The organism is Flexivirga endophytica (genome assembly GCF_014640635.1).
Classification (GTDB): domain Bacteria; phylum Actinomycetota; class Actinomycetes; order Actinomycetales; family Dermatophilaceae; genus Flexivirga; species Flexivirga endophytica.
On sequence record NZ_BMHI01000009.1, the window covers coordinates 1 to 56,882 of the forward strand.

General features: G+C 67.8%; 51 protein-coding genes, 1 tRNA gene and 1 riboswitch (1 of these 53 running past the window's edge). Of the genes, 30 read left to right on the plus strand and 22 right to left on the minus strand.

The features are described 5' to 3' along the window. Positions 1–307: 307 nt before the first annotated feature. Both IEX71_RS21675 and IEX71_RS21680 read left to right on the plus strand, forming a co-directional pair. Positions 308–1,402 (plus strand): SepX/GlpR family protein, encoded by a 1,095-nt coding sequence (locus IEX71_RS21675; protein ID WP_188839185.1) that lies wholly within the window; start codon positions 308–310, stop codon positions 1,400–1,402. Between the two features lie 92 nt (positions 1,403–1,494). After that, positions 1,495–1,567: transfer RNA gene (locus IEX71_RS21680), tRNA-Ala, on the plus strand. A gap of 147 nt (positions 1,568–1,714) precedes the next feature. On the opposite strand, the gene IEX71_RS21685 is transcribed toward IEX71_RS21680, so the two are convergent. Then, positions 1,715–4,471: a LuxR family transcriptional regulator gene (locus IEX71_RS21685; protein ID WP_229749947.1), complete on the minus strand. Its 2,757-nt coding sequence runs from the start codon at positions 4,469–4,471 to the stop codon at positions 1,715–1,717. A gap of 167 nt (positions 4,472–4,638) precedes the next feature. Between IEX71_RS21685 and IEX71_RS21690 the strand changes: the two genes are divergently transcribed. Both IEX71_RS21690 and IEX71_RS21695 read left to right on the plus strand, forming a co-directional pair. Beyond that, positions 4,639–5,553, plus strand: coding sequence for an MBL fold metallo-hydrolase (locus tag IEX71_RS21690; protein ID WP_188839187.1), 915 nt, complete (start codon positions 4,639–4,641; stop codon positions 5,551–5,553). A 1-nt stretch (position 5,554) separates the two neighbouring features. After that, a complete protein-coding gene (locus IEX71_RS21695) occupies positions 5,555–7,147 on the plus strand; it encodes a carboxylesterase/lipase family protein (protein ID WP_188839188.1) in 1,593 nt (530 codons plus the stop codon). Here IEX71_RS21695 and IEX71_RS21700 read toward each other — a convergent pair. Both IEX71_RS21700 and IEX71_RS21705 read right to left on the minus strand, forming a co-directional pair. Next, positions 7,138–8,493: an MFS transporter gene (locus tag IEX71_RS21700; protein ID WP_188839189.1), complete on the minus strand. Its 1,356-nt coding sequence runs from the start codon at positions 8,491–8,493 to the stop codon at positions 7,138–7,140. The two genes, IEX71_RS21695 and IEX71_RS21700, sit on opposite strands and share 10 nt — an antisense overlap. A 152-nt stretch (positions 8,494–8,645) precedes the next feature. Continuing rightward, entirely contained in the window at positions 8,646–10,586 is a 1,941-nt protein-coding gene (locus tag IEX71_RS21705; protein WP_188839190.1) for a S53 family peptidase, read from the minus strand. A 203-nt stretch (positions 10,587–10,789) separates the two neighbouring features. Between IEX71_RS21705 and IEX71_RS21710 the strand changes: the two genes are divergently transcribed. Continuing rightward, positions 10,790–11,596 carry a class I SAM-dependent methyltransferase gene (locus IEX71_RS21710; protein WP_188839191.1) on the plus strand — a complete coding sequence of 269 codons (807 nt, stop codon included), beginning with the start codon at positions 10,790–10,792 and terminating at the stop codon, positions 11,594–11,596. Here IEX71_RS21710 and IEX71_RS21715 read toward each other — a convergent pair. After that, positions 11,585–11,959, minus strand: a complete 375-nt coding sequence (locus IEX71_RS21715; RefSeq protein WP_188839192.1) for a hypothetical protein — start codon at positions 11,957–11,959, stop codon at positions 11,585–11,587. The genes IEX71_RS21710 and IEX71_RS21715 overlap by 12 nt on opposite strands. Before the next feature lie 20 nt (positions 11,960–11,979). Further along, positions 11,980–12,630, minus strand: a complete 651-nt coding sequence (locus IEX71_RS21720) for a hypothetical protein (protein ID WP_188839193.1) — start codon at positions 12,628–12,630, stop codon at positions 11,980–11,982. Positions 12,631–12,777: 147 nt separating this feature from the next. Here IEX71_RS21720 and IEX71_RS21725 point away from each other — a divergent pair, with 147 nt between their 5' ends. Then, a complete protein-coding gene (locus tag IEX71_RS21725) occupies positions 12,778–13,923 on the plus strand; it encodes a sensor histidine kinase (protein WP_188839194.1) in 1,146 nt (381 codons plus the stop codon). After that, positions 13,920–14,585, plus strand: a complete 666-nt coding sequence (locus IEX71_RS21730; protein WP_188839195.1) for a response regulator — start codon at positions 13,920–13,922, stop codon at positions 14,583–14,585. Before IEX71_RS21725 ends, IEX71_RS21730 begins: the two co-directional genes overlap by 4 nt. A gap of 9 nt (positions 14,586–14,594) precedes the next feature. On the opposite strand, the gene IEX71_RS21735 is transcribed toward IEX71_RS21730, so the two are convergent. Further along, a complete protein-coding gene (locus tag IEX71_RS21735) occupies positions 14,595–15,149 on the minus strand; it encodes a TetR/AcrR family transcriptional regulator (RefSeq protein WP_188839196.1) in 555 nt (184 codons plus the stop codon). 3 nt (positions 15,150–15,152) lie between these two features. After that, on the minus strand, positions 15,153–15,572 hold the full coding sequence (locus IEX71_RS21740) for an SRPBCC family protein (protein WP_188839197.1): 420 nt from the start codon (positions 15,570–15,572) through the stop codon (positions 15,153–15,155). A gap of 50 nt (positions 15,573–15,622) precedes the next feature. On the opposite strand from IEX71_RS21740, the gene IEX71_RS21745 reads away from it, so the two are divergent. Next, a complete protein-coding gene (locus IEX71_RS21745) occupies positions 15,623–16,603 on the plus strand; it encodes a proline iminopeptidase-family hydrolase (protein WP_229749948.1) in 981 nt (326 codons plus the stop codon). On the opposite strand, the gene IEX71_RS21750 is transcribed toward IEX71_RS21745, so the two are convergent. Continuing rightward, positions 16,597–17,022, minus strand: a complete 426-nt coding sequence (locus IEX71_RS21750; protein ID WP_188839199.1) for a MarR family winged helix-turn-helix transcriptional regulator — start codon at positions 17,020–17,022, stop codon at positions 16,597–16,599. The two genes, IEX71_RS21745 and IEX71_RS21750, sit on opposite strands and share 7 nt — an antisense overlap. Positions 17,023–17,099: 77 nt before the next feature. Here IEX71_RS21750 and IEX71_RS21755 point away from each other — a divergent pair, with 77 nt between their 5' ends. Further along, entirely contained in the window at positions 17,100–17,693 is a 594-nt protein-coding gene (locus tag IEX71_RS21755) for a maleylpyruvate isomerase family mycothiol-dependent enzyme (protein WP_188839200.1), read from the plus strand. Here IEX71_RS21755 and IEX71_RS21760 read toward each other — a convergent pair. Beyond that, entirely contained in the window at positions 17,680–18,822 is a 1,143-nt protein-coding gene (locus IEX71_RS21760) for an alkaline phosphatase family protein (RefSeq protein ID WP_188839201.1), read from the minus strand. The two genes, IEX71_RS21755 and IEX71_RS21760, sit on opposite strands and share 14 nt — an antisense overlap. Before the next feature lie 189 nt (positions 18,823–19,011). On the opposite strand from IEX71_RS21760, the gene IEX71_RS21765 reads away from it, so the two are divergent. Genes IEX71_RS21765 through IEX71_RS21775 form a run of 3 tightly spaced genes read left to right on the plus strand, consistent with a single transcriptional unit; the run spans position 19,012 to position 22,504 of the window. Continuing rightward, complete coding sequence (locus tag IEX71_RS21765) at positions 19,012–19,854, plus strand: helix-turn-helix domain-containing protein (protein ID WP_188839202.1); 843 nt, start codon at positions 19,012–19,014, stop codon at positions 19,852–19,854. Continuing rightward, the gene (locus IEX71_RS21770) at positions 19,851–20,876 is read left to right on the plus strand and encodes an ABC transporter ATP-binding protein (RefSeq protein ID WP_308421002.1); all 1,026 of its coding nucleotides are present in this window, start codon (positions 19,851–19,853) and stop codon (positions 20,874–20,876) included. Before IEX71_RS21765 ends, IEX71_RS21770 begins: the two co-directional genes overlap by 4 nt. Beyond that, positions 20,873–22,504, plus strand: coding sequence for an efflux permease Rv1217c-related protein (locus IEX71_RS21775; protein ID WP_188839203.1), 1,632 nt, complete (start codon positions 20,873–20,875; stop codon positions 22,502–22,504). The genes IEX71_RS21770 and IEX71_RS21775 overlap by 4 nt, the downstream gene beginning before the upstream one ends. 12 nt (positions 22,505–22,516) lie before the next feature. Here the strand turns inward: IEX71_RS21775 and IEX71_RS21780 are convergent, their stop codons facing one another. The 5 genes from IEX71_RS21780 to IEX71_RS21800 form a co-directional block, all read right to left on the minus strand. Continuing rightward, positions 22,517–23,842: a hypothetical protein gene (locus tag IEX71_RS21780; RefSeq protein ID WP_188839204.1), complete on the minus strand. Its 1,326-nt coding sequence runs from the start codon at positions 23,840–23,842 to the stop codon at positions 22,517–22,519. A 285-nt stretch (positions 23,843–24,127) separates the two neighbouring features. Beyond that, complete coding sequence (locus IEX71_RS21785) at positions 24,128–25,360, minus strand: S53 family peptidase (RefSeq protein WP_188839205.1); 1,233 nt, start codon at positions 25,358–25,360, stop codon at positions 24,128–24,130. A gap of 185 nt (positions 25,361–25,545) precedes the next feature. After that, positions 25,546–27,339 carry an IlvD/Edd family dehydratase gene (locus IEX71_RS21790; protein ID WP_188839206.1) on the minus strand — a complete coding sequence of 598 codons (1,794 nt, stop codon included), beginning with the start codon at positions 27,337–27,339 and terminating at the stop codon, positions 25,546–25,548. A 60-nt stretch (positions 27,340–27,399) separates the two neighbouring features. Beyond that, complete coding sequence (locus IEX71_RS21795) at positions 27,400–27,765, minus strand: DUF488 domain-containing protein (RefSeq protein ID WP_188839207.1); 366 nt, start codon at positions 27,763–27,765, stop codon at positions 27,400–27,402. A gap of 326 nt (positions 27,766–28,091) precedes the next feature. Then, complete coding sequence (locus IEX71_RS21800; RefSeq protein WP_188839208.1) at positions 28,092–29,810, minus strand: M4 family metallopeptidase; 1,719 nt, start codon at positions 29,808–29,810, stop codon at positions 28,092–28,094. A 303-nt stretch (positions 29,811–30,113) separates the two neighbouring features. On the opposite strand from IEX71_RS21800, the gene IEX71_RS21805 reads away from it, so the two are divergent. Next, on the plus strand, positions 30,114–30,596 hold the full coding sequence (locus IEX71_RS21805) for a PH domain-containing protein (RefSeq protein ID WP_188839209.1): 483 nt from the start codon (positions 30,114–30,116) through the stop codon (positions 30,594–30,596). Then, complete coding sequence (locus IEX71_RS21810) at positions 30,593–32,275, plus strand: PH domain-containing protein (protein WP_188839210.1); 1,683 nt, start codon at positions 30,593–30,595, stop codon at positions 32,273–32,275. Before IEX71_RS21805 ends, IEX71_RS21810 begins: the two co-directional genes overlap by 4 nt. Positions 32,276–32,285: 10 nt before the next feature. Here IEX71_RS21810 and IEX71_RS21815 read toward each other — a convergent pair whose 3' ends face one another. Further along, positions 32,286–32,852: a TetR/AcrR family transcriptional regulator gene (locus IEX71_RS21815; protein ID WP_188839211.1), complete on the minus strand. Its 567-nt coding sequence runs from the start codon at positions 32,850–32,852 to the stop codon at positions 32,286–32,288. A 165-nt stretch (positions 32,853–33,017) separates the two neighbouring features. On the opposite strand from IEX71_RS21815, the gene IEX71_RS21820 reads away from it, so the two are divergent. Continuing rightward, positions 33,018–33,599, plus strand: a complete 582-nt coding sequence (locus IEX71_RS21820) for a hypothetical protein (protein ID WP_188839212.1) — start codon at positions 33,018–33,020, stop codon at positions 33,597–33,599. Here the strand turns inward: IEX71_RS21820 and IEX71_RS21825 are convergent, their stop codons facing one another. Beyond that, positions 33,600–35,264 carry a dolichyl-phosphate-mannose--protein mannosyltransferase gene (locus tag IEX71_RS21825; protein ID WP_229749949.1) on the minus strand — a complete coding sequence of 555 codons (1,665 nt, stop codon included), beginning with the start codon at positions 35,262–35,264 and terminating at the stop codon, positions 33,600–33,602. It lies immediately after the preceding gene. A 132-nt stretch (positions 35,265–35,396) separates the two neighbouring features. Between IEX71_RS21825 and rsmI the strand changes: the two genes are divergently transcribed. From rsmI to IEX71_RS21840, 3 genes are all read left to right on the plus strand, one after another. Continuing rightward, positions 35,397–36,296, plus strand: coding sequence for a 16S rRNA (cytidine(1402)-2'-O)-methyltransferase (gene rsmI / locus IEX71_RS21830; RefSeq protein WP_188839214.1), 900 nt, complete (start codon positions 35,397–35,399; stop codon positions 36,294–36,296). Beyond that, positions 36,271–37,698 carry a DUF2079 domain-containing protein gene (locus IEX71_RS21835; protein ID WP_188839215.1) on the plus strand — a complete coding sequence of 476 codons (1,428 nt, stop codon included), beginning with the start codon at positions 36,271–36,273 and terminating at the stop codon, positions 37,696–37,698. Before rsmI ends, IEX71_RS21835 begins: the two co-directional genes overlap by 26 nt. 91 nt (positions 37,699–37,789) lie before the next feature. After that, complete coding sequence (locus tag IEX71_RS21840; protein ID WP_188839216.1) at positions 37,790–39,304, plus strand: M1 family metallopeptidase; 1,515 nt, start codon at positions 37,790–37,792, stop codon at positions 39,302–39,304. A 67-nt stretch (positions 39,305–39,371) separates the two neighbouring features. On the opposite strand, the gene IEX71_RS21845 is transcribed toward IEX71_RS21840, so the two are convergent. Then, a complete protein-coding gene (locus tag IEX71_RS21845; RefSeq protein ID WP_188839217.1) occupies positions 39,372–39,737 on the minus strand; it encodes a hypothetical protein in 366 nt (121 codons plus the stop codon). Continuing rightward, positions 39,718–40,317, minus strand: a complete 600-nt coding sequence (locus IEX71_RS21850) for a DUF4126 domain-containing protein (protein ID WP_188839218.1) — start codon at positions 40,315–40,317, stop codon at positions 39,718–39,720. Before IEX71_RS21850 ends, IEX71_RS21845 begins: the two co-directional genes overlap by 20 nt. Positions 40,318–40,529: 212 nt before the next feature. Here IEX71_RS21850 and metG point away from each other — a divergent pair, with 212 nt between their 5' ends. From metG to IEX71_RS21905, 11 genes are all read left to right on the plus strand, one after another. Continuing rightward, a complete protein-coding gene (metG, locus tag IEX71_RS21855; protein WP_373284667.1) occupies positions 40,530–42,311 on the plus strand; it encodes a methionine--tRNA ligase in 1,782 nt (593 codons plus the stop codon). Positions 42,312–42,405: 94 nt separating this feature from the next. Continuing rightward, positions 42,406–43,269, plus strand: a complete 864-nt coding sequence (locus IEX71_RS21860) for a TatD family hydrolase (protein ID WP_188839219.1) — start codon at positions 42,406–42,408, stop codon at positions 43,267–43,269. A 245-nt stretch (positions 43,270–43,514) separates the two neighbouring features. Next, the gene (locus IEX71_RS22770) at positions 43,515–44,321 is read left to right on the plus strand and encodes a resuscitation-promoting factor (RefSeq protein ID WP_308421004.1); all 807 of its coding nucleotides are present in this window, start codon (positions 43,515–43,517) and stop codon (positions 44,319–44,321) included. A 153-nt stretch (positions 44,322–44,474) separates the two neighbouring features. Beyond that, on the plus strand, positions 44,475–44,870 hold the full coding sequence (locus IEX71_RS21870; RefSeq protein ID WP_188839221.1) for a VOC family protein: 396 nt from the start codon (positions 44,475–44,477) through the stop codon (positions 44,868–44,870). 1 nt (position 44,871) lies between these two features. Beyond that, the gene (gene mobA / locus IEX71_RS21875; protein ID WP_188839222.1) at positions 44,872–45,471 is read left to right on the plus strand and encodes a molybdenum cofactor guanylyltransferase; all 600 of its coding nucleotides are present in this window, start codon (positions 44,872–44,874) and stop codon (positions 45,469–45,471) included. A gap of 89 nt (positions 45,472–45,560) precedes the next feature. Then, positions 45,561–45,680: riboswitch (SAM riboswitch) on the plus strand. Positions 45,681–45,698: 18 nt separating this feature from the next. Continuing rightward, positions 45,699–46,460, plus strand: a complete 762-nt coding sequence (locus IEX71_RS21880; RefSeq protein ID WP_188839223.1) for an IclR family transcriptional regulator — start codon at positions 45,699–45,701, stop codon at positions 46,458–46,460. Positions 46,461–46,547: 87 nt separating this feature from the next. Beyond that, positions 46,548–46,682 carry a hypothetical protein gene (locus IEX71_RS22710; RefSeq protein WP_268235984.1) on the plus strand — a complete coding sequence of 45 codons (135 nt, stop codon included), beginning with the start codon at positions 46,548–46,550 and terminating at the stop codon, positions 46,680–46,682. Between the two features lie 45 nt (positions 46,683–46,727). Continuing rightward, positions 46,728–47,711, plus strand: coding sequence for a TauD/TfdA dioxygenase family protein (locus tag IEX71_RS21890; protein WP_188839224.1), 984 nt, complete (start codon positions 46,728–46,730; stop codon positions 47,709–47,711). A gap of 42 nt (positions 47,712–47,753) precedes the next feature. Beyond that, entirely contained in the window at positions 47,754–48,617 is an 864-nt protein-coding gene (gene rsmA, locus IEX71_RS21895) for a 16S rRNA (adenine(1518)-N(6)/adenine(1519)-N(6))-dimethyltransferase RsmA (RefSeq protein WP_188839225.1), read from the plus strand. Positions 48,618–48,622: 5 nt separating this feature from the next. Then, the gene (locus IEX71_RS21900) at positions 48,623–49,552 is read left to right on the plus strand and encodes a 4-(cytidine 5'-diphospho)-2-C-methyl-D-erythritol kinase (protein WP_188839226.1); all 930 of its coding nucleotides are present in this window, start codon (positions 48,623–48,625) and stop codon (positions 49,550–49,552) included. A 39-nt stretch (positions 49,553–49,591) separates the two neighbouring features. Further along, positions 49,592–51,388, plus strand: coding sequence for an ABC-F family ATP-binding cassette domain-containing protein (locus IEX71_RS21905; protein WP_188839227.1), 1,797 nt, complete (start codon positions 49,592–49,594; stop codon positions 51,386–51,388). A 54-nt stretch (positions 51,389–51,442) separates the two neighbouring features. Here IEX71_RS21905 and IEX71_RS21910 read toward each other — a convergent pair whose 3' ends face one another. After that, positions 51,443–52,294 carry a helix-turn-helix transcriptional regulator gene (locus tag IEX71_RS21910; protein WP_188839228.1) on the minus strand — a complete coding sequence of 284 codons (852 nt, stop codon included), beginning with the start codon at positions 52,292–52,294 and terminating at the stop codon, positions 51,443–51,445. A 101-nt stretch (positions 52,295–52,395) separates the two neighbouring features. Here IEX71_RS21910 and IEX71_RS21915 point away from each other — a divergent pair, with 101 nt between their 5' ends. Continuing rightward, positions 52,396–53,151 carry an SDR family oxidoreductase gene (locus tag IEX71_RS21915; protein WP_188839229.1) on the plus strand — a complete coding sequence of 252 codons (756 nt, stop codon included), beginning with the start codon at positions 52,396–52,398 and terminating at the stop codon, positions 53,149–53,151. Between the two features lie 74 nt (positions 53,152–53,225). Here the strand turns inward: IEX71_RS21915 and IEX71_RS21920 are convergent, their stop codons facing one another. The 3 genes from IEX71_RS21920 to IEX71_RS21930 all read right to left on the minus strand — a co-directional run. Then, positions 53,226–55,004, minus strand: coding sequence for an ABC transporter substrate-binding protein (locus IEX71_RS21920; protein ID WP_188839230.1), 1,779 nt, complete (start codon positions 55,002–55,004; stop codon positions 53,226–53,228). 377 nt (positions 55,005–55,381) lie between these two features. After that, positions 55,382–56,338 (minus strand): ArsR/SmtB family transcription factor, encoded by a 957-nt coding sequence (locus IEX71_RS21925; RefSeq protein WP_188839231.1) that lies wholly within the window; start codon positions 56,336–56,338, stop codon positions 55,382–55,384. 212 nt (positions 56,339–56,550) lie between these two features. After that, a protein-coding gene (locus IEX71_RS21930; protein ID WP_188839232.1) for a MarR family winged helix-turn-helix transcriptional regulator crosses the window boundary here: on the minus strand, positions 56,551–56,882 show its 3' portion. It continues 172 nt past the right edge of the window; the window shows 332 of its 504 coding nt (coding positions 173–504); its start codon lies beyond the right edge, outside the window; it ends in the stop codon at positions 56,551–56,553.

Consider the following 56,882-nt stretch of genomic DNA (forward strand, 5'->3'; position numbering starts at 1 on the left):
TCCCCAGGGTCGGGTGGGGTGCGGGTATGGCGTCCTCGGGCGTGCATAGGTCTCCCCAGGGTCGGGTCGGGTACTGGTATGGCGCCCCCGGTCGTGCATAGGTCTCCCCAGGGTCGGGCCGCGTACCGATCCCATCAGCGTGTCAGCCACAACTGCTGTTACAGGCGTGACGAGTGTGAATTCGTCAGTGGCACAAGCGAACCCGGGCGACCGCGGTCCGTCGAGCACACACCAGGTTGCTGTGCAAGTGGCGACACACCCTGTACCTCCACGGATTGCAACGGTTTTGGCTCTAACGTCTTGTCTCGTGCAGCAGCCGAGCAGCCTGATCTTCCTGGCCATCGTCGTCATTTGGGCTGCCTATCTTCTGCAGCACTGGATCCGGCGTCGCGAAGCCCTGGCCACAGCCCGCTCCGTCGATCAGTTCAGCGACGCGATGCGAGTGCTCGAGCGACGCGAGCGTCGGGTCGAAGGCGTCGCCGAGCAGGCATCCGATTCACCGCACGCCAGCCGAACATCGGCACCGCGGCTCACCGAGAGCGGACCGCGGCCGTCACTGCGAGCAGGGACCGTCATGACCGGAGAAACTCAGCAGCCCCTCACCGGGTCCACCGCCGAGCAGCACGATGAAGCTCCTGCCTCGGCCGTCCAGAAACTGAGCGCGGCCGGCACCTCGTCGGCCGACGCCGTGCAGCGGTTCGGCAACTTCGCCGCACACGCCGGCTCACCGAAGCTGCGGGCCATCGCACTCATCGGCAGCCTTGCGCTGCTGGTGATCACCGTCGTGTGCGCGCCCTTCGGTGCGCTGCCCTGGTGGTCGCCCATCCTGATGATCGCCGTGTCCGGCGGTGTCTTCTGGTGGTGCCGTGCCTCGGCGATGGCCGCCCGTGCCGCGCAGCGTCCGGCCGCAGCAACCGCTCGCCGGGCCGCCCCGCAGTCCGGCGGCGTGAAGCTGCCGCAGCCCAAGACCGCCGATCGCACGTCGGCCGGTCGCAAGTCGGCCGGTCGCAAGAGCGCCGGTTCGACGCCCGCCGTCGCACCGCTGACCAAGGCCACCATGCCGGAGCCGGTCATCCGCCAGGCGCCGGTCGCGGCCGCCGACAAGGTCTTCGACCTGTCCGCGTCGGTCGACGCCCCGGTCCCCGCCGCACCGTCCGAAACAGCGCAGGAACCGGTCGCCCAGGCAGCGCCGGAGCAGGAGCCGGGCAGTTGGGAGCCGGTCGCCGTACCGCGCCCGACATACACGATGAAGGAGCGGGCGCCGGAGCGTCCGCAGCAGGCGCCGGCCGCTACCTCCAACGCCCGGTCGTATGACGATGTCGCCAACGAGGACCTGCCCTTCGACGGACTCGCGCTCGACCAGGATCTCGACGACCTGCCCTCGGTTTTCCGCGCGGGCTGAGCGGCACCCGAGCGGGTGAGCGACACCCCACGAAACCGACCGGCCCCGATTTAGCCGATCGCGCTCACGGTGTTAAAGTTGCACTCGCTCTTGGGGCATTGGCGCAGTTGGTAGCGCGTCTCGTTCGCAATGAGAAGGTCAGGGGTTCGAATCCCCTATGCTCCACAAGATCGATAGAAGGGCCAGGCGAAAATTCGCCTGGCCCTTCTATCGATCTATGAGCCCTCTGGATTCGGGAGGAGCCGCAGCCCAGCGAGGACGACGGCTCCTCTCTATGCCCAGTCAGGTAGCTCCGTGTCGGCCGCCATCGCGTCAGGGGCCGAGCAGGTCGCGCAGCTTCGACCGCGAGCTGACCCCCAGCTTGGGGAAGCTCCGGTAAAGATGTGAGCCGACCGTGCGCGGGGAGAGGTAGAGCCGTTCCCCGATCTCCCGGTTGGTCAGGCCGTCTGCGGCGAGTCGCACGATCTCCTGCTGCTGCGGCGAGAGCGTCGACAACGCATCCGATGACCGTGACGGGGAGGACACGCCTGCCGCGCGCGACTCGGACAGTGCGCGCTCGGTCCACGGGTAGGCGTCGAGGGAGTCAAAGATGTCGACGGCGTCGCGCAGAGGTCTGCGAGCCTCGGCGATGCGTCGTTCGCGCCGGAGCCATTCCCCGAGCTGGAGATGGGCCTGCGCCCACTCGAACGGCCAGGCGGCCAGGCTCCGGTCAGCGACCGCAGCGCTCAACCGCTCTTCCGCTGCTGCGTCGCCCGCCGCGGCGAGGAGCAGGCCCCGAGCGCGCGCGAGGAGGGCCGCCAACCGGGGCGATGTGTCGCCGGCAAGGTCATCGGCGGTGCGGTTGACCACGACGGATGCCTCCGCGGTGCGTCCCGTCCGCGCCGCAGCGGCCGCGAGATCGGCGATGCCCGGGTAGGACGCGTGATAGTGAACCGGCGACCCGTCGCCGTGAAAGGTCATCCGGAGGTGGTCGAAAGCCTCGTCATACGCGCCGTCGGCGGCTGCCGCAGTTGCCAGTGCACGGCGTGCAGCGACGTAGACGGATCGGCTCTCCAACGGATCGATCAACGTCAGCGCATCCCGTGCGCGTTCGCGTGCTGTTTCGGTGTCACCGCGGTGGGCGAGCACGGCTGCCTCGACGGTAGCGGCGCACGCGACGGCGTGGTCGAGTCGTGCGGCCGTCCCGAGATCAGTGATTCGTGCGCATACGGCGAGGGCGTCATCCCAGCGGCCACGCTCGAAGTACGCCCAGGCGATGGCGCCTCCCAGCGGATCCGGAAGCGGCGTGGCCGGGTGTCCATGGGCGGCGGCCGCATCGAACAGGGCTACCGCGGTCGGGGTCTCATCGATCAGCCAGGCGGAGATCCCCGCACGGGTCAGCCGCGCCGGATCCGGGCCGACGGTCACCGACGTGATCGCGTGCATGACCTGTCGGCGGCGTCCGCGCGGGGCGAGCAGTGAGTCGATGAAGATCGACGTCCGCTCCTGGCGGAACTCGGGAGGACATTGGTCGAGCAGGGTGGCGACCTGCTGTCGGTGAGTGTCGTCGCCGGAGTAGTAGGCGACGACGGCACTGTCGGCAATGAGATCGAGTGCTGCGGACGACTGCTCGGGCATGAACGATGCGGCATCCGTGGTCAGTCGCGTGAAGCTGTTGGAGTGGCGCGCCGTCAAGGCGGTCAATCGACCACTGTGGACGGCGATCCGAGCGAGCAGGTCCGGATCTTCAGTCAGGCTCCTGGTCGCGGTCGCCAGCTGCTCGACCCATGCGATGTCGCCTGTCGCGGCCGCCGTCGATGCCGCTTCCGTGAGGAGCCGGGCACTCTCGTGCGGGTCGGGGTGCAGCTCGGCGGCGCGCTGGAATGCCGACGCTGCGGCTGCGTAGCCGCCTCGCTGCAGCGCGCGTCCGGACGTCGCCTCGAGCTCGACCGAGATGGCGGCATCGGTGTCGCTCGCAGCCGCGGCTCGGTGCCATGCCTGTCGGTCGGGTTCGTCGGCAAGGCGGGCCGCCAACGCGAGGTGTGCGCGGCGTCGATCGTCGAAGTCGGCGGCGTAGTAGACACCCGAGCGGGCGAGGGGATGGCGGAATCGGACCCTCCGTGCCGTGCGGCGGATCAGGCCGGCCTCTTCTGCCGGACGCCAGACGTCGTCCGCGGCCTCCGGGAGCCCGACACTCAGCGCGACATCGGCATCGATGGTGTCCATCGCCGCGAGCTGCAGCAAGGCTGCACGGGTCGGCGCCGGCAGTTCCTTCCAGCGCCTGGTGTAGAGGCCCTCCAGCCGTTCGGGAACGGCAAGGGGCCCGGCGTCAGACATCACGTCGGCGGTGGTGCCGACCACAGCGGCCAGCTCGACGAGTGCGAGTGGGTTGCCTTCGGCCTCGTCGAGGATCCGGGCCCGCGAGCCGCCCAATGGCGGACGCGGCTGCCGGTCGAGCAACTGACCTGCAGCACGATCGTCGAGCGGATCGAGCAGGACCGCAGGCACGCGACCGTCGAACCCGGCCAATCGCTCGTCGGAGCGCACACCGATGAGGAGGGAGACTCGCTCCCCTGAGAGTCGACGGCCGACGAACGCCAACACGGACAGAGACGCAGGGTCGCACCAATGGGCGTCGTCGATCGTCACGACGAGTGGCGCGGTTCGGCTGGCGGACGAGAGCAGGGCGAGCACGGCCGATCCGACCGTCATGACGTCGGGGGTCCGTGCGTCCGCCCCTTCACCGGTGGACGCCGGGCCGCCGAGCGCGGTGAGCAGTGCATGACGTTCTTCGGGGCTGATCGACTCGAGGAACGGGCTGAGGGGACGGACGACCTGATCGAGCCCGGAGTATGCCAGCGTCGTCTCCACCGGGCTGCCATCACTCCTGAGCACCCGCGCTCCTCGAGCCTCCGCGAACGCGGTGGCTGCACTGAGCAGCATCGTCTTACCGGATCCGGCCGCGCCGGATACGAGCAGGACGCGATCGTGACCATGACCGCTGATGACATCTCGCAGGAGCGCGAGTTCACGGCTGCGGCCCACGAGCGTGCCGGCGGTCGTCTGCTTCGCGTCCGGGTGAGGTCTCACGCTCCTCACAGCGTCGGAAGGGGGCCGTTTTCTTCCGGGCTTCAAGTGCAGTCGGGTGACGGATACCGCGTATCCGCCGCGATTCGTAGCGTGGTCATCTCCGGCACGTAGTGGTTGGCGCAGCGGCGCCGCGGCCGGCGAGTGTTGTGACTGAGAGTGGAGACGGTATGCACGAGATCGTATTGGGCGATGTGACGGTCACCCGGGTATGGGAGTACTTCGGGCCGGTGGACATCACGACAGAGGCGTTCTTCCCGGGCGCGTCCGACGAGGTCTGGGAGTCCAACGCCGAGTGGTTGGATCACCATTTCGTGGAGCCCGACAGCAGAGTGGTGAAGTCCGGGATCCAGACCTGGCTCCTGCGGAGCGAGGGGCGCACGATCCTGGTGGACACCGGGGTCGGCAACCACAAGGAACGCCCGTACGCCCCCGTGTGGAGTCACCGCGAGACGGACTTCCTGGACAACCTTGCGCGGGCCGGGGTCGCACCCGAGGACGTCGACGTCGTCATCAACACGCACCTGCACGTCGACCACGTGGGGTGGAACACCTTCCTCGACGGGCGCGACTGGGTGCCGACTTTCCCCAATGCGACATACCTGATGCCGAAGCGGGACTTCGACTTCTGGAACCCGGCGAACAACAGCCCGGCGGTGCTCGGGCGCGGCAACCAGAACGTCTTCGAGGACAGCGTCATGCCCGTGTATGACGCTGGACTGGCGCATCTGTGGGAGGACAGTTACGACCTCGACTCGCACCTGCGGCTCGAGACCGCACCGGGCCACACCCCCGGCTCCTCGGTCCTGACTCTGACGTCCGGAACCGATCGCGCCGTCTTCGTCGGCGACATGGTCCATAGTCCGGTGCAGATCCTCGAACCCGAGACCAACAGCTGTTTCTGCGAGGACCCGGTACAGGCCCGGCAGACCAGGCGACGAGTGTTGGGCTGGGCAGCGGACAACCACGCTCTCGTGTTGCCCGCACATCTCGGCGGGCACGGAGCCACCGAGGTCAGCAGGCAGGCCGCCGGGTTCGCCATCACCGGGTGGGCACCGTTCTCGCCATACGCGAAGGAGGCCTGAGATGGCGACGGAACTGAACGCCTCCACCGCCGTGGAGCCGACACAGGTTGTCGAGACGGTTCAAGGTCCCGTCCGCGGCATACGGCGTGACGGCCTCGACACCTTCCTCGCGATTCCCTACGCGGCACCCCCGCGTGGTGCCGACAGGTTCGGGCCACCGCGTCCGCATGAGCCCTGGACCGTAGTTCGAGACGTCACCAGTCCCGGACCGAACGCGCCGCAATCGGTGCGGCGTCTCGGCGAGGTTGAGATGTCCGCCTACTTCGGGCAGGGGTGGAGTCGGGGCGAGGACTATCTGACACTCAACGTCTGGTCGCCGTCGTCGGCTGCGTCGACCGACAGCCGGCCCGTGCTGGTCTTCGTCCATGGCGGTGGCTTCGTCGCCGGATCCACCCGCGCGAGCCTGTATGACGGGAGCTCATTCGCCCGAGACGGTGTCGTCCTCGTGACGCTCAACTACCGGTTGGGTATCGCAGGCTTCCTCGATCTTCCGGGTGCCCCGGCCAACCGTGGCCTGCTCGACGTCGTCGCCGCGCTGGAGTGGGTGCGCGACAACATCGCTGCCTTCGGCGGCGACCCCGGCAACGTCACCCTGGCCGGACAGTCCGCCGGGGCCACCATCGTGTCTGGCGTCCTGGCCAGGCCGGAGGCGCCAGGTCTGGTCCGGCGCGCGATCGTCCAGAGCGGCAGCGGTCTCGGAGCCTTCACCCCTGAGCAGGCCGCCCGCGTGACTCGTGAAGCTGCGCGGCGACTGGGCATCGAGGCGACGGCCGCTGCGTTCGCGGCGGTCTCCGACGAACAGCTCGTCGATGCCGCCGGGCAGCTGGCGGGCCTCGACCTCGACACCGATCGCGCCCGTGATCCGCTGGTGGGCCTGAGCCCGTTCAGCCTGGTCAGCGAGGTCCAACCGGCGGAGGCCGTTGGAGCCGGGCTGGCTGCGGACATCGACGTGATGATCGGCACCAACGCGGAGGAGGGAAACCTCTACCTGGTGCCGTTCGGCAACTACCGGAGCAGCACGGCTCAGGACGTCCTGCGAACCGCGGAGCGTGCGCACCCGGAGCCGGTTGAACTGGTCCGGGCGTATGAGCGGAGCCGACCGAATGCTTCAGCCGCGCAACTACGCTCGGCGATTCTGGGCGACGCGCTGTTCGGTGCCGGGACCTGGGCGCTGATCGGTGCCCACGCAGCGCGGGCAGACGCCGCGACCTTCGCCTACGAGTTCACGTGGCACTCCGGCGCTCTCGACGGTGACCTCGGCGCAACGCACGCCATGGAACTGCCGTTCGTCTTCGACTCGATCCATCTGCCTGAGCTGAGTGGCCCTCAGGCGTTGCTCGGTCCCGACGAGCCGCCCACCGACCTTGCTCGGCTGATGCATGCGGCGTGGGTCGATTTCGCTCGCACCGGGGATCCCGGCTGGGCGCCGTACACCGCCCGGAACCGCGAGACGATGCGCGTCGGTGCGCAGTGGGAACTGGTCATGGACGCCCATCGGTACGAGCGACTGGCCTGGGAAGCGGCCGACCGGCCGCTCGGCGACCCCGAGACAGCCCACGGTATGGCGAGCGCAGTCGGGGAGTGTCAGCGGTGATCGGTCAGGCGAGTGGTCGTGGCCAGCCGGGCCCGCAGGTGCGCGGGGCGTAGCCGGTCGCGCACTTCGATCCCGCCGACCCGAGCCAACTGACGGCTGACCAGCGCCGCGGCGGCGCCGACCACCACGGTCCCGGTGATCAAACCCAGTGGTGCGCCGCCGACCTGGTCGAGCAGGCCGACGACCGGACCGCCGACCGCAGCCGAGCCGAGCGTGACCAGCATGTAGACGCCGAGCACCCGGCCGCGCATCGAATCGCTGGACGCGAGCTGGATCAACGTGTTGGTGGCGATCAGGAACGGCATACCGATCGCGCCGATGACGACGAACGCGGCGCCGACGGTGACCATGTTCGGCATGAACGCGGCCAGCAACTGCCCGGCGGCGAGGCCGGCGGCCAGCGCCGCGATGTGCCGAAGTCGGGACCCCGGCCACTTCGCGGAGGCGAGCGCGCCGATCAGCGATCCCAGCGCCAAGGCGATCGTCAGGAATCCGTAGCCGCCGGCGTCCAGATGCAGGTCCTTGGCGAATGCCGTGAGTGTGACGGCGAAGTTGGTGGTGAAGAAGGCGCACACACCGGCCAGCACGATCGGCCACAGCAGGACGGGACGGCGGAGGATCTCGGCGAGCGCCATACGTTGCTGGCCCTTGGCTCGTGACAGGCGGGGCGCCGTGCGCAACTCTCCGGTCCGTATGGCGAAGAACGCCGCCAGCACAATGACGTACCAGCCGCCGGTGGCGACGAACGCCCACCCGGTGCCGACCGCGGTGATCAGCCCGCTGGACACCGCCGGGCCGGCCAGGGCACCGAGCTGGAAGATCGCCGAGTTCAGGCTCACTGCGTTGCGCAGCATCTCCGGGCCGACGATCTCGTGGATGAATGCCGACCGTGTGGGGTTGTCGAAGCAGGCCGCCGTGCCGGTGAGGAACGCGATGACCAGCACGTGCCACAACTGGACGGTGTCCGTCACGCACAGCACACCGAGCACGGCGGCGCTCAGGCCCAGCGTCGAGACGGTGCCCATCAGGACATGCCGCTTGTCGAAACGGTCGGCGACCAGGCCGGCCGACATACCGAACAGCAAGGTCGGCACGAACTGCATGGCAGTGGCGATGCCGACCATGAACGCGTTGTGCGTCAGTGTCAGCACCAGCCAGTCCTGTGCGACGCGCTGGGTCCACAACCCGGAGGTCGATGCCGCCTGCCCGAAGACGAACCAGCGGAAATTGCGGTTGCTCAGCGACGCGAACAGCCCGTCGCGGTGTCGGGGGTCGGGTGCTCCGGTGCTCGGGAGTTCGAGTGGGTGCTGGGAGCGGCTGGGCGACTCCGATGCTGCGGTTGTCACGGTGTTCCCGAGTGTATGGCGACCGTCGTGCACGGTCCGAAGGGGTTGCGCTCAGAGGAAGCCGCCTGACCGCTGCCGCGCCAGGTAATTCGGAGGGGCCGGACACCCGATGGTGTCCGGCCCCACGTCGTGTGATGCGTTAGTGCGATGCGTTACTTGGTGACCGCGTCCAACCAGGCGGTGCCGGCCGGGGAGCCGACGCCGGTCACGTCGTCATACCCCTGCCGCACATGGATCGTGAGCGGCTCGTCGTCGTCGAACGACCGGGCGGTGTAGCTGTAACCGTCCGCAGCGTCCACACCGTTGACGTAGTCGACTCGGATGGTGCCTGGGTATGCCGCGCGCTGGTCCTTCGTGATGTCGTTCGACGCCGCGCTGGCGCCGTACAACGTCGGGTTGGCCAGGCCGTAGGCGCCGTGGTTCTGGACGGCGAGCGCCCACATGCCGGCGAACAACGGCGACGCGAGACTGGTGCCACCGATCCGGTATTCGGAATAATCGCTGTGCCCGTCGGGGAACAGCTGGGTCTGTCCCACGAGCATGCCCGTCGTCGGGTCGGCGAGAGCAGCGACGTCCGGGACGGTCCGCATCGCCGGGCCGCCGTAGACCTGACTGATCGAGTTGGGCACGACGCCCTTCTGGTAGGCGGGCTGGGCGAACAACCGAGAGGTGCCACCGCCGGCGCCATACATGTAGGTGCCGGGCTGCGGCGGCGTCCAGGCGCCGTCCTTCAGCGTGCTCTTGCCCGTTTGCCAGCCGAGTTCGAAGATGCGCGAGTTGGTCTGGCTCACACCCAGCGAGGTGCCGCCGACCGCCGTCACGTAGGGGCTCGACGCAGGCCAGTCCGGTGTCGGCGTCGCGCCGGCGACACCGCCGGTCTCGTCACCGTCGTCACCGGAGCTGAAGAACAGGCTGATGCCCTCGGCGGCAGCCTGCATCTGGGTGTCCAGTTGGGGCTTGATGTAGCCCTTCGGCAACGCCTCGCCGCCATACCCGTAGGAGTTGCTGACGACGTCGGCCAGGTGCTTGTCGACGACCTTGTTCATGATCGCGTCGAGGTCGCGGTAGTTGTTCGGTGCGCCGATGTAGACGAGGTTGGCGCCGGGTGCCATGGTGTGCACGGCCTCGAGGTCGAGCGCTTCCTCGCCGGCCCAGCCCTGCGGGTCCTGCTTCTTGTTGACCGCCCGGTTGTAGGTGCCCGGCGGGACGACCTCCTTGAGGTTCGGCTTCGGCAGGCCGTGCTTGGCCGAATAGGTCTCCAGGTCCTGCTTCATCGTGGGTGAGGCGTAGGCGTCGATCACGCCGACCGTCACTCCCGAGCCGTCGTTGCCGGACGCGATCGGACCGGACATGCCATAGGCGCCCTGCAGTTGGGCGCCGGCGTAGCCGCACGGGGCGAAGGTCGAGGGGCTGCTCGGCAGCGTCGTGCCGTCCGGTGTGGCGGTGTTCGCGACCGTCTTCTCGCCCCAGTATGCCGAGCACGGCTGCGCGTTCTTGAAGACCGGAGGCGCAGGCACGACGTTGGCGCGGGCCAGCGTGGCCGACTCGTCCAGTCCGATGACGGCCTCGACGGCGCCCGCGGACGTCGGCACACTCAGCGGTGTCGTGTTCGCACGCAGCCGGTGCCCCTGGAAGGAGTACTCGGCGAAGCCGGTGTGGAACATCTTCGCGGCGTTCGAGACGGTCGTGGTCGCCTCGACGTACTTGTTGTTGCCCGGAACACTGCCGACGTGTGCGCCCTGGGACTTCAGCCAGGAACTCACCGCGGAGACCTGGCCGGCGGTCGGGGAGAACTTCTTGCGGTATTGCGCCGGGGTGAGGAACTTGCCGTAGAGGGCGTTCCCGGGTGTGGAGACGGCGAGCGCGTAGGAGGACGCGTCGGCCTTGTTGGGCAGGTAGACCCGGAAGGTGACCTTCTCGGCGCCGTGGGCGGAGCCGACCTTGTGCGCCGAGGTCGCCCAGGGCGCCTGCGATCCGGTGAGTGTGCTGCGGCCGTTCGCGGGCGCGGCGTGCGCGCCTGCGGCACCAACGCTCGCCAGTGCGGTGGCGCCGGCGATGGCCATCAGTGTGCGAAGTGTTCGAGTGCGTGACACGAGAACTCCCAATCAAGGAAAGGAGCGGCTCTCCCCGAGTCGAGTCGCGGTCGTCACGGCGGACGACCGTCAGACATTGTGCGCCCATGTGGGCGGTAACGGCGGAAAGTGCGCGAAATTGCCCTCACTTTTCTGCAGGGACCGCACTGGTGGCTGCTGCATCAATGGCAGGCCGGCGAGGACTGCCGGAGTAACGTCAGTTCATGGCAGAGGGTGGCGCGGCCTTCGTCGGATCGATTCCGACCACGTACGAGCGACTGCTCGTGCCGTTGATCTTCGCCGAGCCGGCGCGCCACCTGGCGGCGACCGTGTTGGCGACACACCCTCGCGACATCCTCGAAACCTGTGCTGGCACAGGTGTTCTCACCCGACAGCTGGTTGCCGAAGGCGACGCTTACATCACCGCGACCGATCTGAGCGCACCGATGCTGCGCACCGCGCTGTCGCTGTGCGGGTCGGACCGGGTGACCTGGCAAGTGGCCGACGCGATGGACCTGCCGTTCGGTCCCGGGTCGTTCGACGTCGTGGCGTGCCAGTTCGGCGCGATGTTCTTCCCCGACAAGCCGCGTGGGTATGCCGAGGCGCTGCGTGTGCTCCGACCCGGTGGCTCGCTCGTCTTCAGCGTCTGGGACCGCATCGAGGAGAGCCCGTCGTGGCAGATCGTCGATGCGGCGATCAACGCCGTCGCCGGCGATGTGCCGGTGCGGTTCCTGCGGCGGGCGCCATACAGCTATTTCGACCGGGACCTGATCCGGCGACATCTGGAAATCGCCGGGTTCGGCGATGTCGCCATCGAAAACCTCACCGGCACAAGCAGATCCACGCCGGAAGAGACTGCCGAGGCGATCTGCCAGGGGACGCCGTTGCGTATGGCGCTCGCGACGCACCCGACCCTCAGCGTGCAGCAGGCGACACAACACGCGACGCGGGCGCTGCGCGACGCGTACGGTGTCGGCCCTTTCGAGGCGCCGATCGGCTGGCTGCAGATCAGCGCCGGGTCAGCGTCCTAGCACCGCGACGATCGTCACGGTCATGCCGGAGCCGGACTCATCGGTGCCGTTGCACGTGACTGTCGTCTGCTGGGGATGCGCGGCGCCCTGGTCGACGACGGTCGATCCGTCCGGGGCGGTGAAGGTGATCGAGACCGGGATCAGGTGGCCCCTCCCGCCGGACACGATCTGTGCTGCCGCGTGGGCGCTGTCACCGGCGACGACGAGGAGTTGCTCGCCGTCGCAGGTCACCGGGATCTGGATGCCCAGATGGCTGTTGCTGTTCGGCGCCGGAGTGCCGGAAGCGTGTGCGGCGGTGACGGGTCCGGCGAGCGTGGTGAGCGCGGCAATGCTGCCGAGAGCTGCGAGAGTCTGGAGTTTCATGATGCGGATTCCCTTCGATTTCAGGTGGGTTGGGGGAGAGCGTCGGTTGCCGACCGAGTGGCGCCCAGGGTGCTCCGACGGGTGAGGACGATTGCGACGGCGGCATACCAGAGCGTGATCACGGCCATCGGCAGCAACGTGTTGGCCAGCATCAACACTGCTGCTGGGAAGCCGGCTGTCGCCAGCCAGCGGGGGAGCAGCCGGGTGTGCCATGCGGCGGTCGAGAGTGCGGCGGCCAGCACGGCGGCGGCGAACGCGCAGACCGACACCAACGTGGCGTAGGCAGGTCCGGCGCCATACATCAGCGCCCGGGTGGGTTTCGCGTCGAACATGTCGACGGCCACCGGTGCCGCCAGCCACATCGCGCCGCCGATCATGGTCAGGATCGCCCACGCGGTGCCGGCGGTGTGTGCGACCTTCGCGCTGACCGGGCCCGCCCCGGCCTGCTCGATGCGGACCGCGAGCACGGCCGCGAAGACCAGCAGCAGCGTGCCGCCGAGGGCGATCGAAGCGCCCGAGACGATCCATCGGGCGGTGCCGTTGTCGGCGAACCACTGCGCGACCTGCGCGTCGTCATAGCTGCCGTTCGGGAAGTTGTCGATTGCGAGACCGAAGATGACGCCGGCGATGCCGCCGACCCCCGTCAACGGTGCGAGTCTGGAGAGTTGCATGAGCTCGTCCTTTCAGTGGAAGTGCGGCTCACGCTAGGAGCGGGCCGGTGTGGCGCGCGTCGTCCCGCGGATCGAAACCGGCCGGCCGGTGTCCATCGCAAGATCGACGCCCGGGCTGGTCCGGCGGCGCTACCTTCGGGCATGCGGATGTTGCGAAGACACGGGTTGGACATCGCGCTGTGCGCGTTGGCCGCCGCGGTGCTCGCAACCTCGCTGGGTGACCGGGTCGCCAACGCGCGGTACGGCGCAACGCTGATGGCCGTCGCGCTGCTCGTCCTGCTCGGTCGGGGACGTCGGCCGCCGCTCGCGTCGGTCATCGGGTTCGCCATCATCGCCGCCGGCGGCCGGATCATGCCGCAGATCACCAGCGTGATGTTCCTGGCGATCCTGGCCAGCTTCGCGGTGGCGGGTATCGCTGTGCGCAGGGCGGCGGCCGTCGCCGGGTGGGTGGCCGGCTGCGTAGCGCTGTTGATCGCCATGGTCGGCAATCCGTATGTCGAAGGTGCCGGCGACGTCATACTCACGCTCACCTTCTGCACGGTGATTTGGGCCGCCTCGATGGCTGCCGCCGAGTGGGGCCGGCAGGCGGGCCGCGCCCACGCGCGCGCCGAGGGGATCGCGTCGACGCGCGACCGTGACGTGGCTGCGGCGACGATCCACGAACGGGCCCGGATCGCAGGCGAATTGCACGATGTGGTCAGTCACGGGCTGTCGATCGTGATCCTGCAGACGGTCGCCGCCCGGATGTCGTTGCGGGACGACGGCGATCCGGTGCCCGAGACCGACCGCCGCCTAAGCATCGTGGAGAACAGCGCCCGCGATGCTCTCGATGACATGCGGCGGTTGCTGGATCTGCTGCGGGCGACCGACCTGAGCGCTGCTGGCGGCGAGCTGACCCCGAGTGTGGGCTTGGACCAGGTGCCGGCGCTGGTCGAGCAGGGCAGGCTCGCGGGTGTCCGGCTCGACGCCACGATCGACCGGAGTGGACCGCCGCTCTCGCCGGGGCTGGACGCGGCGGCATACCGCATCGTGCAGGAGGCGATCACCAACGTCATCAAGCACGCCCCCGATGCGGCGACGTCCCTGCTCGTCCGCTCGGACACCGCGCTGCTCGAGGTCGCTGTGGAAAGCGTCGGCGCCGCACCGGCTCACCCCGCGACGCAACCCGATGGCGGCTACGGGCTGATCGGGATGCGCCAGCGTGCCGAGTTGTATGGCGGCAGGCTCGACGCTGGGCCGTGCAGCGGTGGATTCACTGTGCGCGCGCGCTTTCCGCTGGGCCGGGCGCAATGACCACGGTGCTGCTCGCAGACGACCAGGCGTTGGTGCGCGACGGCTTCCGGGCGATCATCGATCGCGAAGCGGACCTGTCCGTGGTCGCCGAGGCGTGCGACGGTGTCGAGGCCGTCGAGCTCAGCCGTCGGCTGCGACCCGAGGTGGTGCTGATGGACATCCGGATGCCGCGGCTCGACGGGCTGACGGCGACGCGCAGACTGCTGGAGCAGTCGCAGTCGCCGAAGGTGCTGGTGCTGACCACGTTCGACCGCAACGACTGGGTCTATGAGGCGTTGCATGCGGGCGCAAGTGGCTTCCTGCTCAAGGACGTTCGCGCCAGCCAGCTGACCGATGCCATCCGGACCGTTGCCGCCGGTGAGACGATGCTCGCGCCGTCGATCACAGGGCGCTTCATCGCCGACTATCTGACGCGACACGGCATACCCGACCCGGACCCGAAGGCGATCGCGCTGTCGCAGCGGGAGCGAGAAGTGTTGCGGCGCATCGCATTGGGCGAGTCCAACGCCGAGATCGCCGGGCAGCTCTACCTCGGGGTGTCCACGGTGAAGACCTACGTCAACCGATTGCTCACCAAGCTGGATCTGCGGGACCGCACGCAGGCCGCGGTGTTCGCCTACGAGCACGGCATCGTCATACCGGGGCACGCGCGGGAGGGCTGACGGCGGACGTCAGCGCGCCAGGTGCGTCCGCATCATCGCGATGAACTCCTCGATGGCGGCGTCGGACGCTGCCCGGTCGCCGTCGACGAGCATGTCGAACATCAGCCCCTGGCCGACGGCGAGCGTGAGTCGGGCGAGCCGTCGCGCTGTCGGCGCGTCGGTCAGCTGGGCGTATGCCGCCTCGAATGCCGCCTGGGTGCGCGTGACGAAGGCGTCTCCCAGGTCGCGCGCATAGGGCTTGCCGTACATCGCGTGCGAGGACAGTTCGAAGTAGAGCGCGCCGAAGGTCTGCGCGTGCTGCGCGGTGATCCGCCAGTTCTCCCGGCCCGCCTCGAACGGGTCGGGTTCGCTCGCGAAGAGCTCGGTCAGCATCGCCGCATCGGCCTCGATGACCGACTCGATGACCGCGACCAGCAGGTCCTCCCGCGAGCCGAAGTGGTAGTGCAACATCCGCTGGCTGGTGCCGATGGCGGTGGCGAGTGTACGCAGGCTGGTGTCGCGCACGCCGTGCTCGGCGAAATAGCCGATCGCCTTCTGCAGCAGCTCTTCTCGAGGTTCGGCCACGCCTCAGTCCTGCTCGGCGAGGCGCGCGATGGTCTCGCCCTCTGATTGCATCATCCGGCGCGCTTTTCCGGACAGCAGCGGCCGGAGGACCCAGGCCAACGGCCCTGACCATTCGATGCCGAGCAGGATCCGGTGGCCATCACCGTCCGACTCGATGTCGTGTATGCCGGTCGTCCGGACGCCGGGCACGCGACCGACCCAGGTGAAGCCGTGCTCCGGCTCCCAGCGGGTGATCTCGTAGACGGCCTTGGCCAGGCCGGGCTGGCGCACTTCGAAGCAGCTGCCGACGTTCGTCGGTGTCGGCCCGCCCACGTGCCGCACCGACTGGAAGGTCGGCAGGTGATCGCCCCAGTGCTCCACGTCGCGGAGGTACCGCCACAACCGGTCCGCGCTCGCGGACGATGACTCGCTGATCCGCATCATGTATCAAATGATACATGGCGGGGCTCGGCAGCGGGTGCGACCATGCAGCCATGGCGCACCTGACAGCTGGCCCGGCATACCTCGACTACCGCGGACGCGACGACGTCCGCAGCGGCGGAGCACGGATGATCCCGATCTCCACGCCCTCCGGATCCTTCCGGGTCTGGACCAAACGGGTCGGCAACAACCCGGACCTCAAGCTGTTGCTGTTGCACGGAGGACCGGGATGCACGCACGAGTACTTCGAGTGCTGCGACAGCTTCCTGCCCGCGGCCGGGGTCGAGTATTACTACTACGACCAGCTCGGATCGACGCGAAGCGATTGTCCGGACGACGAATCACTCTGGGATCTGGACCGATTCGTCGACGAGGTGGAGCAGGTCCGGATCGCGCTCGGCCTGGACGCGAGCAACTTCGTCCTGCTCGGACATTCTTGGGGCGGCATCCTGGCCACGGAGTACGCCCTGCGGCACCAGCAGCACCTCAAGGGTCTGGTCATCTCCAACATGATGTCGAGCGTCCCGGCATACAACGCGTATGCCGAGCGGGTCCTGATGCCGGCCATGGACCACGCGAAGCTCGCACAGATCAAGCAATTGGAGGTTGACGGCGACGTCGACAACCCGCTGTACGAGCAGTTGCTGCTGGAGCAGCATTACGTCCACCACGTGTTGCGGATGCCGGCGAGCGAATGGCCGGACCCCGCTCAGCGCGGGATGGACCACATCAACCCGGTCATCTACCGCAAGATGCAGGGTCCGAGCGAGCTCGGCATCGCCAGCGACGCAACTCTGGCGCATTGGGACCGGACTGACGATCTGTCATCAATCTCCGTGCCAACACTGGTGATCGGCGCGCAGCACGACACGATGGACCCGGACTTCATGCGGACGATGGCGCAGCGGCTGTCGGATGGGCGCTACCTGCACTGTCCTTCCGGCAGTCACATGGCGATGTATGACGACCAGGACGTCTACTTCACCGGCCTGATCGATTTCCTCAGCGATCTGACGGCGGGCAGCGCTCACTGATAGGGATCGACGATCTCCCGGAGGCGGCCCAGCGACTCCACGAGATCGGCGAACCGGCGGGCTCCCAGATGAGCCTCCCACTCGCGCACGATGGCGCGCTCCTCACGTCTGGCCACCTGCTGTGCCCGCTTGCCGTGCTCGGCCAGTCGCACCAGACGGGCTCGCGCGTCCGATGGATCCGGCACCCGCTCGACGTAGCCGCCTACCTCGAGTGCCTCGACGAGGGACCCTGCGCTCTGCTTGGTCAGCTGGGCCTGTTCGGCCAGTTCGGTTGCCCGCGTGCCGTCGGGCCCGATCCGGGCAGCCAATCGTGCCTGGGACAGCGTCAGGTCGAAACCCGCGGCGTGCAACGCGTCCAGGATGCGGCCCTCGGCGTGCCGATGGGCGATGAACATCAGCACTGCCGGATGAAGTTGCATCGAGGATCCTCTTGACGAAATAAGTCAGTCTGTCTGACCATTATAGTCAGGGAAGCTTACCAAGCAAGGAGGCGCAGATGGACGTCGAGAAGGTATGGCGCGCCATCGACGCCGAGCGCGCCGCCCTCGCAACCTTGCTGGCGGGCCTGACCCGGGAGCAGTGGGCCACGCCGTCTGCCTGCGCCGGGTGGACCGTCCAGGACGTCGCTGCCCATGTCATTGCGCATCCGCAATACCGAGTGCGCGACGTTCCGGGCATGGTGTGGCGCGGCCGCGGAGGTTTCAACACGATCACCTACGTCGAGGGCAAGCGGCGCGGCGCACAGTCGCCGGGTCAAATCCTTTCGGACTTCGAGCGATTCGCCGAATCTCGACGCCTTGCACCGTTCACCACGCCGGCCGAGGCACTCATCGATGCGCTGGTGCACACGCAGGACATTGTGCGGCCGCTCGGCATCGATCACCCGATGGCGGTCGATGCTGCAGCAGCTGCTGCGACCCGAACGCTCAAGCAGGCGTGGGTTTTCGGCACGCGGGAGTTGCTTCGCACTAAACGGCTCGTGGCGACCGACGCCGACTGGTCGCACGGTGCCGGCCCGGTGGTCAGCGCACCCATCGCTGAGTTGCTGATGCTGACCACCGGCCGGGCCGCCCGGATCAGTGCTTACTGATCAGCGACCACATCGGTTTCACCTGCTGGCTGTCGGAGGTGAAACCGAGCTTCGTGAGCCCGAAGCCCTGCTCGATCGTCAGCAGCATCGAGTAGTGGTTGTATGCCGTGTCGTCGGAGACGTGCCGCGGGCCGTCCTTGGTCACCACGATCATCGGGATCAGCCCACCGCCGTACACGCCGCCCGGCCAGGTCGCGCTGACCGCCGGGTCGCCTGCGGGCAGCACCGGTGAGTCGCAGCAGCCGGCCGTCGACAGGTAGTAGTTGTCGCTGGGATTGGTGCCGTCGTAGTCGGTCTCGTCCGCGGTGATGAAGATGACGCTGCCCGGGGTCCACGCCTTGCTGTGCGTGATGGTGTTGACCGTCGTCTTCAGGAACGCGTCGGCCTTCGCCTTGAGCGACTCGTCGTTGGCGTCGCCAGGTGTGTCGTTGTAGGGGCAGGGTGTCTCCGGGTGGCCCGCGATCGGGCTGTAGATCCCACCGTGCATGTCGTTGCACTGGTTGGGACTGATCCAGACGTAACGCGGAGCGTGTGCCGAATTCAGGTCAGTGGCAAGGGAATTCATCGGTTTGATGTGCGCGAGTCGTGCCGGGTTGCTGCGCACGTCGTTGTAGAGGACGAACGGGTTGTGCTTGCTCGCGTAGAGCGCACCGCCGGTCGCCGGCCACTGGTCGGGCAGGTAGCCGGCCGACGGCATCCCGTCCATGTAGGCGCCCCAGCTGATGTGTGCATCCTCGAGTTCGTCGACGATGTTGGTGTGGTCGTAGTGGTTCGTCGCCGGGTTCGTCGCGGTGGGATTCCAGCCGTTGTCGTTGTTGACGTCCCAGTTGGATCCGCTGGTCGACGCGATGTAGTTGGGCTCGCTGCTGTGTGTCACGCCGTAGTACTTGGTCGCCTGGTTGTATGACGCGGCCAGGCTGTTCGTGAAGGGCATGTTCGGATCGCCGATGACGTGATCCTGAGCGTGGTTCTCCTCCATGATGATGAACGCATGAGCCAGTCGAGGCTTGCCCGCGTGGTGGCTCTGGCTGCCGGACGCCGGGGCGGCCGCGGTCAGTGCGAGCGCGGCTGCTGCGACCACTCCGGTGCCGAAGATCATTCGGCGGGTGCGGGTCGGTGATGTTGTCATGGTGGTGCCTCTCGTTCAAGGCGTGCTGAAATGCACCTCGCCACAGTTCTCCTGCTGTCAGACGGCTGTCAACGCACTCATCCGGCCGGCCATCAGCGGACTCACAGCGCGCATGGATGGAGCTGTCACCAGCAATCTCGGCCCCCGCGGTCTTGACTGTGACGTCACGTCACAGTCGATGATCGACCTATGCGAGTCAAAGAGCTGGCGGACCTGACCGGCACCACGGTGCGGACCGTCCGTTACTACCACCAGATCGGACTCCTGCCCGTCCCTGCGGAGCGTGGCAGCGTACGCGATTACGGTATGGCGCACCTTGCCCGGCTGCTGCGGATCCGCTGGCTGGTCGACTCCGGGGTGCCACTGGCTTCGGCGCGCGCGATGCTCGAGGAACAGGCCGACGACCCCGACGACCTGGACGTCATACGCACCGACCTTGCGGTCACCCTCGCGGGCGTCGACGAACGCATCGAGCAACTCGGGAGGCAACGGGACCAACTGATCCGGCTGCTGCGCACAACGGCCGAAGGCGGACCCGTGTCACCGCTGCCTCGTGCGGTGCACCGGATGTACGAACGGCTCATTGCGCGGGCCGAGGACGACGACGTGGTGGCGATGATCATCGCGGAGCGCCAAGTGGTCGAATTCGCCTGCTACAGCGGCGAACTGCCGCCGATGGTGGTTCAGCTCGCCGAGCGCCTGACCGAGCAGCAGTTGGAACTCATCCTGCCGCTCTTCGCCGAGTTCCGTGATCTCGACCGCGAGATGGGTTCGCTGTCCGAGGCCGAGCTCGGGCGCCGGGTCGACGAGATGGCCGAGCACGCAGTCGAATTCGTGGCGTCATTGGGTCTGACGTTGGACGAGGCGATGGCGTTGCTCGAGCAGGCCTCGCTCAACTCGAGCGAATACGTCGGCTACGCCACGACTGAGCTGTTCCCCAAAGCATTGCAAGAACGTTTCCAACAGGCGATGGAGGCAGGGCTGCGCCAGCAGGACTCCCTGCCGGCAGAGCGGAAAGGAGCCCAACTGTGAGTGGGCTGATGACAACTGCGTCGACCGAGCACCTGGACGGTGCCGCGCCGAGCGACGTGATCGACGTGCACGGGCTGACCAAGACGTTCGGCAGGTTCCGGGCCGTCGACGATCTCGACCTTCGGGTCTCGCGCGGCGCGGTGCACGGCTTCCTGGGACCGAACGGCGCGGGCAAGACGACGACGATCCGGGTGCTGCTCGGCCTCTACCGCCGGGACAGCGGCACGGTCAGCGTGCTCGGGCACGACCCGGAGACGGACAGTGCGCTGATCAACCGCGACGTCTCGTATGTCGCCGGCGAGGTCGCACTCTGGCCGACCCTGACCGGCCAGCAGGCCCTCGACGTCCTCGCCGGCCTACGCAGGTCGGCCAGAGGCAAGTACGACGAGGCCCGCGAGCGCGAGCTCATCGAGGCGTTCGCGCTCGACCCGAGCAAGCGGATCCGCAAGTATTCCAAGGGAAATCGGCAGAAGGTGATGCTTGTCGCGGCGTTCGCGGCACGCACCGACCTGTTGATCCTGGACGAGCCGACCTCGGGACTCGACCCGCTGATGGAACGCACCTTCGGTGAGTGCGTCGAGCGCGCCGTGGCCGAGGGACGCACTGTGCTGCTGTCGAGCCACATCCTCGGTGAGGTCGAGCAGCTGTGTGACTCGGTCACGATCATCAAGGACGGGCAATTGGTCGAGACCGGCCGGTTGTCCCAGATGCGGCACCTCGCGGCGTCCACGATCAGCGCAGTGGTGTCGGGGGACACCGTGGATCGGGTCGCCGACGAGGTGCGTCAGCAGCTCGGCGTGGACGGTGAAGTGACGCGGAAACCGATGCCCGAGGGAGGGGTTCGCCTCGAGGCGAGTGTGCCGCACGACAGAGTGGACGCGGTGGTGACGACCCTGTTGGCCGCGCACCCGACCGACCTGCGCTGCACACCGGCGAGCCTCGAGGACCTGTTCCTGCGGCATTACCGGGTCGCCAGTCCGGCCGAAGGACGGCAATCGAACACAGTCCGGAGCCGGAGATGAGGATCGAATCTGCGGGTCGGTGCGAGATGAGCCGCGGACCACGCACGGTCAGCGCCGTCCGCGTCACGCTGCGCACACACCGCCGGAAGATCCTGACCTGGTGCGTGCCGTTGCTGGCCCTGCTGGCGAGCGTCGCGCCGTCATACTCCTCGACCTACCCGCGGCTCGACCAGCGGGAGCATCTGATCAACAGCCTGGGCAGCAACGCGGCGACGCGCCTGCTCTACGGGCAGCTGCCACGCCCGGGCACCATCGGTCAGCTCGCGGCCTGGGAGATGGGCACTTATCTGATCATCGTGACCAGCATCCTGAGTCTGCTGCTCGGCGTGAGTTTCGTTCGGGGCACTGAGGACTCGGGTATGGCGGAGCTGGTGCAGGCCAGCGGTCATGCAGCGCCGGACCGGTTGCGCGGAGCACTCGAAGCAGCGTTCGTCTTCTCGGTCGGCCTCGGAGTCGCCGTCTTCGTGATCCTCGGCCTGGAGACGATCAGCATCGACGAGCTCACCTGGCGGGGTGCGGCCGGGCTCGGTGTGGTGACTGCGAGTTGTGCGTTGGTCTTCACTCTCACGGGCCTGCTCCTGGGTGAGCTCGCCGACAGTGCCGGCCTGGCCAAGTCGCTTGGATTCGCAGTGCTCGCAGTTGCTTTCGCACTGCGGGCGGTCGCCAACGTGCATGGCGTCGACGCGCTGCACTGGGTGAGTCCGCTCGGTTGGCTGGACGCCGAGTCGCCATACACACACGACCGGTGGTGGGCAGGTGCGATCTTCGCCGTCGTGTGCGTTGTGCTCGGTGCGTGCGTCAGGATCGCCGGTCGTGGTCGCGACTACGGCGCCGCGCCGCTGCACGAGCGGTCCGCCAGCGACGACCGGCTCCGGGTGCGCACCGTCGCGCAACTGGTGTGGCATCTCGAGCGTGGTCGGTGGGTCGTCTGGACGGCGATCGTCACGGCGGTGGCAGCACTCTTCGGTGGCATGAGCGGCAGCCTGCTCGACTTCCTCACCGACGACACCTCGACCGCGAAACTGATGCGCGAACTGACCGGCGAGGACGGACTCGAGGCGTCGTTCTTCTCGTTCGCCGGCGTGCTGATCGCGATGCTGGTCTCCTGTTACGCGGTGATCACCGTCCTGGCCGACGGCACCGCGGAGGGCGATGGCACCATCGATGACCTGCTCGCGTGTGGGACCAGCCGTCGCAGTCCGCTGCTCGCACGGCTACTGATTGCCCTCGGTGGTTCGTTGGCGATGATGGTCGTCGCCGGTGGCGTCGGCACACTGGTGACGTTGAGTCAGGTGTCCCACGGCGCCGACCGCTACGTCGCGTACGTCGCAGGTCAGGTGCCGGCAGTCCTGGCGGTGACCGGGATCGCCGCGCTGGTCATCGGCGTGCATCGCCGATGGGGTCCGATCGCGTGGCTGCCGGTCGCGGCCTCCGCGGTCCTGGTGTTCATGGGTTCGGTGTTGCACGCACCCGACTGGCTGCAGCACGCCGGAGTGTTCGCGCACGTGCCGGACTATGCGGCCGGATCCGCCCCCGGCACAGGAGTTTTCGTGCTCGTCGCGTGTTTCGCAGGTGCCGCGCTCCTCGGTGTATGGCGCCGCGCCGAGCGGGACGTCGAAACGGGCTGAGCTCGGACACCGTCAGCGGCGGATCAGCCGACTGGACGCCGACGGGCGCAGCGGCCGTCGCGTCCGGGTCCACAATTCACCGAGCTTCGGCGGGTCGGGAAGCTTCTCCATCGTGAACGTCGTGACTGTGGGGTGTTCGTCGACGCGAGGGGCGTTGCCGACCGAGGGGGTGGTCGGCGCGACGAGGTCGGGGGCTGTTGCCGTCACGGCGGGACGAGCGGGGACCACGTGCTGGGTGTGCCGCTGGACCGTGACGGTCGTGCGTGCGTCGTCTCGGGTGATGTTGCGGCGGGCAGCAGCAGGTGACCAGCCGTCGTCGACGATGACCACGACGATGCCGGCCAGCAGACCGACGAGGCGCACGGTGCCGGCGCCGGTGAGTTGTCCGGGGGTGGCGAGCAGCATGGTGACCGCGGACCAGCCGACGACCAGCCCGGTGAGGATCGGCCGCCGATCGTTGCGGGTGAGGTCGGCGATCGCGGCAGCCACTGCCAAACCGGTCGAGTAGTAGAGATAGGTCTGCGGATCGGTCAGCAGCCGCACCGACAGCACGGCGAACGGCACACACACCCAACGGCCGCGCCGGGCCAGCCAGATCGCCAGTGCCGCACCGATCAGGAACTGCGTCGGCCGAACCCAGGTCGGCGTCGCCACCGACAACGACCCGATCTGCCGCAGGACGGAGTCGTCGGCGACGTCGATCACGAATCGACTCAGCTGCATGGTGCGAGAATCAGCCAGTACGAACGGGATCCACGGTAGAGCGGTCCCCACGACGAAGATCGTGAAGGCCTTGAGGCGCGCGGGTCGAGGCGCCGCCAACAAGATCATCGCCATCGGCACGACCCACGGCTTGGCTCCGCTTGCGGCGGCCAGCAACAGCGCGGCGGTGAGCCAGCGATCTCGCTTGCCCTGCGCCACCGCTGCGGCCATGAAGAACAGTGCGAGCGCGTCGTCGAGGTGGCCGTAGTGCACGGCCAGCACCAGCCACAACGGCGCGAGCAGCGCGACGTAGAGCATCGCCGTCCGCGTGGAGACCCGACCGCCATGATGGCCGGCGCTCAAGCGCCCGAGTATGGCGATCGCGGCCAGTCCCAGCACGAGCATCATCACGCAGGCGATCACGGCAGCTGCCGTGGACGGCGCCAGTCCGAGCAGGGCGCAGACCGCCATCGTCAACGGGCCGAACTGCAGCTCGGGGTGCTCGCCATACACATGCAGACCACCGGGCGGGGTGAGAAGTGTCTGTCCGGCGGTGGCGAAGTAGTGCCAGGAGAGCATCGCGTGACGGCTGGCGGCGAGTGCGCACAACGCTATCCACCCGACGAGACCGATCATCGCCAGTCGCGTCGGCGGTGGTTCGACGGCTTGGGCGAGGTGCGCCGGGGCTGTGTCCGTCGGGACACTCCGAGCACGACGTCCCAAGGTCGTATGCATGGTCATCGACGCCCAACATTGCCACAAGTTGCTGCCCGGCAGCAGCGAAATCACTCAACCAGTTACGTGAAAAGGCCTGTGCCCCGGGGCGTCCCGGATGCTTACCGCATGCGCAGTGGTGATGCAGCGACGAAGATCCCCGCCGGGCGCTGTGCCCGACGGGGATCTTCGTGCGTCGCCTGTGGATCAGAAGGCGGACGTGCCGTTCGGCGTGCCCAGCCCGGTCGGGCCGTCCCAGCCGGCGCCGGCTTGCGACCAGTACTGGCTGCTGCCGTTGCTACCGGTCGTCACGTCGAAGAGCCCCGACGGGTCGGCGTAGGGCTTGGTGTTGGCGTAACCGCTGGTGTTGCCGGACAGTGCGTAGACCGACGCGACGAGCGGCGACGAGAGTGAGGTGCCGCCGTACTGCGCCCACGAGGACGACCTGCTCGAGGTCGGCGCGTAGACCGCGAGGCCGGTGTTGGGGTCCGCGACCGCGGAGACGTCAGCCATCGCGCGACCGTTGCAGTGCGTGACCGAGGAGTCCTGGCCGGCCGGAGCGGTGTTGGACGTGCTGCAGCCGGATCCTGAGCCGTTCCAGGCGGATTCGGTCCAGCCACGGGAGTTCGACGCCGCCTTCAGCGAGGTGCCGCCGACTGCGGTCACGTAGTGCGATGAGGCCGGGAAGCTCGCACCCTGGTATCCGTTGTCACCGGTGGATGCGGTCACCGCGATGCCGGAGTGGTTGTAGTAGCTGCCGTATGTCGAGTCGGGTGCGTCACCTCCGCCGTACGAGTTCGAGATCGCGACAACACCTGGAACCTTGGCGGCCTGGTTGACTGCTGCGCCGAGGTCGGCGAAGGACGCCGACTTCGCCTGCACCAGAACGATTTTGCAGTCCGGGCAGGCTGCTGAGACCGCATCGAGGTCCAGTGCTTGCTCCTGTGACCAACCGACGTCGGTGCGTGGCAGGTTGGTGGTGCTGCCGGTCTGGCTCATGATCGTCAGGCAGCCGTTGGCGGTCGTGCAGGACGACAACCCGAACTGGCTGCGGTAGACACCGAGGTCACGCTCGGCGTTGGGGTAGCCGTAGGCGTCGACGATCGCGACGGTCCGGCCGCCTGACTTGAGCCCGGAGAGCTTGTAAGCACTCTGGATGTCGGTCGGCGTCTTGCCCGAGATGGCCGACGGGGGCACCGGCTTGCCGCCCTTGCCCGCCAGCGGCTGGATCTTGCCGGCCGCATTGACGTTCCGGCCCTCCGCGTTGACCAGGTGGATCGCGTCGCAGGCCGCATGGCCTGCGGTCTCGGTCGCGCACGAGTGCGCCGCGCGCACCGACGGCGTGTGGCCGGTAGCTGCGCTCGCGGTCGGGACGATGCTGCCGACGGCGCCGAAGGAAGCGGCCAGACTGATGGCAGCAAGCAGAGGGATTTTTCGCATGTGAACTCCTCAAGGAACGTGCCGAGCAGGATCTGCCTGCCGGCGACGGCTGAGTGTCGTGCCGCGCTGGGGTGGTGCGCAATAGCTTTGGCGGATTTGGGGGCGATTCTTGACGAAAAGCTGACCATTCCGGCCGCGCGGGGCGTGAAAACCCCCGTGCGGCAAGCAACTTCGGCGAGCTCGGCTCAGTGACTGTGCCGAGGCAGACCGCGGACCTGGGCGATCCGCTGGAACTCGATGGCGTCCTCGATGACCATCCCGGTGTCCATCTGCCCGACGCCGGACCTGTGCAGTTGCTGCCACGGTGTCTGCGACGGGGGCGTCGGATAGCCGCCCGCTGCCTCCAGCGCCTCGCGCCGCCGAGTGATCTCGGCATCGTCGACGAGCAGGTCGACCCGTCCCTGGCGCAGGTCCACGCGCACCGGGTCACCGGTCTGCAGGATCGCCAGGTTGCCACCGGCAGCGGCTTCGGGGGAGGCGTTGAGGATCGACGGTGATCCGGAGGTGCCCGACTGGCGTCCGTCGCCCACACATGGCAGCGACTCGATCCCCGCGTGCAACAACGCGGCCGGCGGTTGCATGTTGACGACCTCGGCAGCGCCCGGGTAGCCGATCGGTCCGGCCCCGCGCATGAACAGGATGCTGCGCTCGTCGATGCCGGACTCGGTCTCGATGCGCCGGTGGTAGTCCTCCGGACCGTCGAAAACGACTGCGTGCCCTTCGAAAGCGTCCGGGTCGTCCGGGGCCGAGAGATAGCGCGCGCGGAAGGCATCGTCGATCACCGAGGTCTTCATGATCGCGGCGTCGAAGATGTTGCCGGTCAGCACCACGAAACCGGCATGCTCCTTGAGCGGCTCGTCGATCGGCCGGATGACCGCCGGGTCGGCGATCGGCGCGTCGCCACAGTTGTCGCCGATGGTTCGGCCGCTCACCGTGAGTGCGTCCTGGTGGATCGCTCCGGCCTGCATCAATTGATTGACGACGGCGGGCACGCCGCCGGCGCGGTAGAAGTCCTCGCCGAGGTATTCGCCGGCCGGCTGCAGATTGACCAGCAACGGCAGGTCCCGGCCGTGTTCCTCCCAATCGGCGAGGGACAACTCGACACCCATGTGGCGTGCCACGGCTTGCAGATGGATCGGCGCGTTGGTCGAGCCACCGATCGCAGAACTGACCGCGATCGCGTTGAGGAACGCGTCGCGGGTGAGTATGTCGGAAGGCTTCACGTCGTCCCGCACCAATTCCACTATGCGCGAACCGGTTTCGTAGGCGAACTGGGCGCGTTGCCGGTATGCCGCGGGAATGGCGGCTCCGCCCGGCAACTCCATGCCCAGCGCTTCGGTCAGCGAGTTCATCGTCGAGGCGGTGCCCATCGTGTTGCAGAAACCGACTGAATTCGTCGAGGACGCAACGAGTTCCAAGAACTGTGCCTGGCCGATCTCTCCGGTGGCGAGCAGCTCCCGCGCCTTCCAGATGATCGTGCCGGAGCCGGTCCGCTTGCCGTCATACCAACCGTTCAGCATCGGTCCGACCGACAGGGCGATGGCCGGGATGTTGACGGTGGCGGCGGCCATCAACTGCGAGGGAGTCGTCTTGTCGCAGCCGATGGTCAGCACGACTCCGTCGATCGGATAGCCGTAGAGCAGTTCCACCAGACCGAGGTAGGCGAGGTTGCGGTCGAGCGCCGCGCCGGGCCGCTTGCCGGTCTCCTGGATCGGATGGGTCGGGAACTCCATCGGCACACCACCGGCCGCGATGATGCCGTCCCGGACGCGCTTGGCCAACTGCAGATGATGGCGGTTGCAGGGTGAGAGATCGGAGCCGCTCTGGGCGATGCCGATGATCGGCTTGCCGGACTGCAACTCCTCGATCGTGAGGCCGTAGTTGAGGTATCGCTCGAGGTAGATCGAGGTCATCCCCGGATCGCTCGGGTCGTCGAACCATGCACGTGACCGGAGCCGCCGCTCCTCGGTGTTCGCCATGAGATCCGAACCTAGTGCAGCGAATCGCACCCCACCGGGCTGTCTCGCGGATGCGCTCGGTCAGTGACCGCCGGAGATGAGGTCGGCCAGCACGGTGGCTTCGCTGATGTCGTCGCGCTTGGCGGCGGTCAGCAGGGTCAGGGTGCCGTCCGCGGCGATCCTGCGCAGGCCGTCCAATGCCTCGGACCGCTCATCGTCCTCCAGCTCGGTGCGGTAGCGGTCGGCGAACTCCTCGAACTTGTCCGGGTCGTGTGCGTACCACTTGCGCAGCTCGTTCGACGGGGAGACCTGCTTGCACCAGTCGTCCAACTCGGCCTTCTCCTTGCTCAGCCCGCGTGGCCAGAGCCGGTCGACCAGCACACGTGTGCCGTCGGAGGGCTTCGAGGCGTCATACACCCTGCGAACCTGGACCTTGTGCGTGCTCATGCTTTTCATCATGGGCCGTAATCCGTTGGGCTGCAACGGGTATGAGCCACCCCACGAAGTTCTCCCCCGGTGCGCTCCTCCGATACTTCGCGGGGACCCCGACTTCTTCTCCGCCGGCAGCTACTCGACCAACGTTGCGTATGACGAACCCCTCCGGTCAAGGGGAGGGGGACCGACCGGAGGGGCTCGTCATTGGCAACCACACGACCCTTCGAGACGTCCGCTCGTTCCCCTTCGAGACGCTTGCTCGTGCCTCACAAGCTCCTCAGGGCAACGCTCACGGACTCCTCAGGACGACGCCCCGAGGCGTGTAGCTGTCGGGCGGGTCAGCTCACGCTGACCGCGCTCCAGGCCGCTGCCACGGCCTGGGACTCGGTGCTGTCCGCGCCATACAGCGAGTCGGCGGACTTGATCATGCCGGCGCGCAGGTCGGCATACGACATGTCGGAGGTGCCGTAGTCCTTGATCGCGTTGTACCAGATGTTGGCGGCCTTGTCCTTGCCGATGCCGGTGACGGTGGAGCTGTCACAGGTCGGGCTGTCGCCCCAGTCGGACTGGCCGCTGCCGTTGGCCAGCAGGAAGAACGCGTGGTTGCCGACACCGGACGTGTAGTGCGGGTCCTCGTTCTGGGTGGCGGAGGACCAGCAGTCCAGCGAGGCGCCGTCCTTGCTCGGCTTGTCCATGTAGCGCAGCGGGGTGCCGTCGCCGTTGATGTCGATGGTCTCGCCGATGAGGAAGTCCGGTGTGTCGACCGAACTGTTCGCCTCGAACTCCACCATGGTGCCGAAGACGTCACTGTTGGCCTCGTTGATGCCGCCGACGTCACCGCTGTACCCCAGGTTGGCCAGCGCCTCGGAGACGCCGTGCGACATCTCGTGACCCGCCACGTCGATCGCGACCAGCGGGGCGTTGTCGCCCTGGCCGTCGCCATACGTCATCTGCGAGCCGTCCCAGAACGCGTTGACGTAACCGCTGCCGTAGTGCACCCGCGACGGCACACCCTTGCCGTCGTCGAAGATGCCGTTGCGGCCGAACGCCTTGTTGTAGTAGTCCCATGTCATCGCAGCGCCGTAGTAGACGTCGACCGCTGCCGTGGCGCGGTCGTCGTTCTGCCCGTCGCCCCAGGCGTTGTCGTCGTCGGTGAACAGCGCGCAGTTGCCGGCCTCGGAGTTGTTCATGTCGCAGGCCGAGTTGCCGCCGTGGTTGGGGTCGGTCATCTCGTAACCGCTGCTGCCCTGCGTGGTGGTGATGTTCACGTCACCGAGCGTCAGGGACTTGCCGGTGCCGTCAGCGGCGACGCCCTTGTTGTGGCCCTTGCCGTGTCCGCCGACCGACGCCCAGCTGATGGTGGGCACCTTCGCCGGGGTGCGGGTGGTCAGCGTCGCGTCGTGATGCACGCCGCGCCGGGCCATCGCCTGCTTCGAGGTGCTGGCCGACATCAGCGACTTGATCATCTCGGAGGAGCGGATCGTCTTGCCGGTCTGTGCGTTGACGAGCACCGCCTTGTGGCTCGGTGTGATGCCGTCCGCCTGCACACCCTTGACCACGGTCATCCAGGCCAGCACCGGCTTGGCGCCGGTGGCGTCGACCACGAGCTTCGACGTGGTGGCGCCGGCCACGTTGTAGACCTTCGCGCCCGCGATCGCGTTGCTGCGTGAGGCGGTTGCGGCCACCGTCGGCGTGGTGGACAGGCTGATCGCCGCGCGCTGGTCGCCGGAGTGGCCGACGACCTTGCCGCTCTTCGCGTGTACGACGAAGTCGCCGCCGACGACCGGCAACGACTTGTAGGTCCGCTGGTAGCGGAAGTGCGATGTGCCGTCCGCGCTCGTCGTCGTACCCACCAGCTGGTAGTCGTCGCCGGAGGAGGAGGCGATCGACTGTGGGTTCGAGCTGAGGAAGGAGTCGACCGCGTGGTGGTTACTGACTCCTGCGGCGCGGTGGGTGGCTGACGGTGCCGATGCCGCGTGTGCGGCAGTGCCGCCGATGACACAACTCGTCGACACAGCCGCGATGCCGAAGAGCATTGCTGTCTTGTTGACTCGCATATACATCCATTTCCATCGAAGGTCACGTCGTGCGTGACTGTGCGGGCCCGGGGTTGAGCTCGCGCTGAGAACTATGGGCAGACGAACGGAGCGCGTGGTGCTCAGCCGACCAAGATTTTGGAAACATTGAACGTTCGCTTACGGGCCCCTTGGGAGCGACTTACTCCTTGCGTGGGGAGTCCTTGCGAACACAAAAGATTCGCTGCCGTGCTCCGGCGACCGGTCGATGGCGCTCCACCGGCCGGGCGGAGCACCTGTATGCCGTGCTCGGAAGCGCACTCGCAGGCGTGAGAAGGTCTGGAGATGGACTTGCGCCCACCCGCCGAACTCGTGTCCTCCCGTGCGCGCACGATGTGGGCCGTGCAGGGGGTCATGCTGACCGCGGTGCTGCTGATCGGCGGCGGAGTGGCGTGGTACTTCATCGACCCGGACACGATGTGGAAGTTGCTCGGGATCGCCCTGATCACAGTGGTTTTCGTCGGCACGGTGCTCGTGGCGCCGGTGCTGCGCTACCGGATCCACCGCTGGGAGCTGACCGACGACGCGGTCTACACGCAGCGTGGTCTGTTGACGGTCGAGCAGCGGATCGCGCCGATCTCCCGCGTGCAGACCGTCGACACCGAGCGGGGCGTGCTCGAGCGATTCTTCGGGTTGAGCTCGGTCACCGTGACGACAGCCTCCGCGAAGGGGGAGCTGCGGATCGAGGGCCTCGACGCCACCGTCGCCGACCGGGTCGTGCACGAACTGACCGTCGTCACCGCTGCCAGTGAAGGTGATGCGACATGAGTGACCCCTCGGGCAGTGAGGAGCGTGCACAGGTCTCCCCGGGGGAGGGTGATGCTCGGGGTTCGGGTGAGGAGCGTGCACAAGTCTCCCCGGGGGAGGGTGATGCTCGCGATTCGGGTGAGGAGCGTGCACAGGTCTCCCCGGGGGAGGGTGATGCTCGGGAGAAGCAGACGGACCCGGGCGTATGGCGCCGCCTCAGCCCGCGGATGCTGCTGATCCATCCCATCAAGGAGATCGGCCGGTTCCTGCCGGCACTCATCGCCGTGGTGGTCGCCGGGTCGACCGGTGGTCAGAACTGGTGGGGCGTCGCAGCAGCCGCCGGCGCCATCGCCTTCGGCGTGCTCCGGTGGATCACCACCCGCTATCGCTTCACCCCGGACCAGGTGCAGCTGCGGCACGGGTTGCTCAGCACCACGACCGTTTCGGCTCCCATCGACCGGGTGCGGTCGGTGGACGTCACAGCGTCGGTCATGCACCGCGCACTCGGTCTGGCCGAGGTGCAGATCGGGACCGGTGCCGGCGAGAAGGCTTTGAAACTGGACGGATTGACCAGCGCGGAGGCTGCGGCCCTGCGCGGGGACCTGCTGCACCGGGCGGCGAAGGCGACACCCGAACGCGCGGTCGACGATGCCACTGCTCCGCCCGGCGATGACGTGGGGGAGACGCGCGTCGCGGCGGCATACGAGACGGAAGCGGTTGTCTACCAATTGAATCCGGCGTGGATCCGCTACGCGCCGTTCGGTCCGGCGGGGCTGATCGCGGCGCTGGCGATCCTCGGTGTCGGCTCGCAGTTCCTCAACGAGTCGGGCATCGGCTGGGGCGAGGACGGTCTGGTCGCCGGCGCGGCGGACCGATTGGCGGCGATCGGCGTGATCGCCGCCGTGCTGGCCGTCCTGGTCGGCGCGCTCGTGCTGATCGTGGTGCTCGCACTGCTCGGTTATCTGCTGGCGTTCCACGGCTTTCGGCTCACGCGGGACGCTCGTGGCGGCAGCTACCACGTGTCTCGAGGCCTGCTCACGACGCGCGCGACCTCCCTGGAGATCCGCCGGTTGCGCGGTGTCGAAGTGCACCGTCACCTGCCGCTGCGGTGGGTGGGTGGTGCTTACCTGTCGGCGATCACCACCGGGGTGAAGGACGACGGGCGTGGCATGAGCTCGACGCTCACCCCGCCGTCGCCGGAGCAGGTGGTGGTGCACACCGCCGATGAGGTGCTCGGAGAGGACCTGTTCGCCGTACCGCTGCAGCGACATGGTGCGGCTGCAATGCGGCGGCGCTACACCAGGGCGATGGCCGGTGCCGCGGTCCCGGCCGCGCTGCTCGTCGTGGCCGCGGGGATCTGGGACCTGCCGGCGCTCGGAGTCTGCGCGATCCTGCCGCTGGCGGCCGGGGTCGCGCTCGGGTGGAGCAGGGCGCACTGGCTAGGGCACGCGGTGACCGAGCGCTTCCTGGTGACGCGTTCCGGCTCGATCGGCTTGTCCACCAACGTGATCGAACGTCGCGGCGCCGTCGGAGTGACTGTGCGCCGGTCGTTCTTCCAGCGGCGGGCGGGTGTCGCGACGGTGAGCCTGGCGACGGCCGCGGGCAACAAGGACTATCCGGTGGTCGACCTGCCGCAGGACCAGGTCGGCAAACTCGCCAGCCAGATCGTGCCGGGGCACATCGAGCAGTTCCTGCGCTGATCCGTGCCGCTCAACCGTTGCGGTGGCTCCGGTAGCTGAGCAGGCCCTCGACTCCGCGCAGGAACGTGTCGCACACAGCCTCCGGATCAGTCAGGCAACCCGCGGCCATCGCCCCGTCACGCAGCATGACGAAGTGTTGCGCAGCCGGCTCGGGATCGAGCTCCTCGGCGGCGGCGAAGAGCTCGGTGACGGTGCTCAGGAACCAGTCCCGGTGCGCACGCACGGCACGGTGCACCGGGTGCTCCGGGTCGGGGTATTCGGCGGCCGCATTGAGGAAGGCGCAGCCGCGGAAACCGGGATTTCGGAGCGCGTCGGTGATCGTCCGGGCGACTGATCGAACGATCTCGTCGGGTTCGTCGCGCTCGGCGCGAGCCGCTGCCATCCGGGCGCGGATCGCCTCGTCGGCCTGGGTCAGGTAGGCGACCACGAGGTCGTCCTTGCTGGGGAAGTGCCGGTAGAACGTGGCGCGCGTGACCGGCGCGGAGTTGACGATCCGATCGACGCCGACCGAGTGCAGTCCCTCGGCGTAGAACAGCCGGCTGGCCGTGCCGAGCAACCGGGTCCGTGCTTCCGACATGGGTCCTTGCCTTCCTCGATCGGTGTCCCGAGATTAGCAGACAGAACGATCGGTCTTGACACGGCGGGGCCGAACGACAACACTGCGGAAGCAGCAAGACCGATCGTTCTCTCTCGCCGTTCGTCGCATGACGAGCCGGCCCCGCCTCCACCGAAGGGAAATTCCATGTCCACCACCGCAGAACCCACCACCGCAGCGTCCATCGGCAGTGCAGCTACCGACCTCGGCAACGCCAGCACGCTGCGCCGCCTCTATCTCGGGCGGTTCGGTTTCGCGATCGTCTGGGCCGTTCTGTTCGGTGTCGCCGCAGCCACGCTGAATCCAGCGAGCGTCGCGCTGCTGCTGATCTACCCGCTGTTCGACGTGGGCGCGTCCGTCGTCGACTTCCGGTCCTCGGGCCACGCGCGCCCGGCCACGCCGTTGCGCCTCAACATGGCACTCAGCCTGCTCGCGGCCGTCGGCATGGCAGTCGCCGCGAGCTCGGGCATGCCTGCGGTTCTTCGTGTTTGGGGTGCGTGGGCGATCACCGCGGGCCTCGTGCAACTGGTGGTCGCGATCGGTCGACGCCCGATGGGTGGTCAGCTGCCGATGATCCTCAGCGGCGGCATCTCGGTGCTCGCCGGAGCGAGTTTCGCCATACAGGCAGGCGGCACCGACCCGTCGCTGACGGCTCTTGCCGGTTACGCGGCGCTCGGTGGGATCTTCTTCCTGGTCTCGGCGCTTCGACTGCGTCGGGATGCGCGCTGATCAGACCCAGCTCGGCAGCCACATGCGCCACTGCCAGTGGCTGTAGGGGATGACCTGCCCGGTCCAGATCGGCCAGAAGAAGACGAACAGTCCGACGGTCAGGATCGTGAAGCCACCGACCGCCGCCTTGCCGATCAGCACTCGTTGCTCGCTGGCGCCGGGTCTGCCGAGCACCAGACCGAGCACGAACACACACGCCAGCACGATGTATGGCGCGAAGGCGACCGAGTAGAAGGTGAAGATGGTGCGGTCCTGGTAGGCGAACCACGGCAACCAGCCGGCTGCCACGCCGACCAGGATGCCACCGGCGCGCCAGTCGCGACGTAGCAGCCAGTAGAAGATCAGCACGGCGAGGGCAATTGTCCCGAGCCACCAGATGCTGACCGTGCCCAGCGAGCTGATCGCCTTACTGCACTGCGCCACGTCGCAGCCGCCGTCACCCTTCTTCGGGCTCTCGTAGAAGAACGACGTCGGCCGGGTCTGCAGCGACCACGACCACGGGTTCGACATGTAGGGGTGGAACGACGTGATGTCCGAGGCCGACTGCAGCATCTGGGAGTGGTACTCCCACAGTGAGCGCAGCCAGTCCGGCATCCAGGAGAACAGGGAGCTGTCCGGCGAGAAGCCGGAGCCTTGGTTCGCCGGATTCTCGGCGGCCCACTGCCGGTCGTAGGCGTCGTTGCTGGCGATCCAGCCGAACCAGCTGGTCAAGTAGACCCCGAGCGAGACCAGCAGCACGCTGACACAGGCCGGCAGCGCGTCCTTGACGAACGTTGCCGACCAGTAGCGGCGGACGCCGACGGCGCGACGCGCGCCGAGGTCCCAGAAGCAGGTCATCAGGCCGAACGCGGCCAGGAAGTAGAGACCGGACCACTTGGTGGCGCAGTCGATGCCGATGCAGAGCCCCGCCACCCAGCGCCACGGGCGCCAGCCCAGCCAGGGGCCGGCGATCGCGTGCTTGTCCCAGGTGCCGGCGGCCTGCATCGCCGCCACCTTGTCGGCCAGGATGCGGCGGGTGCGGGTGCGGTCGGCCAGCAGTGCCACGAATGCCGCGAGCGCCCAGAACATGACCATGATGTCGAGGATGGACGTCCGCGACATGACGAACTCGGTGCCTTCGAAGCACAGCAGGATCGAGGCGAGCGTGGCCAGCACCGGTGACCGGAACAGGTGCCACGCGGCGCGGCCGACCAGGTAGATGCCGAGAGTGCCGAAGAGCGCCACGGCGAAACGCCAGCCAAAGGACGAGTCGATGCCGAACAGCTTCTCGCCGACGCCGATGAACCACTTGCCGAGCGGCGGGTGCACCACGAAGTCGGCCTGCGTGCCGAAGACGTGCGGGTTGCCCATCGTGAAGAGGCCGTCGGGGTTGTTGGTGATGCCGGTCGACTTGTCCTGTTTGTGCTCGAAGCCGTAGAGGAACATCGACCAGCCCTCTTTGACGTAATACGTCTCGTCGAAGACCAGCTGGTGCGGACGACCGACATTCCAGAAGCGGATGACGCCGGCGACGACGGTGACGATGGCTGGGCCGAGGAAGGCCCACAGTTTCGCTTCCGCGGTGCGTGGCGCACCCAGCAGCCGGCGACGCAGCACGGCCCGGCGGTCGTCGACAGGGTCGCCCGCGGTGCTGTCGGCGGTGTCCCGTGCCAGCGTGATCGTCACGCGAAGTCCCCTTTCGCCCTCACCTGTCGTGCCGCGGCGGCTGTAGCCGGGGCCGAGGGTGAGGTTAACCGAGGAAGCTACGCGCCGGGGCATCGACGCGGGTATGGCGCGCGGTCGTGCGAGACTCCCACCATGGCGCAGTCGCAGATCCGTTCCTCATCTCCGACGGCGTCATCGGTGTCCTCCGACGGCCTGCGGCCGAACTCTGACGGCGTGCTCGTGCTGGCCGCAACGCCCATCGGGGATCCGCGTGACGCGGCGCCGCGGCTGGCGAGCGAGCTGGCCGGCGCTGACCTCGTCGCCGCTGAGGACACCCGACGGTTGCGGCGGCTGCTGGACGAGCTCGGCGTCACTCCGAGCGGCAGCGTCCTCAGCTATCACGAGCACAACGAACGTGCCCGCACCCCGGAGTTGCTCTGGCGGCTGCGCGAGGGCGCCCGCATCGTGCTGGTCACGGACGCCGGTATGCCGTCGGTGTCCGACCCGGGCTACCGCCTCGCCAACGCGTGCGTCGAAGCGGGCATCCGGGTGACGTGTGTGCCCGGCCCGTCCGCGGTGCTGATGGCGCTCGCGGTCTCCGGGCTGCCGACCGACCGGTTCTGCTTCGAGGGCTTCCTGCCGCGCAAGGCGGGTGAGCGCGCACGCCGATTGTCCGGCCTGGTCGCCGAGCAGCGCACGATGGTGTTCTTCGAGGCGCCGCACCGGTTGGCGGAGATGCTGACAGCGATGGCGGAGGCGTTCGGTGACGATCGCGTCGCCGCCGTGTGCCGGGAGCTGACCAAGACCTATGAAGAGGTCCGCCGCGACGGCCTGGCCGCTCTGGCGGAGTGGGCCGTCGAGGGCGCCCGCGGCGAGATCACCGTCGTGGTCAGTGGTGCGCCCGCCGTCACGGCCTCGGTCGAGGACGTGTTGCCCGCCATACAGCAGCGGGTGGCGGCGGGCGAGCGGCTGAAGACCGTGTGCGCCGAGGTCGCCGACGAGACCGGGCTGTCCAAGAAGGCGCTGTATGACGCAGCCATCACCGGCCGCTGAGGCGTTGACACGGCACCCGGCACCCGGCACCCGACGACCGGCGTGGCTGCTCGGCGCCGCGTCCGCGGTGGTGGCGAGTGTCTTCTTCGCGGTGCTCGCGCTCGGCCGGTGGAACGCCGGCAACAGCGCCGACTACGACCTCGGGATCTTCGCGCAGGGCGCCGACGCGTGGTCGCGGGGTCAATGGCCGGAGTCGCACATTCGCGGATTGTCGCTGCTGGGCGATCATTTCAGCCCGTTGCTCGCGACGTGGGGTGTCGTATGGCGGATCTGGCCCACCCCGCCGGCGCTGCTGATCACCCAGTCGGTGCTGCTCGGCGCTGCGTTGGGCGTGATCGTCGGCTACGCCCGATGTCGCGCCGGCTGGAAGGTCGCGGTGTTGATCGCGGTCGTCGGCATCTTCTCCCGGGCCGTGCTGACCACCGCGATGTTCGACGTGCACGAGGTCGCGTATGCCGCAATCGGCCTGGCAGTGTTGTGTATCGCGTTGCTGCAGCACCGATTCGGGTGGGCGCTCGCGGCGTCGGTGTGGCTGCTGCTCACCAAGGAGGACATGGGCCTGACGGTCTTCGCGGCCGGAGCCTGCTGGTGGTGGATGTACCGCGGCGACGGCTGGCGGCGCCCGCTGGCGCTGGCCGGTCTCGGTGTCGCCGGCGTGATCGTCGCCATGCTGGTCCTGGCAGCGGTCGAGCCGGGCAGCGGCAGCGGTTATCTGGCCTACTTCGGCATCGGCAAGAGCAACAAGCTCCCGGTCCCGGAGGATCACAGCCTCAGTCCACAACGGCTGCTACCGGTGCTGATGTATGTCGTGCTCGCCCTCGTGATCGGCGTGCGATCGAAGCTGACGGTGCTCGCCATACCGACTCTGCTGTGGCGTGCGGTGTCGTCCAACATCCATTACTGGGCGCTGGACTTCCACTACGACATCATCCTCTGGCCGATCGGCCTGCTGGCCTTCGTCGATGTGGTGAGCCGGTATGGCGTGCCGCGGCTGCATTCGTGGCAGAGCGCCGGTGTCGGAGTAGCGATCGTCGCGGGCTTCGGCCTGGCGGTCTCCGAGATGGCCGACCGCGCAGTCGCACCGGGCTCGATGTTCCGCACCGCGGCGGTGGTCACGAACATCCGGTCACTCGCCGACGACCACCTGCCGAAGGGCGCACGCGTCGCGACCCAGGCCGACGTCGGTGCCTACCTGGTCCCGACATACGACGCCTATTCGCTGCGCCCCGATCAGCATCCGTCGGTCGACTACGTGATGTTCACGGGCAAACCCAAGTGGCTCTACCAGGTGCCGAAGTGCGCCAAGGACAAGCTGATTCGCGATGCGGAGCAGGTATGGCGCCGTGGCACCGTCACGTTGGTGAAGCTGCCGCACCGGCAGCGCATCACTCCCACCTGCTGACGGCGCGGACGGTGCTATCACGGCGCTTGCGCCGGCGACGAGTGTCCGGGAAGGTGGGAGCGCTGGTTCTGATTTGGGGGACGTGATGTCGATGAAACCGTGGGGCGTCAGGTCGAGTGTGGTCGCCCTGGTGACGACGTCCGCACTCGTGATCACCGGATGCTCCAGCGGCCGGTCCGGGCACTCGACCGACGTGGCGCGGCCTTCCGATCCCAGCACCACCGGGGCCGGGTCGACGGGCGCCGCCCCGGCTGTGGACTATCGGGCGGCGCGATCGTCGCCGGTCATGGACAGCTACTACCCGCAGCATGGCGTGCCCTATCTCGACACCTTGCACTACGGCCTGAAGCTGGACTGGCAGCCGGGGACCAAGATGCTCACCGGGGTCGCGACCATCGCGCTGCGAGTCACGACCGAGCGCACGAGCATCCGCTTCGACCTCGGCGCTCCGCTGCAGGTCACGAGGGCGACAGTCGACGGCAAGGCAGTCGGGACGAGCCGGTCCGGCAACTACCTGACGATCAGAACCCCTGAGCTGCCTGCTGATTCGCGGCACACCGTGGTGATCGACTACTCCGGCCGGCCAATGCCCGTGCGCGCGCCGGCAGAGCGGGAGGATGTGCAGCACGTCGGCTTCACGACGGCCGGCGGCGGCGCGGCGTACACCTTCCAGGAGCCGTTCGGCGCTTTCACCTGGTATCCCGTGAACGACCAGCCGGCCGACAAGGCGTTCTACGACGCGACGCTGATCTCGCACGACGGGCAGCGCGGAGTGTTCAACGGGCAGGTGGTGTCCTCGACGGCGAAGGGCTCGGCCCGGACCACGAAGTTCCACCTGGACCAGCCGGCATCGTCGTACCTCACGACGGTGGCGTTCGGCGACTACCGCCACGAGACGGCGACAGGCCGGCACGGCCTGCCGATCAACTACTGGTACACCGCCGGTGACACCGCGTCCCTGCCGCTGATCCGCAAGACACCGCAGATCATCGCCTGGGCGGAGAAGCAACTGGGCACATATCCGTTCGCGAGCACGGGCGTCGTTCTGGTGCCGGGGAATTCGGCCATGGAGACCCAGACGCTCGTCACGATGACCAACAGTGTGCGCGGCATCGGTGGCAGGGACGTCTACCGCGGTGACTACGCGCACGAACTCTTCCACTCCTGGTTCGGCGACGAGGTCTCGCCGACGGATTGGAAGGACGTCTGGCTGAACGAGAGCCTCACGATGTTCATGCAGTTCCGCTACATGGCAAGCCACAACATTCCGAACAAGTACGGCAGTTGGAGAGAGCTGCAGAGTGGCCGCGACCAACTGATGCGTGACACCCAGGGCCCTCCCGGCGCCTACCGGAAGAACGACTTCGGCGACCTGAACGTCTATCTGTCGGGCGCGCTCATGCTGCACAATCTCGAAAAGGCTTATGGGGCAGCAAAATTCAACGTCGCATTGAAGGGTTGGCCGGCGACGCACAAGTACGGCAATGCGTCACGCACGGACTTCATCAACTACATGGACAAGGCGCTCGGCTCGCAGGCCGGGCCCTACATCAAGCGCTGGTTGACCGCGGAGCGGACGCCGGCGGCACTGGCGAAACAGTCCTGAGCCCCTCGGCGACATGCTGGTCGAGTGCCGCGAGGGACGAGCGGTGTATCGAGACCCCGGCCGCCCTCTACTGCTGGCCGCAAAGGGGATCCTGCGGCAGCCGGATCGACGCGTCCGTCGCGTCACCGGGCTCGTAGCAGACCCAGACGACCTTGTCGTGGGCCCGGAATGACTTGATATCAACGGGATTCGTGACTTCGTGGGTCTTTCCGTCAACGCGGTAGCGGACGGTCAGCTCCATCCTGTCGTCCTCGGCCGCACCGTGCGACACGACGGTGGCGGGCGCCATACCGGGACGCGCGGGCCCGGAGGACCCGCGGCTGTTCCACCAGTGCGACACCAGGAGCACGGCGGCCACCAGCACGACCACCGCGATCAGCTTCTCCCACCAGGTGCCGAGGAACGCCGGCCGATCAGGTCGCGTGCTCGGCATCCCGCCTCCTTCGCGCGAAGCCGCGCATCCGACGGGCCCACTTCCACAGTGCCCAGGCGAGCACGATCAGCGCGACGATGACCAGGATCGGCACGAAGACCGCGATCAGCGACAATCCCAGGGATGAGGCGTCCTCGACCGTCGACACGATGGGCGCGCCGATGCCGGCCGTGCCGAGGTTGACCGCGGGCCGCGCGCTCGCCTTGCCGACGTGCACGACGCCTGCGACGAGCAGCCCGCCGACGAAGGCGATCCACTCGTGGTCCTGCAGGAACGACGAGTGGTCCAACGCGTTGGCCGACTGGGTCGCCGCGGCGATGACACCACCGGTCGCCGGCCGTATGACGGACCCGGCGATGTCGTTGACGCTGTCGACCACCGGGATCTTGTCCAGCACCAGCTCACTGATCAGCAGCACGGCGCCGATGCCGAGCGCCCACCACGACTCGATCCACTGCCATCCGCCGGGCAGCGTGATCACGTCGGTGAAGCGCGCCAGCAGTCCGACGATGAGGAACGGGATGTAGGCGTTCAGTCCTGCGGCGGCGGACAACCCGGCGCCGGTGAGCACAGCGAACATCCCACACCTCCACAGTGCGTTGAATCCAAAGGCCGATGTCCGACCTGCGCAGGATCGTGTCAGTGCCGCGACCGGTGCGCAAACACCACGAAGAGAACTGCCGCGAACGGCCCTGCGAAGGACGTGGGGCGCGACACATGTTGGGGGTCCCCGCGAAGTACCGGAGGAGCGCAGCGGGGGACGACTTCGTGGGGTAATTAGGATGAGCAATCATGAAGGTTCTGTCCGCACTCGCGTGGCCCTACACGAATGGGCCACGTCACATTGGCCACGTCGCCGGATTCGGCGTCCCCGCAGATGTTTTCAGTCGCTACATGCGTATGGCGGGCCACGACGTGCTGATGGTCAGCGGCACCGACGAGCACGGCACCCCGATCCTGGTCCTCGCGGACAAGGAGGGCATCGGCGTGCAGGAGATCGTCGACAAGTACAACGCGGTCATCGCGCAGGACCTGCTGGATCTGGGCCTGTCCTACGACCTGTTCACCCGCACCACGACGCGCAATCACTACCAGGTCGTGCAGAACCTCTTCACCCAGATCCGCGCGAACGGCTACATGCTCCAGCAGACCGCCACGACGGCGATCAGCCCGTCGACCGGCCGCACCCTGCCCGACCGCTATCTGGAAGGCACCTGCCCGATCTGCGGCTTCCCCGAGGCGCGCGGTGACCAGTGCGACAACTGCGGCAACCAACTCGACCCCGCTGACCTGATCAACCCGCACTCCAAGATCAACGGCGAGGTGCCGGAGTTCATCGAGACCGAGCACTTCTTCCTCGACCTGCCGTCGCTTGCCGGTGCGTTCCAGGAGTGGCTGGACGAGGTCGACGCGACAGGCACCTGGCGGCCCGGAGTGATCAACTTCGTCAAGGGCCTGGCCAAGGACATGCATCCGCGAGCGATGACGCGCGACATCGACTGGGGCATTCCGATCCCGGTCGAGGGCTGGGACAGCAAGCGGTTCTATGTGTGGTTCGACGCGGTCATCGGCTACCTGTCGGCGTCCATCGAGTGGGCGCGGCGGATCGGCGAGCCGGAGCGCTGGCGCGAATGGTGGAACGACCCGGCAGCGAAGACCTACTACTTCCAGGGCAAGGACAACATCACCTTCCACGCCCAGATCTGGCCCGCCGAGCTGCTCGGCTACATGGGCAAGGGCGACAAGGGCGGTGAGCCGGGGGAGTACGGCGAGCTCAACCTGCCGACCGAGGTCGTCGCGTCCGGCTTCCTCAACCTCTCCGGCGCGCAGTTCTCCACCTCGCGGGGCAATGTCATCTACGTCCAGGACATGATCGCGAAGTATGGCGCCGACGCGCTGCGCTACTTCATCTGCGCGGCCGGTCCGGAGACCCAGGACAGCGACTTCACCTGGGAAGAGTTCGTCGCGCGCAACAACAACGAGCTCGTCGCCGGTTGGGGCAACCTGGTCAACCGGACGGCGTCGATGATCGCCAAGAACTTCGGTGAGGTGCCGACTCCGGCGATGCTCGAGCCGATCGACGAGTCGCTGCTGACCGCCATACGGGAGGGTTTCGAGACCGTCGGCGGCCTGCTCGAGGCGCAACGGCAGAAGGCCGCGATCGCAGAGGTGATGCGACTGGTGCGGATGGCGAACAAATACGTCACCGACACCGAGCCGTTCCGGCTCAAGGGCGACGACCAGCGCGAACGCCTGGCGACGGTGCTGCACACCCTCGCCCAGGCGATCACCGATCTCAACACGATGATCGCGCCGTTCCTGCCGCACAGCTCCAACAAGGTCGCCCGAACCTTCGGTGCGACAGGCGAATTCATGCCGATGCCGCGCATCGAGCAGGTGCGTGACCTGGACGACGACAGCCGGGCCTACCCGATCATCACCGGCGCATACTCCGGCACCCCGCGCTGGGAGTCGCGCCCGGTGCAGGTCGGTGCGCCCGTCGCCAAGCCGACGCCGATCTTCGCCAAGCTGGACAAGATCGACCCGGCCGACCCGTTCGGTCACGACGCGTGAGCGGCGTGCACAAGTCTCCCCAGGGGAAGGTTGTGTGCGCTTTCAGGGGCGGTGGCGTGCACAAGTCTCCCCAGGGGAAGGTTGTGCGCACGGCATGAGCAAGAAGGTTCGCACCGACACACCGGCCGGACCACCGCCGGCACCACAACCGCTGCCGATCGCGGTGGTCGACAACCACACCCATCTCGACATCTCACGTGACGACGGTCCACCGCCGGACGTGACCGAGGCGCTGTCCGCGGCGAAGGCGGTCGGCGTCGACCGAGTCGTGCAGATCGGCTGCGATCTCGAGGGCGCACGCTTCACCGTCCAACAGGTCGAGCAGCACGCGCAGATGCTCGGCGGTGTCGCCATCCATCCGAACGAAGCGGCCAAGCTCGCCGACGCCGGCGAGCTCGACGCCGCATGGGCCGAGATCGAGCGTCTCGCCGCGCATCCCCGCATCCGGGTGATCGGCGAGACCGGCCTCGACTACTTCCGCACCGGCCCGGAAGGCGTTGCTGCGCAGCAGGATTCGTTCCGCTGGCACATCGACCTGGCGAAGCGCACCGGCAAGGCGCTGCAGATCCACGACCGCGACGCGCACGGCGACGTGATGCGCATCCTCGACGAGGAAGGGGCGCCGGAAAGCACTGTCATGCATTGCTTCTCGGGTGACATCAACCTCGCCCGCCGATGTGTGGACAAGGGCTACTTCCTGTCCTTCTCCGGCACGGTGACTTTCAAGAACGCCCGCGACCTGCGGGATGCGCTCTCGATCGTGCCGCTGGACCGGCTGCTGGTCGAGACCGATGCGCCATACCTGACGCCGGCGCCGCACCGCGGTGCGACCAATTCGCCATACCTGATCCCGCTGACGGTGCGGGCGATGGCGGACGTCCTCGCGGTCGATGTCCCGACGTTGTGTCAGGCGCTCTCGGGCAACAGCGAGCAGGTCTACGGCTCCTGGGCGGTATGACGAAACGCGATCCACGTCACGCGCAAGTGTGATCGGGCTATCGTTACCAAAATTTGACCTTTGCCGGACCTGTGCGTCAGTGTGTTTGACGTTCAACCCAAGAGCAGGCACCCCCGAACGGCTGCGCACGACGCGGCCGGGCGAACCAGGCAGACGCCGTTCGCTCGCACGGGCCCCAGTGGTTCAGCTGCTGGATGTCGTGCGCCCATCGCCGCTCGACGGGACAGCCCGACATCGGAGAACCGTTGAATTACCGCCTGACCAAGACCGCCACGATCGCTGCGACCACCGTCGTCGCCGGACTGGGCCTCACTGCCTGCAACCCCGGCTCCTCGACCGGTGCGCACAGCGCAGCGACCAGCTCCTCGGCCAGCTCGAGCGCGACGCCGTCGTCGTCCAGCGCGAAGCCCACCCACAGCGCCAAGGCCACGCACAGCACGAAGGCCACGCACCGCGCCGTCGCCAAGAAGGTCTCGCGTGACGAGGCCCGTCCGAGCGTCACCACCCGGATCGTGACCAGCTCCGAGACCGTCGGATTCAAGACGGTCCGCAAGTACGACTCGACCCTCTCTCTGGGCAAGACCCGCGTGCAGCAGGCCGGCGTCTCCGGCGCGGCGACCGCCACCTGGCGCCAGCAGCTGGCCGGCAACGTCGTCAGCCGCACGACCCTCGTCAAGCGCGTCGTCACCAAGCAGCCGGTCAACAGGGTGCTCGTGATCGGCACCAAGAAGGCCGCCCCGAAGGTTGCGCCCAAGCCGGCGCCGAAGCCTGCTCCGACCACCCAGCCGAGCAGTGGCGCCGGGCTGGACCTGTCCCGCGCCGCCATGTGGGACCGCATCGCACAGTGCGAGTCCGGCGGCAACTGGGCCATCAATACCGGCAACGGTTACTACGGCGGCCTGCAGTTCGACATCGGCACCTGGCTGGGCGCCGGCGGTGGCAGCTTCGCTCCGCGAGCCGACCTGGCCAGCCGCGCAGAGCAGATCACCATCGCGAACCACGTCTACGCCTCGCGCGGCCTCGGCCCGTGGGGTTGCGCGAGCGCTGCCTGAGCGGCCGCCGCAGCTGATCGAGGCCGGGTCGCAGTCCGTTCGGACTGCGCCCCGGCCTCATCATGTATGGCGGGACACGTGGTCAGTATTGCCCTTATGTAACCGAGTGGGTACATTGGACGACATGATCGATCGACACGATGTGACGAGCTGATGTCGGACACCATTCGGCTCACCGGGACGACCGTGGACGCGCCCGATGCCCTTGCGCTCGCCCGGTTCTACGCCGAGATCACGGGCGGCGAGGTGGTCGGCGATGCGCGGTGGGCTGCCGTCACGGGGCCGAATGGCGAGGTGGCGTTCCAGCAAGCACCGGACTATCGCGCGCCGGAGTGGCCCGACGGCGCCATCCCGATGCAATTGCATCTGGACTTCCTCGTCGACGATCTCGAGGCGACCGGCGCGCGGGTGTTGGCGGCGGGGGCCAAGCGCTTGGATCATCAGCCGAACGCGGACCACTGCATCGTGTACGCCGATCCCGCTGGTCACCCCTTCTGCCTGTCGATGTGGGACAGCGACGATGCCATCGCCGGCGTCCGGAACGCTTGAGGTGACAAGCGGTTTCGATGCGGTCGTGCTCGCCGGCGGAGCGGGTTCGCGGCTCGGTGGTGTGGACAAGGCCGCCGTGGAGCTGGCCGGGCGGTCGCTGCTCTCGTGGCCGCTGGAGGCCGTCCGGGACGCCCGCAACCTCGTCGTCGTGGGGGAGACGGTCGCAGCGGTGCCGGAGCGCGCGTTGCGGGTCGTCGAGGAGCCGGCCGGTGGTGGCCCGGCTGCTGCATCGGTGGCGGGGTTGCGCGCCATACGCGACGCTGCGGACTGGACCTGCCTGATCGCGTGTGACCTGCCGGGCGCGGTGCGCGCCATACAGCTGCTGGTGGGGGCGGATGCCGGCGACGCGGACGGCGTGGTCATGGCTGCGCCCGACGGGCGCCGGCAATGGCTGCTGGGGCGATATCGCACCGCGGCCCTGCGCGCGGCCGCCGACGCACTCGGCGATCCGGCCGACCGCTCGATGCGCGCCCTGCTCGGCGGTCTGCGGCTGACGACGGCCACCGCTGCCGAGGGCGTATGGCGCGATGTCGACACCTGGTCCGACCACGAACAGTGGGCCCGGGCGCTGAGCGACGGACGCGAAGCTCCGCAGGCCTGACAGGGAACGTTACCCCACGTTGCCTATCAGGTTGATAGAGCATCACAGATAGTTGTCGATAGACAAAGAGGACGTTATTGTCTTGGCCAGGTGACGAGCGGCAGTGTGAAGCCCTGGCTGGCTGTCCGGCAACCCTCCATCCGCGGTGGGGTGCTCCAGGTGACCACCCGATGGGCTCGGCGACTCGGCCGGACCCATAAGCGCGATGGTGCAACGTGAGGATGGCCATGTCCGACTCGACCCGATCGGGCTCTCAGGCGATCGACAGGGCGCTGGGCGTCCTGGATCGCTTCGAGGGTGACCGAAGGATCGCCCTGACCGATATCTCCACGGAGTCCGGCCTGCCGTTGAGCACCACGCACCGCATCGTGCGGGCGTTGTGTCGCAGTGGTTACCTGGTCCGGGATGCCGATGCCTATCGGGTCGGACCGCGGGTGCAGGCGCTCGTGCCGCGTTCCGATGCGGAGATCGACGAAGTGGTGCCGTATATGTATGCCGTGGCTGCCGGGGCCAAACTGACCGTCAGTCTGGGGGTGCGGGATCGGTCCCAGGTGGCGAGGCTGGCGTCGGCCAGGCCGCCTGTCGAGCACTGCGCGTCCCAGCTGCCGGCGGATCGAGAGCCGTTGCACGCGACGGCGATGGGCAAGGTGCTGCTGGCGTTTGCGCCGGACGGGCCGGCGGCAGCGGTGCGCGGACTGGGCGACCTCGAAGCCTTCACTCCCCGCACGTCCACCTCGTATGCCGTGCTGGTCGCTCAACTCACCGAGGTGCGGCGCCGCGCATTCGCCATCGCGGACCAGGAGCGCGCCGAGGACGTGCGCGCCCTCGCGGTGCCGGTGTTGGGCAATGGCGGCGTGGTCGCTGCACTCGGGGTCCAGGCGCGGAGCGCGCGGCTGACCGACGAACTCGCGGCGCGGATCCTGCCTCCGCTGCGTCATGCGGCGACCGAGGTGGGTAGACGGATGCAAACCCTGGACAACGCCGGCTGAGTGGTCTTCCACGATGCGGCAGTGGCTTTGGCCGCTGCCAAAACATAACGCTACGTTACTGAATTAGTTAGCAAACATTTATTGAAAATGTCAGCGCAGGCAGCATCTCGGTGCGACTCAAGCCCGCTGTATGCCGGCATCGTCACCATCTCGGTGATCGGCCTGGCCCTCAACCACCTGCTCGTGCTCGTGGAGCGCCGCTTCTCGCGCTGGCGCGCCTGATCCGTTTCCCCGACCTCCATCCCCATCCACCAGAGAGGAACCACCATGACCACCCAGCTCGACGCACTCACCACCGACTCCATCGCCACGCAGGCGGCGCCCCAGCCGGGCTACGACGAGATCACTGTGCGCAAGGTCGGCGCGCACATCGGTGCCCAGATCGGCGGCGTCCGGATCGGCGGTGACGTCGCCGCCGCCCAGATCGCGGAGATCAAGGCGGCGCTCGCCGCCCATCAGGTCATCTTCTTCCGCGACCAGCACCATGCCGACGACACGGACCAGCGTGCCTTCGCCGCACTGCTCGGCACGCTGACCAAGCCGCATCCGACGGTCGCCGGTGACGGCGATGCCGTGCTCCCGATCGACTCCGACCACAGCAAGGCCAACAGCTGGCACACCGACGTCACCTTCGTGGACCGGATCCCGTCGGCGTCGCTGCTGCGGGCGGTCGAACTCCCGCCGTACGGAGGGACGACGGTGTGGGCGAACACCACCCGGGCTTACACGCGGCTGCACCCGGCCCTGCAGGCGCTGGCAGACAAGCTGTGGGCGGTGCACTCCAACCTCTACGACTACGCGGCCGAGCACGACGAGAAGCGGATCGGCGGGATCGATGTGAAGGAGACGGCCTACCGGGAGGAGTTCCGGCAGCTCGAGTTCGAGACGGAGCACCCCGTCGTGCGTGTCCACCCGGTGACGGGCGAGCGCACGGTGCTCCTGGGCCACTTCGTCCGCCACTTCGTCGGCCTGTCGAGCAGCGACTCACAGGACCTCTTCCGGTTGTTCCAGCGGCAGGTGACCCGCCTGGACAACACCGTGCGGTGGAACTGGCGATCGGGCGATCTGGCCATCTGGGACAACCAGGCGACCCAGCACTACGCCGTCGACGACTACGACGACCAGCAGCACCGCCGGTTGCACCGCATCACGCTGGCCGGCGAGGTGCCGGTCAGCGTCGACGGGGTCGCCAGCTCGATCCGCAAGGGCGATGCGAGCCACTACTCGCCGATCGCGGCGGTCGCTCCCTGACGGATGGGCGGCGCGTGAGCGACACCGACTAATGTCGGGCGGGTGACCGACCACGCCGACGCCGCGACATTGCTGACGGCACCCCGCGTGCGCGCACTGGCCGAGGACCTGGAGTTGCGGCCGACCAAGCAGTGGGGCCAGAACTTCGTCATCGACCCCAACACCGTGCGCAAGATCGTCCGGCTGGCCGGCGTCGGGCCGGACGAGAGCGTGGTCGAGATCGGCCCTGGCCTCGGGTCGCTGACCCTGCCGCTGCTCGAGGCGGCGGCGCACGTGACCGCGGTGGAGATCGACGCGCGGCTGGCGACTCAGCTGCCACTCACGGTCGCGGAGCTCGCACCCCAGCTGGCCGACCGGCTGCGCGTGGTGCAGCAGGACGCGATGACGCTGACCGAGCTGGCCGATCCACAGCCGACCGCGCTGGTCGCCAACCTGCCCTACAACGTCGCCGTGCCGGTGGTGCTGTCGTTCCTGGAGCGCTTCCCGACTTTGCGCCGGGTGCTGGTCATGGTCCAGCTGGAGGTGGCCGAGCGACTCGCGGCCGCGCCCGGCAGCAAGATCTACGGTGTGCCGAGCGTCAAGAGCGCCTGGTATGCCGACGTGCGCCTCGCCGACCGCGTCGGCCGCAACGTGTTCTGGCCCGCTCCCAAGGTCGATTCCGGGCTGGTGTCGATGGTCCTGCGCGAGCCGCCCTCGACCTCCGCACGCCGTGAGGACGTCTTCGCGTGCATCGATGCCGCGTTCGCCGCACGCCGCAAGACCTTGCGAGCGGCGCTCGCGGGATGGGCCGGCTCACCGGTCGAAGCCGAACGCATGCTCCGTGCCGCCGGCGTCGACCCGTCGTTGCGTGGCGAACGCCTCACGGTCGAGCAGTTCGCAGCCATTGCAACGCAACGCATAAGGTGACGGACATGGAAGCGTCGTCCTCGGCCCCGGTGACCGTCCGGGTGCCCGCCAAGGTCAACCTTGAGCTGCGCATCGGGCCGCTCGAGGACGACGGATACCACTCGCTGTCAACGGTTTTCCACGCTGTCGACCTTGTCGATCACGTCACCGTCCGGCCTGCCGACTCCTGGTCGGTCACCACGACCGGCATGGGAGAGGGCACGGTCCCTGACGACGACGACAATCTCGCGATGCGAGCCGCCCGGCTGATCGCGCGCCGGGTCGGCACCGACGAGCAAGTGGCGATCGAGGTCGTCAAGAACATTCCTGTCGCCGGCGGTATGGCGGGCGGCTCCGCCGACGCCGCCGCGGCGCTCGTCGCCGTCGACGCGCTCTGGGAGACCGGTTTCAGCCCCCGAGAGCTGCAGGAGATGGCCGCCGAGCTGGGCAGCGATGTCCCTTTCGCGCTGGAGGGTGGGACCGCGATCGGCTCACGCCGCGGCGAACATCTCGTGCCGGTGCTCAGCCGCGGGGTCTTCGAGTGGGTCTTCGCCCTGCACCACGAGGGCCTGTCCACCCCGGCCGTCTATGCCGAGTGCGATCGGCTGCGCGCCGGTCAGTCGATCCCCGAGCCGGCACCCAATTCGGCACTGATGGCGGCGCTGCGGGCGGGCGACGTCGATGCGCTGGCCGACAATCTGCACAACGACCTGCAGGACGCCGCGTGCTCGCTGATGCCGCGACTCACCGACACCATGACCACCGGGCTCGACAACGGAGCCATCGGCGCACTGGTCTCCGGGTCCGGCCCGACGGTCGCCTTCTTGTGTGCCGACCGCAACTCCGCCCTCGACCTGATGGTGGGGCTGACTGCCAGCACCATCTGCGATGAGGTCGTCAGTGCGACCGGCCCGGTGCACGGAGCGCATGTCGTGCACGACGTGCGGTCCCGCTGAACCTCGTCCTTCCCGCCATACTCGACTGATAGTGGTCTGATGCCCAATCTCATTGCTGCTGAGAGCATTTCGCTTGCCCTCGGCACCAACCAAGTGCTCGACGCCGTGTCTCTCGGTGTCGGCACCGGCGACCGCATCGGCGTGGTCGGTCGCAACGGCGGTGGCAAGTCGACATTGCTGCGCGTGCTCGCCGGAACACAACCGATCGACTCCGGACGCGTGACGCGCGTCGGAGGTCTGACCCTCGGGATGCTCAGCCAGGACGATCGGCTCGATCCGAGCGCGACGGTCCGGGACGCGATTCTCGGTGACCTCGCGGAGCACGAATGGGCCGGGGACCCGCGCGTCCGGGACATCCTCGGCGGGTTGCTCGGAGGCGTCGGCTTCACCTCCGTCGGTGGGCCGGATGCGGTGGTGGGCACCAAGTCCGGTGGTGAGCGACGCCGGATCGCGTTGGCGCAGTTGCTGATCGAGGATCCCGACCTGCTCCTCCTCGACGAGCCGACCAACCACCTCGACGTCGAAGGCGTCCAGTGGCTGGCCGAGCACCTGGTGCGCCACCGCGCCCGCCCGACCAACGCCTTCGTCACGATCACCCACGACCGGTGGTTCCTCGACGCGGTCGCGGACCACACCTGGGAGGTCATCGACGGGCGGATCGAGCAGTATGACGGCGGCTACGCCGCGTACGTGCTGGCGAAGAACGAACGCACCCGGGTCGCGGCAGCCACCGAGGACCGCCGGCAGAACCTGTTGCGCAAGGAACTCGCCTGGCTCCGGCGCGGTCCGCCCGCCCGGACCTCCAAACCGCGCTTCCGGATCGACGCCGCGAACGAGTTGATCAAGAACGAGCCCGACCCACGCGACGAGGTCGAGCTGGTCCGCTTCGCCACGACGCGGCTGGGCAAGGACGTCATCGACCTGATCGACGCGACCGTCGAGATCAACGGTCGCAAGCTGCTGGACAAACAGACCTGGCGCCTGGCGCCGGGGGAGCGCACCGGCATCGTCGGAGTCAACGGCGCAGGCAAGTCGACGGTGCTGCGCGCCGTCGAGGGCACCCAACCGCTCGCGGCCGGCAAACGCAAGCAGGGCCGGACGGTGGAGTTGGCGTTCCTCACCCAGGAGGTCCGCGAACTCGATGCCTATGACGGCATGCGTGTCATCGACGCCATCACCGAGGTCAAGAGCTTCATCATGCTCGGTGGCAAAGAGGTGTCGGCGTCGTCGTTGGCCAAGCGGCTCGGCTTCTCCGGACCGCGTCAGCAGACCCGGGTCGGTGACCTGTCCGGTGGCGAGCGTCGCCGTCTGCAGATCCTGCGGCTGTTGATGACCGAGCCCAACGTGCTGCTGCTCGACGAGCCGACCAACGACCTGGACATCGAGACGTTGACCTCGCTGGAGGACGTCCTCGACGGCTGGGCCGGCACGCTCGTGGTGGTCTCGCACGACCGCTATCTGCTCGAGCGCATGTGTGACCGGCAGATCGCACTGCTGGGCGACGGCCGGCTCCGGGAGCTGCCCGGAGGCGTCGAGCAGTACCTCGAATTGCATGCTGCTGCAAAGGAATCCGCGGCAGGGCCGCCTGCAACCGCTGCCGCTCCGGCACCGGTCAGCAGCGCGGCCGAGCAGCGGGAGGCGCGCAAGGAGATGGCTCGCATCGAGCGGACCCTGAGCAAGCTGGCCACCCAGGAGGAGAAGCTGCACACGGCGCTCGTCGAAGCAGCGACCGATCCGGCTCGGGCCACTGACCTGGATGCACAGCTGCGCGCCATACACGCGCAACGTGAGGAGCTCGAAGAGCGTTGGATGGAAGTCGGCGAGAGCGCCGAGTGACGGCTCCCTCACCGAGCGACGGTCAGATCTCGCCGTCGCTCGGCGAGGAAGCCGTCACTCACGGTCCGGGGCGAAGGTCTGGGTGCCCACCACGCTCAGCAGCCGGAGCTTGTCCTCGTCGTCGGTGTGCGGCTCCGCGGTCAGCACGAGCAGGGCCTGTGACTGGTCTTCGGTGAACAAAACCTGACAGTCCACCTCGATCGGACCGATCTCCGGGTGGATGAGCACTTTGTGGTCGGCGAACCGGCGCGCGACCTCGTGCTCGGCCCAGAGTGCGGTGAACTCCTCGCTGTGCCGCGTCAGCTCGTCGACGAGGCGGCCGGCGCGCGAGCTCTTTCCCATGGTGGACAACGCCATTCGCAGGCCGGCCACCTGGGCGTGGGTCTGCCTGTCGCGGTCCTCCTCGGGGTAGCGGCGGCGTTCGGTGTCGGGGTGCATGAACCAGCGGTAGATCTCGCTGCGCTCCCAGCCGGTGCGTGTCGTCGCATCGCCGAAGAGTGCTCGAGCGGGTTCGTTCTGGCAGAGGGTCTCGCCCAGCTGGTTGATGATCAGCGCCGGGGTGTCCGACAACCGCCCGAGCACCCGCAGCAGCGCCGGTGCGACGTGGTCGCCGGCTTCGGAGCGGTCCGGCGGGTTGTGTCCGGCAACGCGGAAGAGGTAGTCGCGCTGGTCGGCGGTCAAGCGCAGCGCCCGGGCCAGCGATGCGAGCAACTGAACGCTCGGTTGCGGGCCGCGCTGCTGCTCGAGCCGGGTGTAGTAGTCGGCCGACATGGTGGCGAGGAGCGCGACCTCCTCACGGCGTAGTCCCGGAGTACGGCGGCGTACTCCGGCAGGCAACCCGACGTCATCGGGTTGCAGCTCCCGGCGGCGGCGGGTGAGGAAGTCGGCCAGTGCCTCGCGGTCCATTCGTCGATTATCTGCCGGGGATCCCGATCGAGGCAGGGATCGGCGATCCCCCGATGAGCGGACTCTGGAGCGGCCTACCGGATCGGCGTTCACTCGATGACGTGAACATCAACGGACGCACCATCTTCATCCCGGGGGCAACGAGCGGCATCGGCCTTGCGCTGGCTCTCGCCCTGCACGACAAGGGCAACACCGTGATCGTCGGTGGCCGCCGGACTGAGCTGCTGGAGCAGATCGCCGCGGATCATCCGGACCTCGGCACGTTTCGGATCGACACCACTGATCCGGACGACATCACGACCACGGCGAAGGCGGTCATCGCGCAGTGGCCCGACCTCGACATGCTCATCCCGATGGCCGGCATCATGAGGGCCGAGGATTGGACGCGCAGTGGGTTCGCCGCCGGTGCCCAGCAGGTCGTCGAGACCAACCTGCTGGGCCCGATCCGGCTGATCGACGCGTTCGTCGATCACCTGCGGTCGCGGTCGGCCGCGACGATCCTGACGGTTTCGTCGGGCCTCGCCTTCGCGCCGTTGAAGGTGACGCCGACCTACAACGCGACCAAGGCCGCCATACACCTGCTCAGCGAGTCGATCCGACTGCAGCTGGCGGACACGAGCATCGAAGTCGTCGAGCTGGAGCCGCCGTCGGTGGCGACAGACCTGATGCCGGGTCAGCGGGAGAGCACGTTCGCGATGCCGCTGGACGAATTCATCGCCGAGGTCATCGAGCTGCTGGAGACGCAACCGGACGCGACCGAGATCCAGGTCGAGCGCGTCAAGTTCCTCCGGTATGGCGAAGCGCGTGGCGACTACGACCAGGTCGTCTCGGTGCTGAACGAGTCCGATCCGCACTGAGCGCGTCGGAGGCCTACGACGAGAGCATCGCCGCAGGCCTCCGGCTGACCGCTCATCCGGTCAGATCATTCAGCTCACTGCGTGACCCAGAGCTGTGACAGGGTCGGCATGCTGATGATCGGGTTCAGCGCGACGTTCTTGACGTTCTTGCCGAATGTCGCCGTGTTCATCGAGTAGCGGTCCGGCAGGCCGGGCACGTACTTCGTCATGATCTCCTTGTCGAGTGCGGCCCACTTCGGCGCGGCCTTGGTCGGGTCCATCGCACTGATCTTGTCCATCTCGGCGTTGACCTTGGCGTTCTTGAACTGCCCGACGGTGGTGCCGTCCGGGATGCCCTCACCACTGAACAGGACCGGGTAGACCGAGTCACCGGTCGGCCAGTCGTAGCACCAGCCCGGGGTGCCGTTCATCATGTTGACCGGCGCCTTCGGGTCGGCGATCTTCTTGGTGATCTCAGCAGCAGGGACCGGGATGTCCTTGACCTTGAAGCCGGCCTTCTGCAAGCCGCTCTTGCGGGCGGTGTTGGCCGCGACCGACTGTGGCTTGTCCCCTTGGTAGTAGTACTTCAGCTCGAAGCCCACCTTGCCGGCCTTCTTCAAGATGGCCTTGGCCTTCGCCGGGTCACCATTGCCCTGGCCGGTGGCGTAGGGCAGCGGGTCGTACTTCTTGAAGCCCTGCAGGCTCGGTGCCGCGTAGGTGGTCGCCGGCTGGTAGTTGAGCTTCGAAACGCCGCCCGCCTTGCGGATTTGGTTCCACGGCATGGCGTAACCGACCGCCTTGCGGATGTTCAGCGGGATCTTGTTGACGTTCATGTTGACGTAGTACTCACACGACGACGGGCCGATCGCGAACTGATCCTTCTGCGCGCCGGTCACCTTCGACTCCAGCGATGCGTCGATCGCATCGATGCTCAAGGTGTTGGAGCCGGCGCCGCTGTTGGCCAGGATCCGCTGCTGGGAGGACAACGGGGTGACCGCCAGGTTGATCTGGACCTTGTCCGGGTAGGCGTGCCGCACCGGGTCACTCTTGGGGTCCCAGTACTTGTTGCGCGACAGCGTCAGCTTGGAGCCGATGTTGTAGGAGTCGACCTTGTAGGGGCCGGTGGTCAACGGGTGCTTCTGGTAGTCGCCCTTGGTGTCCTTGGCCTTGGGCACCGGGGTGAACTCTGGGAAGGAGGCGAAGTAGTTGAACGAGGGAACCTTCTTGACCAGGTGGAACACCAGGGTGTCGTCACCCTTGGTCGTCACACCCTTGAAGTTGGCGTCCGGCTGCTTGTAGGGGCCCTTGTAGTCCTTGCCACCCACGAGGTACTGGCGCTGGTAGTCGGTGCCGTTACGGGCGACGCTCTCCTTGGCGAAGGAGCGCTTCATGCCGTAGACGAAGTCCTCGATCTTGACCGGCGAACCGTCGGAGTACTTCAGGCCCCTGCGGATCTTGAAGGTCCAGGTCAGCCCGTCCGCGGACGGTGTGCCGACACCCTCGGCCAGGTCCGGCACCAGCACCGGCTTGCCCTTGACGATTTTGTATTGCGTCAGTGTGCGGTACATGTACTGCGTCGCGAACGCGTTCGAGTCGATGTAGTAAATGCCGGCGGGGTCCATGGTGGGCGGGTTCGAGTGGTCGTCGATGTAGAGCGTGCCGCCCTTCTTGGCACCCTTGACCTCCGGAGCCGGGCCTTTCAGGTTGGGATCCTGCGCTTTGACGGCGGCGTTGGTCTGTTGCGCGGCGGCGGTTTTTGCGCCGTTGCCACTGCCGCTGCCACCGCTACCCGACGGGCCGCCACTACTGCACGCAGCCAACGAGACCGCAGTGACGCCCGCGGCGCTCAACGCAGCCAATTTCGTCAATCGCATTGTCAATTCCCTTTCTTGTGCTCCCGAAACTATTCGGGACGCATTGGTCCATCTGTTTCGTTCTGGTGCCCGGCGCATCGACTATTGAACCCGTCCTCCGACATCGGGAATTCACCGATACACCGTCAATCCCGATCGCCCATGAAATGCCGAGCACGAACCCTGAAAACAAAGTCGCGCAACGGAATTGCGCGCGCACACTCCCGGACCGGTCGGTTGTGTCCGCGCCCCCAGCATCGTTGCCAGAAGCAATTGGCGGCCCCCGTGGCGCCAACGTCCTCTGTATGAACACACTTGACCGGGCGACACATGAAGTCCAGCAATCACGTGCGATCGCGATCAGATCGCAATATTCGAAGAGGCTCGAATCTTGCAATTCACGGGATGCTGGACAGCAGTTGCCGGCCTGTGGGGGAGAGTTCGTAGAACACGTTGTGGCGGTGACGTGATCGCTCGAGAAGGCCTGCTCGCTGCATCACTTTCACGTGATAGGAAACCGTGGCGGTTGCCAATTGGAGTTCCTCGCTGAGCTCGGTGGTCGTCCGCGCCGAACTGAGATGGCGAAGGATCGCCGCTCGGGTAGGACCGAGCAGCCGGCGCAGTCCGGTGACCGGGTTCACCGGCTCGGATGCGACGCCGATCGGGTAGGCGACGAACGGTTGCTGTCCCTCGAGTCGCATGGCCAGGCGTGGCCCATAGAGAGCCGTCGGTATGACGACCAGCGCCGACTCGCCCGCGCCGAGATCCGTGCAGCGGTCGCACAGGCCGGGCGCGCCGTCCTCAGACGAGAGTCGTTCGTGCACCGCGTTGAGGGCAGCGCCGATCCCACCGGTCTCGGCCAGTCGGGTGCACCGGTCGATCTCCGCACGCAGTGCCGCCTGTGCGGTATCGAAGACATCGGGCATGCCCCCGGTCCAGAACAGCTCCAAGCCGTGCGCGGCCCGTGCCGGCAGATCGCCTTCGCGCAGTGCGGCCACGACTATCGGGGGCAACGCCCGGTCGCCGAACGCCTCCCAGACCTCGACCGCCGCGCGTGCGTGATCGGTGCCCCGAACCTCCTCGAGTTGCGCTGTGACGACGTCCGCTGAGGACACCTCCGGCGGAGGCGGGGCGAGGAAATCGGGAGTGGGCTCGTCACGCGGTGGTAGGAGTTGGGCCACGAGCGCCACGTCGGGGCGGTCGAGCAACTCTCGCGCGGCGCGCGTGGGGGCGCCATACGTGGGGTCGGTCGCCTCGTCACGGGTGAGGCGCAACCAGCCGAGCGCTTCCAGGACGGGCGAGATTGCCCACCGGACGTTGACCGGCGCGCCCGCACTCAGATCGACGGTGATCACGTGCCGAGCCCTCCCCGCACTGATGAAGCGGCAGGTCCACCGCTGGTCCTCGGGACGTGGGCGGAGCGTCTCGCCCGACGGCTGAGTGGCGGTGCCGACGTCACGTGAACCGATTTCATCGTGCCCCGCTGTCGGCGGGCTCACAACCAACGTTGCCGAATCGGGACCTTACGGCCCACTGGTTCGGCGCCGGCGGTTCGGTCGCGGGGTCGTCAGTCGGTGGGGTTCTCGACGGCGGAGAGCAGCGTGCGCAGCGAACCTGCCAGGGCGGTGCGGTCGCGCACGGGCAGGTGGGCCAGGATCGCGCGCTCGTGCTCGAGCAGCTCGACCATCGCGGCGTCGACCGCGTCCCGGCCGGCGGTGGTCAGCCGGACCAGCACGCCGCGGCGGTCCTTCGGAGCCGGGTGCCGCTCGACCAGGCCGCGGCTCTCCAAACGGTCGACGCGGTTGGTCATCGTCCCGCTCGTGACAAGCGTCTGCTGCACGAGCGCGCCGGGGGAGAGTTCGTATGGCGCGCCGACGCGTCGTAGGGCCGACAGGACGT

Bases quoted from the DNA above. Each gene is read 5' to 3' on its own strand.
- IEX71_RS21835 (WP_188839215.1), top strand. From the start codon at position 36,271: ATGACGCAGCCATCACCGGCCGCTGAGGCGTTGACACGGCACCCGGCA.
- IEX71_RS21790 (WP_188839206.1), bottom strand. From the start codon at position 27,339: ATGGCGAACACCGAGGAGCGGCGGCTCCGGTCACGTGCATGGTTCGAC.
- IEX71_RS21810 (WP_188839210.1), top strand. From the start codon at position 30,593: ATGAGTGACCCCTCGGGCAGTGAGGAGCGTGCACAGGTCTCCCCGGGG.
- IEX71_RS21780 (WP_188839204.1), bottom strand. From the start codon at position 23,842: ATGATCGGTCTCGTCGGGTGGATAGCGTTGTGCGCACTCGCCGCCAGC.
- IEX71_RS21710 (WP_188839191.1), top strand. From the start codon at position 10,790: ATGGCAGAGGGTGGCGCGGCCTTCGTCGGATCGATTCCGACCACGTAC.
- IEX71_RS21840 (WP_188839216.1), top strand. From the start codon at position 37,790: ATGAAACCGTGGGGCGTCAGGTCGAGTGTGGTCGCCCTGGTGACGACG.
- IEX71_RS21715 (WP_188839192.1), bottom strand. From the start codon at position 11,959: ATGAAACTCCAGACTCTCGCAGCTCTCGGCAGCATTGCCGCGCTCACC.
- IEX71_RS21850 (WP_188839218.1), bottom strand. From the start codon at position 40,317: ATGTTCGCTGTGCTCACCGGCGCCGGGTTGTCCGCCGCCGCAGGACTG.
- IEX71_RS21880 (WP_188839223.1), top strand. From the start codon at position 45,699: ATGTCCGACTCGACCCGATCGGGCTCTCAGGCGATCGACAGGGCGCTG.
- IEX71_RS21785 (WP_188839205.1), bottom strand. From the start codon at position 25,360: ATGCGAAAAATCCCTCTGCTTGCTGCCATCAGTCTGGCCGCTTCCTTC.
- IEX71_RS21690 (WP_188839187.1), top strand. From the start codon at position 4,639: ATGCACGAGATCGTATTGGGCGATGTGACGGTCACCCGGGTATGGGAG.
- IEX71_RS21695 (WP_188839188.1), top strand. From the start codon at position 5,555: ATGGCGACGGAACTGAACGCCTCCACCGCCGTGGAGCCGACACAGGTT.
- IEX71_RS21845 (WP_188839217.1), bottom strand. From the start codon at position 39,737: ATGCCGAGCACGCGACCTGATCGGCCGGCGTTCCTCGGCACCTGGTGG.
- IEX71_RS21765 (WP_188839202.1), top strand. From the start codon at position 19,012: ATGCGAGTCAAAGAGCTGGCGGACCTGACCGGCACCACGGTGCGGACC.
- IEX71_RS21725 (WP_188839194.1), top strand. From the start codon at position 12,778: ATGTTGCGAAGACACGGGTTGGACATCGCGCTGTGCGCGTTGGCCGCC.
- IEX71_RS21740 (WP_188839197.1), bottom strand. From the start codon at position 15,572: ATGATGCGGATCAGCGAGTCATCGTCCGCGAGCGCGGACCGGTTGTGG.
- IEX71_RS21800 (WP_188839208.1), bottom strand. From the start codon at position 29,810: ATGCGAGTCAACAAGACAGCAATGCTCTTCGGCATCGCGGCTGTGTCG.
- IEX71_RS21890 (WP_188839224.1), top strand. From the start codon at position 46,728: ATGACCACCCAGCTCGACGCACTCACCACCGACTCCATCGCCACGCAG.
- IEX71_RS21755 (WP_188839200.1), top strand. From the start codon at position 17,100: ATGGACGTCGAGAAGGTATGGCGCGCCATCGACGCCGAGCGCGCCGCC.
- IEX71_RS21805 (WP_188839209.1), top strand. From the start codon at position 30,114: ATGGACTTGCGCCCACCCGCCGAACTCGTGTCCTCCCGTGCGCGCACG.
- IEX71_RS21730 (WP_188839195.1), top strand. From the start codon at position 13,920: ATGACCACGGTGCTGCTCGCAGACGACCAGGCGTTGGTGCGCGACGGC.
- IEX71_RS21870 (WP_188839221.1), top strand. From the start codon at position 44,475: ATGTCGGACACCATTCGGCTCACCGGGACGACCGTGGACGCGCCCGAT.
- IEX71_RS21775 (WP_188839203.1), top strand. From the start codon at position 20,873: ATGAGGATCGAATCTGCGGGTCGGTGCGAGATGAGCCGCGGACCACGC.
- metG (WP_373284667.1), top strand. From the start codon at position 40,530: ATGAAGGTTCTGTCCGCACTCGCGTGGCCCTACACGAATGGGCCACGT.
- IEX71_RS21910 (WP_188839228.1), bottom strand. From the start codon at position 52,294: ATGGACCGCGAGGCACTGGCCGACTTCCTCACCCGCCGCCGCCGGGAG.
- IEX71_RS22710 (WP_268235984.1), top strand. From the start codon at position 46,548: ATGTCAGCGCAGGCAGCATCTCGGTGCGACTCAAGCCCGCTGTATGCC.
- IEX71_RS21720 (WP_188839193.1), bottom strand. From the start codon at position 12,630: ATGCAACTCTCCAGACTCGCACCGTTGACGGGGGTCGGCGGCATCGCC.
- IEX71_RS21900 (WP_188839226.1), top strand. From the start codon at position 48,623: ATGGAAGCGTCGTCCTCGGCCCCGGTGACCGTCCGGGTGCCCGCCAAG.
- IEX71_RS21860 (WP_188839219.1), top strand. From the start codon at position 42,406: ATGAGCAAGAAGGTTCGCACCGACACACCGGCCGGACCACCGCCGGCA.
- IEX71_RS21750 (WP_188839199.1), bottom strand. From the start codon at position 17,022: ATGCAACTTCATCCGGCAGTGCTGATGTTCATCGCCCATCGGCACGCC.
- IEX71_RS21745 (WP_229749948.1), top strand. From the start codon at position 15,623: ATGGCGCACCTGACAGCTGGCCCGGCATACCTCGACTACCGCGGACGC.
- IEX71_RS21760 (WP_188839201.1), bottom strand. From the start codon at position 18,822: ATGACAACATCACCGACCCGCACCCGCCGAATGATCTTCGGCACCGGA.
- IEX71_RS21795 (WP_188839207.1), bottom strand. From the start codon at position 27,765: ATGAGCACGCACAAGGTCCAGGTTCGCAGGGTGTATGACGCCTCGAAG.
- IEX71_RS21905 (WP_188839227.1), top strand. From the start codon at position 49,592: ATGCCCAATCTCATTGCTGCTGAGAGCATTTCGCTTGCCCTCGGCACC.
- IEX71_RS21920 (WP_188839230.1), bottom strand. From the start codon at position 55,004: ATGCGATTGACGAAATTGGCTGCGTTGAGCGCCGCGGGCGTCACTGCG.
- IEX71_RS21820 (WP_188839212.1), top strand. From the start codon at position 33,018: ATGTCCACCACCGCAGAACCCACCACCGCAGCGTCCATCGGCAGTGCA.
- rsmI (WP_188839214.1), top strand. From the start codon at position 35,397: ATGGCGCAGTCGCAGATCCGTTCCTCATCTCCGACGGCGTCATCGGTG.
- IEX71_RS21815 (WP_188839211.1), bottom strand. From the start codon at position 32,852: ATGTCGGAAGCACGGACCCGGTTGCTCGGCACGGCCAGCCGGCTGTTC.